Origin of the sequence: Ottowia thiooxydans DSM 14619, from assembly GCF_000422885.1 — a bacterium.
GTDB lineage: Bacteria > Pseudomonadota > Gammaproteobacteria > Burkholderiales > Burkholderiaceae_C > Ottowia > Ottowia thiooxydans.
Genome location: NZ_AUGX01000009.1, coordinates 344453 through 388052, shown reverse-complemented (window position 1 = coordinate 388052; position 43600 = coordinate 344453). Strand labels below are relative to the sequence as shown.

General features: G+C 58.8%; 34 protein-coding genes (1 of these 34 only partly in view). 4 read left to right on the top strand and 30 right to left on the bottom strand.

All coding sequences use genetic code 11. From position 1 onward, the window contains the following. The 12 genes from G518_RS0107690 to G518_RS0107635 all read right to left on the bottom strand — a co-directional run. Positions 1-272: IS5 family transposase (locus tag G518_RS0107690; RefSeq protein ID WP_028602028.1), on the bottom strand; the 272-nt coding region annotated here is incomplete at its 3' end. A 504-nt stretch (positions 273-776) separates the two neighbouring features. Continuing rightward, on the bottom strand, positions 777-1541 hold the full coding sequence (locus G518_RS0107685; protein ID WP_028602027.1) for an enoyl-CoA hydratase: 765 nt from the start codon (positions 1539-1541) through the stop codon (positions 777-779). A 123-nt stretch (positions 1542-1664) separates the two neighbouring features. Then, positions 1665-2534, bottom strand: coding sequence for an acyl-CoA thioesterase (locus G518_RS0107680; RefSeq protein ID WP_028602026.1), 870 nt, complete (start codon positions 2532-2534; stop codon positions 1665-1667). Positions 2535-2679: 145 nt separating this feature from the next. After that, the gene (locus G518_RS0107675) at positions 2680-3888 is read right to left on the bottom strand and encodes an acetyl-CoA C-acyltransferase (protein WP_028602025.1); all 1209 of its coding nucleotides are present in this window, start codon (positions 3886-3888) and stop codon (positions 2680-2682) included. Between the two features lie 11 nt (positions 3889-3899). Beyond that, complete coding sequence (locus G518_RS34310; RefSeq protein WP_245597919.1) at positions 3900-4430, bottom strand: endonuclease domain-containing protein; 531 nt, start codon at positions 4428-4430, stop codon at positions 3900-3902. Positions 4431-4584: 154 nt separating this feature from the next. Further along, entirely contained in the window at positions 4585-7002 is a 2418-nt protein-coding gene (locus G518_RS0107665) for a 3-hydroxyacyl-CoA dehydrogenase/enoyl-CoA hydratase family protein (RefSeq protein WP_028602024.1), read from the bottom strand. A 34-nt stretch (positions 7003-7036) separates the two neighbouring features. After that, entirely contained in the window at positions 7037-7471 is a 435-nt protein-coding gene (locus G518_RS0107660; protein ID WP_028602023.1) for a DUF2147 domain-containing protein, read from the bottom strand. A gap of 32 nt (positions 7472-7503) precedes the next feature. Then, complete coding sequence (locus tag G518_RS0107655) at positions 7504-9300, bottom strand: acyl-CoA dehydrogenase C-terminal domain-containing protein (RefSeq protein WP_028602022.1); 1797 nt, start codon at positions 9298-9300, stop codon at positions 7504-7506. A 42-nt stretch (positions 9301-9342) separates the two neighbouring features. Beyond that, positions 9343-10002, bottom strand: coding sequence for a TetR/AcrR family transcriptional regulator (locus G518_RS34305; protein ID WP_051236199.1), 660 nt, complete (start codon positions 10000-10002; stop codon positions 9343-9345). Positions 10003-10330: 328 nt separating this feature from the next. Beyond that, complete coding sequence (gene slmA / locus G518_RS0107645; protein WP_036593836.1) at positions 10331-11005, bottom strand: nucleoid occlusion factor SlmA; 675 nt, start codon at positions 11003-11005, stop codon at positions 10331-10333. Between the two features lie 152 nt (positions 11006-11157). Then, positions 11158-12051, bottom strand: a complete 894-nt coding sequence (gene argB, locus G518_RS0107640; protein WP_028602020.1) for an acetylglutamate kinase — start codon at positions 12049-12051, stop codon at positions 11158-11160. An 81-nt stretch (positions 12052-12132) separates the two neighbouring features. Further along, complete coding sequence (locus G518_RS0107635) at positions 12133-13242, bottom strand: glycosyltransferase family 4 protein (protein WP_028602019.1); 1110 nt, start codon at positions 13240-13242, stop codon at positions 12133-12135. Positions 13243-13554: 312 nt separating this feature from the next. Between G518_RS0107635 and G518_RS0107630 the strand changes: the two genes are divergently transcribed. After that, a complete protein-coding gene (locus G518_RS0107630) occupies positions 13555-17505 on the top strand; it encodes a methyltransferase domain-containing protein (protein ID WP_028602018.1) in 3951 nt (1316 codons plus the stop codon). A 148-nt stretch (positions 17506-17653) separates the two neighbouring features. On the opposite strand, the gene G518_RS0107625 is transcribed toward G518_RS0107630, so the two are convergent. From G518_RS0107625 to G518_RS0107535, 18 genes are all read right to left on the bottom strand, one after another. Further along, complete coding sequence (locus tag G518_RS0107625) at positions 17654-18532, bottom strand: SAM-dependent methyltransferase (RefSeq protein ID WP_028602017.1); 879 nt, start codon at positions 18530-18532, stop codon at positions 17654-17656. Between the two features lie 86 nt (positions 18533-18618). Further along, the gene (locus tag G518_RS0107620; protein ID WP_028602016.1) at positions 18619-19908 is read right to left on the bottom strand and encodes an ABC transporter ATP-binding protein; all 1290 of its coding nucleotides are present in this window, start codon (positions 19906-19908) and stop codon (positions 18619-18621) included. Between the two features lie 11 nt (positions 19909-19919). Beyond that, positions 19920-20732, bottom strand: coding sequence for an ABC transporter permease (locus tag G518_RS0107615; RefSeq protein ID WP_036593833.1), 813 nt, complete (start codon positions 20730-20732; stop codon positions 19920-19922). Between the two features lie 93 nt (positions 20733-20825). Next, positions 20826-21773, bottom strand: coding sequence for a peptidylprolyl isomerase (locus tag G518_RS0107610; protein WP_028602014.1), 948 nt, complete (start codon positions 21771-21773; stop codon positions 20826-20828). A gap of 320 nt (positions 21774-22093) precedes the next feature. After that, positions 22094-23818, bottom strand: coding sequence for a hypothetical protein (locus G518_RS0107600; protein WP_028602012.1), 1725 nt, complete (start codon positions 23816-23818; stop codon positions 22094-22096). A gap of 177 nt (positions 23819-23995) precedes the next feature. Continuing rightward, positions 23996-24436: a DUF4864 domain-containing protein gene (locus G518_RS38345; protein WP_051236195.1), complete on the bottom strand. Its 441-nt coding sequence runs from the start codon at positions 24434-24436 to the stop codon at positions 23996-23998. 687 nt (positions 24437-25123) lie between these two features. Continuing rightward, complete coding sequence (gspD, locus tag G518_RS34295; RefSeq protein ID WP_156909314.1) at positions 25124-27547, bottom strand: type II secretion system secretin GspD; 2424 nt, start codon at positions 27545-27547, stop codon at positions 25124-25126. Between the two features lie 172 nt (positions 27548-27719). Continuing rightward, entirely contained in the window at positions 27720-28442 is a 723-nt protein-coding gene (locus tag G518_RS38340; RefSeq protein ID WP_051236194.1) for a hypothetical protein, read from the bottom strand. Continuing rightward, complete coding sequence (gene gspM, locus G518_RS34285) at positions 28439-29014, bottom strand: type II secretion system protein GspM (protein WP_051236192.1); 576 nt, start codon at positions 29012-29014, stop codon at positions 28439-28441. Before gspM ends, G518_RS38340 begins: the two co-directional genes overlap by 4 nt. After that, complete coding sequence (locus tag G518_RS0107575) at positions 29011-30132, bottom strand: PilN domain-containing protein (RefSeq protein ID WP_028602011.1); 1122 nt, start codon at positions 30130-30132, stop codon at positions 29011-29013. The genes gspM and G518_RS0107575 overlap by 4 nt, the downstream gene beginning before the upstream one ends. Positions 30133-30157: 25 nt before the next feature. Next, positions 30158-31000: a type II secretion system minor pseudopilin gene (locus G518_RS34280; protein WP_036593975.1), complete on the bottom strand. Its 843-nt coding sequence runs from the start codon at positions 30998-31000 to the stop codon at positions 30158-30160. Between the two features lie 5 nt (positions 31001-31005). Further along, complete coding sequence (locus tag G518_RS0107565) at positions 31006-31680, bottom strand: prepilin-type N-terminal cleavage/methylation domain-containing protein (protein WP_051236187.1); 675 nt, start codon at positions 31678-31680, stop codon at positions 31006-31008. Beyond that, on the bottom strand, positions 31677-32096 hold the full coding sequence (locus G518_RS0107560) for a type IV pilus modification PilV family protein (protein WP_036593830.1): 420 nt from the start codon (positions 32094-32096) through the stop codon (positions 31677-31679). The genes G518_RS0107565 and G518_RS0107560 overlap by 4 nt, the downstream gene beginning before the upstream one ends. Further along, positions 32093-32536, bottom strand: a complete 444-nt coding sequence (locus G518_RS0107555; protein ID WP_028602008.1) for a type II secretion system protein — start codon at positions 32534-32536, stop codon at positions 32093-32095. The genes G518_RS0107560 and G518_RS0107555 overlap by 4 nt, the downstream gene beginning before the upstream one ends. A 217-nt stretch (positions 32537-32753) precedes the next feature. Continuing rightward, positions 32754-33218: a type II secretion system major pseudopilin GspG gene (gene gspG / locus G518_RS0107550; protein ID WP_051236185.1), complete on the bottom strand. Its 465-nt coding sequence runs from the start codon at positions 33216-33218 to the stop codon at positions 32754-32756. A 25-nt stretch (positions 33219-33243) separates the two neighbouring features. After that, positions 33244-34479: a type II secretion system F family protein gene (locus G518_RS0107545; RefSeq protein WP_028602006.1), complete on the bottom strand. Its 1236-nt coding sequence runs from the start codon at positions 34477-34479 to the stop codon at positions 33244-33246. Then, positions 34472-36193 (bottom strand): type II secretion system ATPase GspE, encoded by a 1722-nt coding sequence (gene gspE, locus G518_RS0107540; RefSeq protein ID WP_028602005.1) that lies wholly within the window; start codon positions 36191-36193, stop codon positions 34472-34474. Before gspE ends, G518_RS0107545 begins: the two co-directional genes overlap by 8 nt. A 530-nt stretch (positions 36194-36723) precedes the next feature. After that, positions 36724-40602, bottom strand: coding sequence for a DUF3683 domain-containing protein (locus G518_RS0107535; RefSeq protein ID WP_028602004.1), 3879 nt, complete (start codon positions 40600-40602; stop codon positions 36724-36726). A gap of 274 nt (positions 40603-40876) precedes the next feature. On the opposite strand from G518_RS0107535, the gene ugpB reads away from it, so the two are divergent. From ugpB to ugpE, 3 genes are all read left to right on the top strand, one after another. Then, positions 40877-42193: a sn-glycerol-3-phosphate ABC transporter substrate-binding protein UgpB gene (ugpB, locus tag G518_RS0107530; RefSeq protein WP_028602003.1), complete on the top strand. Its 1317-nt coding sequence runs from the start codon at positions 40877-40879 to the stop codon at positions 42191-42193. 409 nt (positions 42194-42602) lie between these two features. After that, positions 42603-43484 (top strand): sn-glycerol-3-phosphate ABC transporter permease UgpA, encoded by an 882-nt coding sequence (gene ugpA / locus G518_RS0107525; RefSeq protein ID WP_028602002.1) that lies wholly within the window; start codon positions 42603-42605, stop codon positions 43482-43484. 5 nt (positions 43485-43489) lie between these two features. After that, a protein-coding gene (gene ugpE / locus G518_RS0107520; protein WP_028602001.1) for a sn-glycerol-3-phosphate ABC transporter permease UgpE crosses the window boundary here: on the top strand, positions 43490-43600 show its 5' portion. The gene runs 744 nt beyond the window's last position; the window shows 111 of its 855 coding nt (coding positions 1-111); its start codon is at positions 43490-43492; its stop codon lies off the right edge, out of view.

The following is a 43600-nucleotide window of genomic DNA, read 5'->3' as shown; positions in this document are numbered from 1 at the left end:
AGCGACACTGCCTCGATCTTGATGCGCACAACTTGGGCCTGCTGAAGCTCGGCAAACACACGATCGAGCACGCCACTCTTGGACCAGCGACTCATGCGCGTGTAGATGGTGTGCCAGTTGCCCAAGCGCGCGGGCAGGCCACGCCATTTGCACCCGTGCTCAGCAACATAAAGAATCGCATTCAACACGTCCAAATTCGAGACACCTACATTGCCGCGCTGTACAGGAAGGCAGTGCTCGATCTGGGCAAACTGGGCTGGTGTGATTTCCATGGATGAAGTATCTCTGGCCACCCAGGGGTAACTCAATTAGTGTTAACACGCCCTAGTTCACGAAGCAAGAGCATCTTTCAGTGCTCTTGCCCGCCCCTTGCCCTGTGCTCCTCGGCACGGCCTCAAGGGGTGGGGAACTTGATTCGGGCCATTGCTTCGCTCGGCCCTGCAATCGTCAGTCGCAAGCGAATGGTTTTACTCCCTCTCCCGCAGGCGGGAGAGGGTTGGGCGGGGCCGGCCAACCGTTGAGGGTCAGCGTCTCAATCACCGACGTCCTTTTTCGGTCCACAACGGAAGGATTATTTCGGACATCATGCCCGCCAAAAAGAGCTAATTCGCAACCACCGCTTGCCCTCACCCCAGCCCTCTCCCAGAGGGAGAGGGAGCAAGATCAGAAGGCCGCGGAGCAGGCCATGCGCGGAACGCCATGGACGGACCTGCGCCGGCCATCAGCGTTGTCCCCCTGGGGGGAAGGCACCGAAGGTGACTCAGGGGGGCTCAACGTCACAGCTTGCTGAAGTCCGGGTAGCGCTTCTCCATGAACGCCGTCATGGCTTCGCGCGCGGCAGGCTCGCCCAACATGCGGCCGAAGCTGGCGGCCTCTTCGCCTATGCGCTTGAGCACCTCTTCCTGCTGTCCGCCTTTCATCAGGCGTTTGGTTTCGATCAGGCTGGCCAGCGGCTTGGCCGCCAGTTTGCGTGCTTGGGCCTGAGCCAGACCGTTGGCTTCCGAGGGAGGCACGATCCGGTTGACCAAGCCCACCTCAAGCGCCGCTTCAGCAAAGAACGGCTCGCCCAGCAGCAGAGCTTCGGCAGCCCGGTGATAGCCAAACATGCGTGGCAGCAGCAAGCTGGAAGCGGCTTCCGGGCACAAACCCAGGTTGACGAAGGGCATGGAGAACGCGGCGTTGTCGCCCGCGTAGACCAAATCGCAGTGCAACAACATGGTGGTACCAACCCCCACCGCCGGTCCACACACCGCAGCCAGCATGGGCTTGGGGAAAGTGGCGATGGCGCGCAGAAAACGGAACACAGGTGCATCCATGCCCTGCGGTTTGTTGGCAAGAAAATCTTGCAGGTCGTTTCCGGCGGAAAACACAGTTTCATGGCCCTGGAAGACGATCACGCGAGTGTCGGCATCGCCCGCAGCCTTTTCGATGGCGTCGGCAAGCGCCTCGTACATGGACACCTTGATGGAGTTCTTGCGCTCCAGGCGGTTGAAGGTGAGCGTCAGCACGCCAGCATCGAGATGGGAAAGAATTTCAGACATAGAAGACCTGGAAAGGGTTGTTAAGTGCACTAGTGGCACGCCTGGGATGCACGAGGATGAAGCAAGCCATAAGAGCGTGTTGCCGTTCTAAGGCCGCATGGTACGACGAGCGCGCGCCATGCCTCACTCTTTGTAATAGACGATCTGGTGCGTGGTGGCTAGTAGATGGCCGGCCTCACTCCATAACTGAGCGCTCTGGTCGAAGAAGCCGTTAAAAAACGACTGCGAGCGCGCCTGACCGAATAGGAAACCATCGCCGGTAGCGGCCAGTTCTTCAAGGCCGGCATGGTAGTACACCGTCAAGGACACAGTGCCGATAGGTGTCATGCGCGCGCGACGCTGCCAGATGCGAGGAAAAAACGCGTCCGCCAGCGCGGTGAGGCTGGCGTAGTCCAGCACGCGCGGAGGATTATCGCGCAGCCATAGCTGGGTGAGGCTGTCAGCTTCCGCGTCGTCCCAATGCTTGGGAATCGACCCCGCCACCAAGCGCATGTCATAGCGATTAACCCAGCGCACGCGGTCCATGAGAGGCTGGCTGGCTACGCTGGAGGGCGGCAAAGCGGCGGGCATGGGCTCATCCACTGCGCTCCAGGTGGAACGCCTGACAGCGGTGACCGCTGTGGCTGTGAGCATGACGGCATCGACCCCATTGGCGCCTGTCTGCCACAAAGTCACCGCCCAGTGCTGCGTGGATCGGTTGGTACGCATGGGCCGAGCCTCGACCCGAAAGGGACCATCCACCAAACCCGCGGCGAAATTTACCGTTAACGATATCGGCTCGCCCAAACGTTGCGGATGCTGCAGTACCGCCTGCAACGCCTGTGCTGCTGTGACGCCTCCGAACGGGCCGACCATGTTCGCATAGTCCGAATGCGTCCGACCGTCGAACTGACGCGGCAGATCCGTTCCATGCTCGTCAGCGCTGGGGGCCAGGGGCACCAGCGCCATGGCTTCGTCAAATGGATGGTTGGCAACCTGGGACGTGCGAGTCATGCTGGTCTTCCTCACCTTTTTTATGTTGAACGGTACGACCCCCTATGACACCACAGCCCGGGGTGCCGGCCGTGGGTCACTGCGGACATCTAGTGCATTCGCAATGCATGGCCGCGTCGCCTACGCAGGCCGCGCTACCAGCGCATCACACCCTTTCGAAGATTCCCGCAGCGCCTTGCCCCATGCCTACGCACATAGTGACCATGCCGTATTTCTTATTGTGCCGGCGCAATGCATGTACAACGGTTGCAGAGCGGATGGCTCCTGTGGCGCCTAGCGGGTGGCCGAGGGCGATCGCGCCGCCCATGGGGTTGACTTTGGATCTGTCCAGGCCCAAGGTGTTGATCACCGCCAGCGATTGAGCGGCAAAGGCCTCGTTCAACTCGAACCAGTCGATGTCATCCTGTTTGAGACCGGCATTGCGCAAAGCAGCGGGGATGGCTTCGATGGGGCCAATCCCCATGATCTGTGGTGGAACGCCTTTGGCGGCGTAGCTGACGAAGCGTGCCAACGGAGTCAGGCCAAAACGCTTGACCGCCGATTCGCTCGCCAGGATGAGTGCGCCGGCACCATCGCTGGTCTGCGAGCTGTTGCCTGCCGTCACCGAGCCGCGGGCGGCGAACACGGTGCGCAGCTTGGCAAGGCCTTCCATGGTGGTGCCCGCACGCGGGCCTTCGTCAATATTCACTGTGCGCAGTGCTTGGGAGACCTCGGCGGTCTTGAGGTTCACGCTCCGCTCGATCACCTCGACCGGCAGAATTTCGTCCGTGAATTCTCCGGCTTTCATCGCCGCCAGAGCCTTCATGTGTGATTCGTACGCGAATTCGTCTTGCTGCTCGCGGGAGACTTTCCACTGCTGCGCGACTTTTTCAGCCGTGAGGCCCATGCCGTAAGCGATACCGTAATCGTCGACGTTGTTGGTGTTCGCAAAGATGCTGGGCGAGAGGGAGGGCGCGTTGCCCATCATAGGCACCATGCTCATGCTTTCGACGCCTGCAGCGATCATGACGTCTGCCTCGCCTACGCGGATGCGGTCTGCTGCCATCTGTACGGCCGACAGGCCGGATGCGCAGAAGCGGTTCACCGTGATGCCGCCCACGCTTTTGGGCAGGCCGGCCAGTACCGCGCCAATGCGTGCGATGTTCAGGCCTTGCTGCGCTTCAGGGATGGCACATCCGCAGATGATGTCTTCAATGGCCGCAGGGTCAAGCCCTGGAGTCTGTGCCACTGCTGCGCGCAGAACATGGGCCAGCAGGTCGTCTGGGCGGGTGGATTTGAAGTAACCCTTGTGCGAACGGCCAATGGGGGTACGGGTGGCGGCGACGATGTAGGCGTCTTGGATTTGTTTGGTCATGATCAATGTCTTCAGCTATTGAACGCTGTCTCTCGCATACGTGAGACAGTGGGGGCACCCGGCTCAAGGGTAAGAAGAGCGGCACGTTTTTCAGCAACTAGTCTGATTTTTTCCAGAACGGCTTCTGTTTCACGAAGCACCTCATGACTCCAGAAACGGAGCACATTAAAGTCTTCTCGCGACAAGGCCTTACTGCGATGGCGATCTCGATCAACTGCCTCAGGAGCAGCATGCTGGCCACCGTCGATTTCAATCACGAGACCGATTTCTAAACAAGCAAAATCGGCGTAGTAGCCGACGATGGGGCGCTGACGTCGAAATTTCAGCCCCAACAGACGACGATCACGCAACTTGCTCCAGAGCATGCCTTCCGCGTCAGTTTGAGACTGGCGTAGCGCGCGAGCGCGCACCCTCACCCCAGCCCTCTCCCGCACGCGGGAGAGGGAGTTTCGGGGCAGAGCTCGATTCAATGGAACTGCTTGAATCGCTTGATCCAATGGAATCGCTTGACCCAATGGAATCGTTTGATCGAATGCAACCACTTGATCCAACGGAACCGCTCGATCCAATGGAAGCACAGAAGACTCTCGCTCGGCTTGAACGGTTGCGGGTCTGGCGATCGTCTCGTTGCTAGAGTGCATAGGGGGGTCTTGCCCCCTCTCCCGCGCGCGGGAGAGGGTTGGGGTGAGGGCCTGCTCAGTTCCTGACCGGTTTGCCCGTCGACAGCATTCCCATGATCCGCTCGTGCGTCTTGGCATGGCCAAGCAGCGAAGTGAAGGCCTGGCGCTCAAGGGTCATCAAGTACTCCTCATTCACCATGGTGCCCGGATCGACGTCACCGCCAGTCAATACGTTGGCGATCAGGCTGGAAACGTGGAAATCATGCTGGCTGATAAAACCGCCATCACGCATATTCACCAGTTGCCCCTGAATGGTCGCCTTGCCATCGCGGCCAGCCACTGCAAACTGCTTCTTATGAGGCGGTCGATAACCAGCGCGGTGCATCGCTTTGGCTTCATTGGTCGCCACGTAAAGCAGTTCGTCCTTGTTAGGCACCACCACATCGCTCCACAATAAATACCCAAGCTTGCGAGACTCAAGCGCGCTGGTGCCCACCTTGGCCATGGCAGCTGCTGTGAAGCCTTCGGTCAGGAAGGGCAGCAGGTCCTTGCCGGCGCTGGCTTGCGAGTTCTCGTAAGCGCGGCGGGCTAGATAGGTCAAGCCGCCTGCACCAGGCACCAAGCCGACACCCACTTCCACCAAGCCGATGTAGCTTTCCATGATGGCCACACGACGCGAAGAATGCACTGCCAGCTCGCACCCGCCTCCTAGCGCCATTCCGCGAATGGCCGAGATCACAGGCACGTTGGCATAACGCACACGCAGCATCAACTCTTGCAGCTCTTTTTCCATGGAGTCCACCAACCCAGCACCCCCTGCCACGTAACCGGGCAACATGGACTGGAGATCAGCACCGACGGAAAAAGGATCATCCTCGGGCCAGATGACCAAGCCCTGGAATTGGCTTTCTGCCAGATCCACGGCTTGCATCAGGCCTTCACCAGCCTCGGGGCTGATGACACGCATCTTGGTCTTCAACGTGGCGATGAGCACCTCGTCATCAAGTGTCCAGATACGGACGGCACCCGTCTCGTGCAAGGTCTTGCCTGCGGTGGCGGGGCGGGGACCACCCTCTCCCAACAACAATTCAGGAAAGAGCTGCCGTTCATACACCGGCAGCTTGCGGCGAGGCTCAAAGCGGCCGCTCGCAGGATTCCACGAACCTTGTTCGGTGTGCACGCCACCAGCTTCGGCGACAGGACCCGTCAACACCCATTCAGGCAGCGGCGCGTTAGAGATCGACTTTCCAGCATCGATGTCTTCCTGGATCATCTTGGCCACTTCCAGCCAGCCAGCTTCCTGCCACAGCTCGAAGGGGCCTTGCTTCATCGCGAAGCCCCAGCGCATGGCCTGATCGACATCGCGAGCTGTCTCAGCAATGCTTTGCAGATGCACCGCTGCGTAGTGAAAGCTGTTTCGCAATATGGCCCAGAGAAATTGCCCTTGTGGCCCTTCAGCGTTGCGCAGCAGTTTCAGCCGCTCCCCAGCAGGCCTTTTCAACATGCGGCCATACACCTCATCAGCCTTCTGGCCGCCAGGCACATATTCGCTTGCAGACAGATCAAAGCGCAGAATGTCGCGGCCGACCTTCTTGTAGAAGCCTGCACCGGTTTTCTGGCCAAGATTCTTCATCTCCAGCAACTTCGCCAACACAGCGGGCGTGCCAAAGCTCTCGTAGAACGGATCAGTCTCAGGACTGAGGCTGTTCTGCAAGGTCTTGATAACGTGCCCTACGGTATCCAGACCCACCACATCAATGGTGCGGAAAGTACCGCTGGACGCACGACCCAGGCGTTTGCCCGTGAGGTCATCCACGACATCAAAGGTCAGGCCGAACTTTTCCACTTCCTTCATGGTGGCCAACATGCCGGCTGTGCCGATTCGATTGGCAATGAAGTTGGGGGTGTCCTTGGCACGCACCACGCCTTTACCCAGCGCGGTGGTCACGAAGGCTTCCAGATCATCCATGACCTGCGGCTGAGTGCCCGGCGTGGCGATCAACTCCACCAGGTACATATAACGTGGCGGATTGAAGAAGTGGATGCCGCAAAAGCGCGGTCGCAATGCTTCAGGAAGAGCCTCGCTCAATTTGGTGATGGACAGGCCCGAGGTATTGCTCGCCAAGATGGAATGCTTGGCTACAAACGGGGCAATCTTGTGATACAGATCGCTCTTCCAATCCAGGCGCTCGGCGATGGCTTCGATGATGAGATCGCAGCCCTTGAGCTTCTTCAGATCATCTTCGTAGTTCGCCACTTCGATCAGATCGGCTTCGTCGCTCACGCCCAACGGCGAAGGCTTGAGCTTCTTCAAATTCTCGATAGCCCTTAAGACGATGCCGTTCTTGGGCACGGGCTTGCCATCCTCGCCAGGCTTGGCTGGCAGATCGAACAAGATGACAGGCACCTTGACGTTAACCAAGTGCGCAGCAATCTGTGCACCCATCACGCCAGCGCCAAGCACGGCGACTTTCTTCACATTGAATCGGGACATTTTCAGCAATTCTTTCTACGGGGGCGGACGCTCGTTACTGGACTCTGGTCCAGGTCTGAGTGCGTCCGAAAGGACCGATGGAGCCGCGCACTTCCAGCTTCTTGCCGGCCTCGATAGGTGTCATGCGCAGGGCGTAGTCACTGCCTTTTTCTGGATCAAGAATGCGCCCGCCTTCCCACACGTCTTTGCCTTCGGCTTTCTTGGCGCCACGAATGATTTCGAGCCCCACCACGGGCTTATCTTTCCGTTCACCGCTGCACTTATCGCAAACCGCGTTCTGGTCTGCATCTTTTCGGAGGATCTTCTCGATCCGACCAGTAAGTACGCCAGCGGACTCCGCAATCACGATCTGCGCCTTGGGCTGCTTGGTGGAGTCATCAATGCTCTGCCAAGTGCCAACAGGCGTCATCTGAGCCCAGGCCCCGCCTGTCGCCAGGGCCAGGGCAGCGACTGACAACCTGGCCGCCATCCATGGCACGAGACCGTGCGTAGGGCGCAAGGTCATGCCAGCGCCTCTTCGGTGTCCAACAGGTTTGCAACGCCTGAACGCGCGGTGCGCATCAGGCTCGCGGTTTCGGGGAACAAGCGCGCGAAGTAAAAACGTGCGGTCTGAATTTTGGCGGTGTAGAAGGGATCGGTATTGCCTTCTGCCTGCTTTTTCAGCGCCACGCTGGCCATGCGTGCGAAGAAATAACCGAACACCAAGTGCCCTGCCACACGCAGGTAATCCACACTGGCTCCACCTACTTCGTCCGGGTTGATGAAACCCTTGAACCCGATCTCAGTGGTGAACTTGGTCATCTGATCAGCCAGGTAGCCCAGCGGGTTGATGAATTCACTCATCTTCTCGTTAACGCCTTCCTCTTGAACAAGAACGGCGATCAGCTTGCCGAATTTCTTCAGCGTGGCACCTTGGTTGCCAAGGATCTTGCGGCCCAGCAGATCAAGCGACTGCACGGTGTTGGTGCCTTCATAGATCATGTTGATGCGAGCATCTCGTACGTATTGTTCCATGCCGGTCTCATGGATGTAGCCATGGCCTCCGAACACCTGCATCGCATGGTTGGTGGCAGCAAAACCGTTGTCGGTCAGGAAGGCCTTGACGATGGGCGTGAGCAACGCGACCAATTCGTCACTTTCCTTGCGCACCTTTTCATCCGGGTGGTAGAGCGCTTTGTCGAGCAACATGGCGCAATAGATGGACATCGCCCGACCGCCTTCGGCATAGGCCTTGGCAGTGAGCAGCATCTTGCGAACATCCGGATGCACGATGATGGGGTCCGCTGGCAGGTCTTTCGCCTTGGGGCCAGAGAGGCTGCGCATCTGCAGGCGGTCTTTGGCGTAAGCCAGGGCGTTCTGATAGGCCACTTCGGTCAGGCCAAGAGATTGATTGCCCACGCCCAACCGTGCCGCATTCATCATCACGAACATGGCTTGCAAGCCTTTGTTCGGCTCCCCCACGAGCGTGCCTACTGCACCTTCCAGGCTCAGCTGAGCGGTTGAATTGCCGTGAATGCCCATCTTGTGTTCCAAGCCGGTGCAAAAGACCGGATTGCGCTCACCCAAGCTGCCGTCTTCATTCACATTGAATTTCGGTACCAGGAACAGGCTGATGCCTTTGCTGCCTTTGGGCGCATCGGGCAGTCGCGCAAGCACCAGGTGAAGGATGTTGGGCGCCATATCGTGCTCACCGGCACTGATGAAAATCTTGTTGCCCGTGATCTTGTACGTGCCATCTCCAACCGGCTCCGCCTTCGACCGAAGAAGGCCCAGATCGGTGCCGCAATGCGGCTCGGTGAGGCACATGGAGCCTGTCCATTCACCGCTGGTCATCTTGGGCAGGTATTTTTTCTGCTGCTCCGGGGTGCCGTGCGCGTGCAACGCTTCGTATGCGCCGTGCGAAAGGCCCGGGTACATGGTCCAAGCCTGGTTGGCGCCATTCAGCATCTCGTAGACGCACTGGTTGGCAACCACGGGCAAGCCCTGGCCGCCATAGGCTGGATCGCAAGACAGCGCCGCCCAGCCCCCTTCTACGTACTTGGCGTAGGCTTCCTTGAAGCCAGTGGGTGTTTTGACTTCGTGCGTGGTCTTGTCGAGTACGCAACCCTCAAGGTCTCCGCCCAGATTCAAGGGTTGAATCACTTCGGAGGCGAATTTGCCACCCTCTTCGAGTATCGCGTTCAGGGTGTCGGCATCGAGATCGGCGTGACGAGGGATGGCCTTGAGTTCATCAACCACATTGAGCACCTCGTACATGACGAACTGCATATCGCGCAGGGGCGGGTTGTAGGTAGGCATGGCTGGCTGGCTCCTTGAAAACTGAGTAGAAAAGAGAAGTGGTTAATTGCTGACGGAATAGCGCGAAAGAATGCTTTCGAAGCCCCGTGTGGCGCGCTCTACCGCGCCGGGAAGATGCAGGAAGCGGGCTTCGTAGTGCAAGGCGAGGATCAGCGCGTGAACCTCAAAGGTGACCTGGCGTTCGTCGATCTCACTGGAGAGATGGTTTTCTTCGCGTGACTGCCGAACGGCGCGTGTCATGGCATCCAGCCACGAACCCACGGACTGTGCGAGCGCGTCGTGCACCGGGCCAGGGCGGTCATCGAATTCGACGGCGCCACTGATAAAAATGCAGCCCGAATCGAGCTCAGCGCCGGTGTGGCGCATCCAGTTGGCAAACATGGCTCGCAAGCGAGGCAAGCCGCGTGGCTCTTGCAGTGCGGGGTAGAACACGTCCCGCTCGAAACGGGCGTAGTACTCGTTCACGACTGAAATCTGCAATTCTTCACGCGAGCCGAAATGGGCAAACACGCCAGACTTGCTCATCCCTATGGCCTCTGCCAAGGTGCCTATGGACAGACCTTCCAGGCCAACCTGGGTAGCCATACGCAGCGCCGCATCCACGATAGCCGCCTTGGTCTGCTGGCCTTTGGGCAGCACGCGTGCCACGGGGGCAGCATCTGCAGGGGGCTTACGACGGGCGACAGGGGAGTTGGAAGACATGAATTAAATAAAACGAACGGTCGTTTTATTTTCCATCATCTGGGTGATCACGCCAAGTCAAAGAGAAGTGTTTGAGGTAAGTATTTACCCGTAATGCTTAAGAATTCTTTGTGGACAAACGCTTAGAGCCATAGCCTCCAAGGCCTTTCGAGCGTGCAATCTGTTTTTCCTTCCCCCGTGGGTGCGCCCGGCGTGGGGGAAGGAGTAAAAACGGCTCACGTCCGCGGGTTCTGGGACTCAAGTCGGCAGGCGCGCCTGCATCAGCCTCTCCCGCATTGCGGGAGGGAGAGTAAAACACCCGCGCGGAAAAGGTTGAAAGGTCGGGTTCTTAAACTGCAGGCGGAGACAGGAGTTTCAGGCTCTCGTCCAGGTGTTCCAGCGGAGAACGTTTGAAATCGGATCGTGCAAACCGTTGGAGGCGTCCCGCGACAAATGCCGCAAGAACCGACGCTCTCACCTGGGCATCGCGTTCCGGAGTCAGGGCCACGGCAGACTCGGGAGTCCCATCGCGCAGGCACTGGCGCAGTGCGGCTTCGAGCTTGTCGAACAGCAAGGTCATGCGTTGCTGCAACCGCTCATGTTCATACACCAGCGCGTCTCCCACCATTACGCGTGTCATGCCTGGGTTTTTCTCGCCAAACTGCAACACCATGACCACGATGCGTGCAGCTCTGCCCCCCCCAGCAGGCTCGCGCTCGCTGATCTGATTGATCAGGCTGAACAAACTGCTTTCAATGAAGTCGATCAAGGCCTCGAACATCTGCGCCTTGCTGGCAAAGTGCCTATACAGCGCGGCTTCGCTCACGTCCAGGCGCGCGGCCAAGGCTGCCGTGGTGATGCGCTCACTCTCCGGACGCTCCAGCATCTGGGCCAATACCTGCAGAATCTGTATTCGTCGCTCGCCCGGCTTCGGGCGCTTGCGAGTGGCCGCTGGGGACAGAGACTGTTCCGTCATATTGGCATCCCGGATGGGCTGGTGAGAGTGTTCTTCAGCTGGCTGCATGATGAATCATTTGTGTCCAAATGATTCCCACACTGTACCAGTGACACGCCGCCAACGGTGCAGCACCCCTACAGCATGCCGAATTTTTCGCTGTATCGCGTGTTGCCAGACTGCACAGGAGTGCTTGCTTGCGAAGCTCGCACTCCTGAAATTCAGGCGCTTTTGATCATGGTCCCGAAGGCTTGATCGGTCAACACTTCAAGAAGTAGCGCATGGGGCACGCGGCCGTCGATGATGTGCACGGCATTCACCCCGCTCTTGGCGGCATCGAGCGCACCGGCGATCTTGGGCAGCATGCCGCCGCTGATGGTGCCATCCGCTACCAGTCCATCAATGCCCGCGGGGGTGAGTTCAGGCAACAGGTTGCCTTGTTTATCGAGCACGCCGGGAATGTTGGTGAGCATGAGCAATTTCTCGGCCTGCAACTCCATGGCAAGCCGGGCCGCGACAACGTCCGCATTGATGTTGTAGCTCTCGTTTTCCGCGCCAAATCCGATGGGGCTCACGACTGGAATGAAGGCATCGTCTTGCAGGGCTTTGACCACGCTCGGGTCAATCTGCTCAATATCCCCCACTTGGCCTATATCGTGCTCGACGCTGGGATCCTTTTGATCGAGCATCTTGAGCTTGCGCGCGCGAATGAGGCCACCATCTCTGCCGGTAAGCCCCACCGCTTTACCGCCAGCCTGGTTGATCAGACCCACAATATCTTGCTGCACTTCGCCGGCCAGCACCCACTCGACCACTTCCATGGTCTCGGAATCGGTCACCCGCATGCCCTGTATGAATCGGCCTTCCTTGCCCAATCGCTTGAGCGCTGCTTCGATCTGTGGGCCGCCGCCGTGGACCACCACCGGGTTGATCCCGACCAGCTTAAGCAGCACCACATCCTCAGCGAAAGCCTGCTGCAGCGCGGGGTCAGTCATGGCGTTGCCACCATACTTGATGACCATGGTCTTGCCGTGGAACTTGCGAATGTACGGCAAGGCCTGGGCCAGGATCTCGGCCTTGTCTCGCGGCGGGATTTGAACGGCATCTGTATTCATGACGGGCTCGGAGTAAGTGAGGTGAAGCGGTGATGATAGTTACTCACCGTGACGAAGCCCCTGTCGGAAAACCATAGGGGCCTATTGGCGAGGGGGCTGGAACACACGTGGTACCTTGAAACGCACCAGCATCACGTAAGCGACCACATAACTCACCGCAAAAAGCAGGCAAAACGCAAGCAGCAAACCGCTGTATCGCCAAAACAACGTGGCCGGCACCACGGTCAGCACAATGAAGCTCCAGAGGTACGGCGCAGTACGGTTATTGCGCTTGAGCATGTTCTTGACTTCGTCTTCATGCAAAACGCTGCGCACCAGGCGCCGGTACACCAGTTGGTGGAGATGCAGCGCATCCGCCATGCCGGGCGAAACACCACGCCACAGCTTGCGGTAGATCGAGAACACCGTTTCCCACACCGGATAGATCAACAGCAGCAAGGGAAACCAGGGCGAGACCGAAGGGTGGCGTTGCACCAGCAGCAAGCTGATGGTGGCAATTAGCAAGCCCCATACATAAGCCCCCGCGTCACCCGCAAAAATGAGTCCACGCGGATAGTTCCAGACCAGGAACCCGGCAGTGGCTGCGGCCAGCGCCATAGCCACCGCAGCAAGTTCGCGGTCCCCCACTTGAATAGCCACGTGCGTGAGCGCCAGGCACACCACCATCGCCACCGCACCCGCTAAACCGTTGTAGCCATCGATGATGTTGAAGGCATGCGGCAAGCCCGTCACAGCCAGCACGGCCAGCGCAACCCCCAGCCAGTGCCAGCGGCTCCAGAAGCCATCGATCCATTCAAAACCCAGGCTTGGCACGGATACGCCTAAAAGCCACCACGCCAACAAGCCGGAACTCAAGGTCAGCAGCAAGCGCCAGCGTACGGTGAGCCGCTGTGTGAGATCCTCCAGGACACCACCCGCGAAGGCGGGCAGCAGCATGAGCAGCCAGCGGAACAAGCTTGAATCGAGATCAATGTTGCCCGCCATTCCCGCCCATTGCAATGCCGGGAGCGCCGCGAGCGCCAAGGCCCAACCCATCAGCAAGCCCACCCCCCCCATGCGGGGTACATGCCCTAAATGGAATCGTTGAGGCGCATCCGATGCGTAAAAGGCTGAGGAACGGATAAACACCCGGCGCACCCATAAGGTAAACACCAGGGACAACACAAAGGCAAGCAACGCGAGGGAAATCATGTGTGTGGGTCACCGAATCCGGCGGTGCTCAGTTTAGGCCTGTCGCTGTGTTTTTCTTAATAGGTCGGCAGCTTTATGTTTTGTAACAAAGCATGCGCAAAACCCCGTGGGCAGGGTCGAAACCGAAAAGCCGTGCATGGTAGCATCAGACACTTACCCTGGGGAAATAGCGCAAGATAACAAGTTTCGGCGCCCTCAGGAGTCTCACGGAGGAGCACCGAGAGCGAAATCGGTACCAGCGAGTGGTTTTCGCCGGATTCGCAAATCCACAGGCTCCTGGTCGTTCTCCGTTCTTCGGCATTGAAGATTCTCATGGCGCTATCTCCTCTTCCGCTGCATATCTACGAGCGGCAAATCGATTCCCGCGAACGAAGCTCCCTCTCGGTTCTAGCCGGCCATATTCCTCCTGACGCACGAATACTCGATCTCGGATGCGGCAGCGGGGCCGTGGGGCGCTATTTGAAGGAAAAGAGCGGCAGCGTCAATATTGATGGCTTGACCATCAGCTCGGACGAGGCAAGATTGGCCGCAGCGCACTATCGCCGGGTCGAAGTCGCCGATCTCGATACCGTGCAGCTTGTTGAGCTGTTCGAGCCCGCTAGCTACGACATCATCATTTGCGCCGATGTGCTTGAGCACATCCGCCACCCAGATCGGGTGCTGGCTGAATGCAAGGGGCTACTGGCTCCTGGCGGGCGCGTTCTGCTTTCTATTCCGAACGTAGCCTATACCGGCCTGATCGCTGAATTGATGGCTGGCGAATTCCTCTATCGCCCCGAAGGCCTGCTGGATGAAACCCATGTCCATTTCTTCACGCGCCAAAGCCTGAAGAGGTTCCTGGCCGAGCAAGGCTGGGCGGCGGAACACCTGGAAACCATTGATCGCCAACTGCCGGAATCCGAATTCCGATCATCCTTCGACGCCCTGCCCCCCAACGTGGCGCGGCATTTGCTGGCCCTGCCCGATGCGCTGACCTATCAGTTCATCGCCATCGTCCGGCCACTGGCCGCAGGCGAGCAGCTAAGCACCGTAGACCGCCAGGCTCCTTCCCCCGCCCTGCCAGCGCACGCCTTCTTCACGGCCGAGCTTTTCCTCGGTACCGAAGGCGAGAACTCATCAACTGCCTACGCCCAACAGGACAAAATCAGCGCTGCGGGCATCATAGGGAAATCGCACCAGACGCTGCGCTTTGATTTACCAACGGCGCCCATCGTTCGCACCCTCCGGCTTGATCCGGCCGACCGTCCCGGTTTCGTGCATTTCCACGCCATGCGTTTGTTCGCGGCCGACGGCACACGCCTTTGGCAATGGCGAGGAGAAGAGGCAACCCTGCTCACCGGCGCCCCTCACCAGGAAATACTGTTCCGCCCGCTGGGCGATGTGTCGCCCACGCTGCTCGCGCTGCTGCATGGAAGCGACCCCTGGGTAGAGCTGCCAATCACCGCGCCGGTGACTGCTGCAGCCGCCGGAGGGCACCTGGAGATAGACATGGGCTGGCCTATGTCGGCGGACTATCTCGCGCTCTCCAGCGCCGTGACCGAATTCGAGACGAGAACACGAGCCGCAGAGCGCAGAGTTACCCTGACCAGGGAAGAGCTGCAAGCGGCGCAAAACCTCGAACGGGAAGAGCTGCAGGCGAGCCAGCAACTGGAACTCACACGAATTCACCGCGAGTTGGGCGAGCAGGTTGAACGCGAACGCTCAGAAATCGCAGAGCAGCACCACCGTGATCTGGCTCAGCTCCACGAGCAGTTCGGCGCCCAGCACGAGCAGTTGGCCACACGGCATGCTGAAGAACTCGCCCAAGTGCGACGCTCCCTCACAGATCAAAGCAACGAGCTACGCAACCAGAAGCTGCAGCTGCATGCGATTGGTGCGCAGCGAGATGAAGCGATCCAGCACATTCAATTTCTCGAAAACTCTACTGTCTTTCGGGTCAGCCGACCGCTGGTACGCGCCAAAATGAAAATGGATCGATTGCTTGGCCGAGGCCCGGCACCAGAGGGCGCCCCATTAGAGAAGGCCGCACAAGCCCTCATTCCGGCAGACCACCCGGTTGACGTCATTGTTCCGGTCTATAGGGGCTTGTCTGATACGCAATGCTGCGTGCTCTCAGTGCTGCGCTCTGAGTGCCGCACTCCGTGGCGGCTCATCATCATTAACGATGCCAGTCCTGAGCCAGAGGTCACAGCGTGGCTACGAGAGATCGCAGCCACGGACAGCCGCATCGAATTGCTGGAAAACGAAAGCAATCTGGGGTTCGTGGGTACTGTCAACCGCGGGATGGCGCTTTCAGGCACGAATGACACACTGCTTCTCAACAGCGATGCCGAAGTGGCCAATGACTGGCTCGACCGTATCCGCGCTGCCGCCTACTGCGATCAGCGAATAGCCTCCGTCACGCCCTTCTCGAACAACGCCACGATTTGCAGCTACCCGCGCTTTTGTGCCGACAACGAGTTGCCTGAAGGCTGGGACACCGCACGGCTAGATGCACTGTTCGCACGCACCAATCCTGGCCAGGTGGTCGATGTACCTACTGGCATTGGCTTTTGCATGTACATCCGCCGTGATGCGTTGCAAGCGGTGGGCTTATTCGATGTAGAGAACTTCGGCAAGGGCTACGGCGAAGAGAACGATTTTTGCGTTCGCGCTTCGGATGCCGGGTGGCGAAATCTTCATGTGCTCGACACCTTTGTGCGCCATGCCGGAGGCGTCAGCTTCGGAGCTTCCAAAAGCCCGCGCGAGCAGGCCGCCATGGAAACCCTCCGCCGGCTACATCCGCGCTACGAAGGCGATGTCATGCGCTTTCTCAAGGTCGATCCCGCGCACGCGGCGCGCCTTGCGGCCGATTTAGCACGTATCAGGGATGGCCATCGACCCGTCATTCTTGCTGTGCTGCACGACCGCCAGGGCGGTACGGAGAGGCATGTGCACGAACTGGCCTCAGTGCTGCGAGAGCGCGCCCAGTTCCTGGTGCTCAGGCCTCTGCCAGGGCAGCGCGTCAGTATTCGCCTGCCAGACCCGGAAGAGAGTTTCGAGCTGATCTTCTCGTTACCAGGCGAGCAAGCAGCGTTGATCGACGCCCTGCTGCGCTTTGGCGTGCAGCATGTTCATTTCCATCATCTGCTGGGCAACGGAGAATTCGTCCGAACGCTTCCCCAGCAGTTGGGCGTGAGCTACGATTTCACGGCACACGATTACTACACCATTTGCCCCCAGATCTCCCTCACCGACCGCAGCAACGGCTATTGCGGCGAACTCGGCGTGGAGCAATGCATGACCTGCCTGGCTGATTCACCCGCCCCCGGGGGCATGGACATCATGACCTGGCGTAGCGCCCATACCAGCTTTCTCTCGGGTACCAGATTCCTGCTCGCCCCCGCACGCGATGCCATGAGCCGGGTAGCGAAGCTGGTGCCCAATGCGGCCGCTCGCGTGGTGCCGCACACCGACATCGACCACTCCGCTTTGCTGCCCGCGCCCTCGCCTGCACGGCTGGAGGGATCGCGCCCGCTAAAAATCGCCGTTATCGGTGCCCTCAGCATCATTAAGGGCGCCGACATACTTGAAGATGTCGCCATAGCAGCTGCCAAGCAAGGGGCGCAGGTCGAGTTTCATCTGATTGGGTACGGTTACCGCGCCATGCGCACACAGCCTGGCGCCCGCTTGACAGTGCACGGCCAGTACGAGGAAGAACAACTCCCCTCGCTGCTCGAATGGCTGCAACCTGACTTGATCTGGTTCCCTGCGCAATGGCCAGAGACTTATAGCTACACCCTGTCCGCGTGCCTTCTGGGTGGCTGGCCCGTGGTCGCACCAGATCTCGGCGCCTTCTCTGAGCGCCTTACCGGGCGCGCATGGACCTGGGTAATTCCGTGGAAGCAAACGCCTGCGCAATGGCTGTCATTCTTTGTGGATGTGCGCGCACGGCACTTCGCCACGGGCCAAGGACCTGCTACTCCTATGCTGCCCATCGAAACCAGCGCTCAACACGAACTCCTCGTGCATGCCAACGTGGGTGAGCCCAAGAAATGGTATGCAGGCGAATATCTGCAAGGATTGGCGGCGCCCTCCACCCCCGGCCCTGAGTTGGCCACACTTTTGCGCCAAGCGCCTTCCACGGCGCAGGTTTCGGCCGGAAGCAAGGGACTGCTGTTAACGCTGTTAGTACGTTTGCGCTCCCTCCCTGTGCTCTCAAGGGTTGCCAGGGCCATTCCCTTGCGCTGGCAGACCCGCGTCAAGAGTTGGTTGAAGAAATAGGCCCTCCTGACCTGAATCCCTGGACGGGCACTCCGCGTTCTAACGGCGTAAAAAAAAAAGCGCATGCACCAAAGACTGGAGCATGCGCTTTTCTCGTATGTGGACTACTTCTGCTTCGAAGCGACCACCTTTAGAACGTGTTCGCGATTCAAGGCCTCTGGATCACCCAGGCATCCTGGTGGTGCCAGAACCAGGTGGGTGCATGGCGAAGCAAGCTACTCGCACCGATATGTTGGGTAATTTGCGCCTCTACGAAGTCTGCGCTGGTGAAAGCCGTTCCGTATTCCTGGGCATCGATGGCGTTCGATTCACTAGAAGGCGCGAAGAAAAATCCTTCATCATCAAGGGTCACACCCTGACGGCGCACGGCCTCTGCTCCATGGGTAGTGAATACCAGCAGGCCACCGGGCGCCACACAGTCGTAAAGCCGAGTCAGCCAGCGCGACCAACTGCTTTTGGGTAAGTGACTGAACAACGAGAGCACGAACACCACCTCATAGCGTTCTGGAGTGACCAGTTCCTCGGGCCGGGCAGCCGATGCGAATGCACGCACGCCAAGCGTCTCCCGGGCGAAGTCCACGGCGTCCGTAACGACGTCAGAGGCCACCACCCGCTCTGCACCAATAGCCTTGACCAAATGGCGCGTGAAGCGGCCATGACCACTGGCAAACTCCAGAAAACTCCCCACACCAAGCAGCGGCCGACCTGCTGATTCCAGCAGCAGCATCAGCTCGGCCAGCGTGCGCCAGCCGTCTGCCAGGTAGTCGCGCAGTGGGTTGATGGACGTAGGATGGCCGTCGAAAAAGCGAAAGATGTCGTCCTGCGGCGATATCTCGCAGTTCAACCCCATCCAGTGGCCAAAGCCGTCGTCGAGCCCATGGCGTTCGATCAAATTGTGCGCTGTCAGACGAGTGCGCGCGTCCCGCCGCGCCTCGCCAAGCGCTTTGGCCGCACCTGCACTGTCACCGGCTGCCAGAAGGGCTTCACCTTGTTGCAAAGAAAGAATGGGGTCTTGTTCTTGGGTCATTTATTTAGATGTTCTAAGGCTCATTTTTGGCCCCTGCTCGAGAATCCCAGGTGAACCTGAGGTAACGAGGGAGCCTCCTTATCTCGTCATGCCCAATGATGCGGCAACTTTACCAATCCGGGCATCAGGGTCGGCATGACGAAGCTGAAATGCATGAACTGGTACCACTGGTCATACACCACGAGGCCACTCTCATCGAACAGGTAGGCGCTGATCACGTATTGCCCACTGTGCAACGGAAGCTTAGGGAAGGTGAGCACCGAACGCCAAATGCCTGGTTCGATCTCTACAGGCTTGGCACCTTCTTCATGCGTAGCCAGTGATGTAATGCCAACGCCGCGCGATTGTTCGATCATGAACCCGATGTTGGGCTGCTCCTGGCCATGCCCGCGCACCGTGATCGTGGCAACCAGGTCACGGCTGTCCAGCAATGGCGGATCGCCTTCACCGAGGTTCGCGATATCGACTGAAATGATCGTGGCCGTGGCATCGGACTGCAAGGGCTGCCGGGGAGCTGCTGAAGTAATGGCCGCACTGGCCTCGGGATCAGCGACCGCCTCCAACTGTTCAGTGGGAAGAATCAGCGCCTCTGGCGCTTGCCCTGAAGCCTCTGCAGCAGATTCTGGCGGAGCTGAAAGCAAGCGCGTGTGCATCTCGTAGGCACCCAGCACCGGCTCGGTCTCGCCAAACTGCATGACGCGCCCACCATCCAGCCAAAGCGCCACATCACAGAGTTGGCGCACGTGGTATGGACTATGCGAGCAAAACAAGATGGTGCAACCGTTGCGCCTGAATTGCTCAATTCGTTTGATGCACTTTTTCTGGAAATGCTGATCACCCACTGCCAACGCTTCATCAATGATCAGCAGATCAGGTTCCACCGCTGTCACCAGCGCGAAAGCAAGTCGCACGGCCATCCCTGACGAATACGTCTTCACCGGGCGATCGATCGCCTCTCCAATCTCAGCGAACGCAAGGATTTCAGGCTCTATGCGCGCCATCTCCGCCTGCGTGATGCCAATCAGGCTGCCACCGAAGTAGAGGTTTTGGCGCCCGGTGAAATCCGGATGAAATCCAGCGCCCAGCTCCAGGATAGCCGTAATGCGTCCGCTACGAACCACCTGCCCTTGCGATGGTTGGAGTGTTCCGGTAATCAGTTTGAGCAGCGTGCTTTTGCCCGCTCCATTGGCGCCCACCACGCCCAGGCATTGGCCGCGCTTAAGCTCGAACGACACATCGCGCAGGGCCCAATGGCTGCGGTGCAAGGCACGGCCCGTGATCAAGGCCTTCAGCCGCGCGCGCGGTGAGTCATAGATCAGGTATTCCTTGCCGAGCTTGTTGAGCTTCAATGGCACGGGATCTGCGTGCAGAGTCATCGCCGAGCCACTCATAGCCAGTCGACCAATTGGTCTCGGCTGCGCGAGAGTGCCATGTTGAGCACTAGGCCCAAGGCAGACAGCCAGATCGCCACCACACCCCACACCTCAGCCGGGGGCCACATACCCTGAAGCAATGCGGACTGATACCCCATGACAAACGCAGACATGGGGTTTAACCAAAGCACCCAGCGCCAAGGCTCCGGGAACATGGTGACTGGAAAAAGCACAGGGGAAAGAAAGATACCGATGGAAAGCAGGAATCCAACGACCTGCACGACGTCCCGAAGGGCGGCCGCAAAAATGGCCAAAAAATAGGCCAATAGAAAACACAGAAGCACCTGCAGTGCATATAGCGGCAATACCGCTGTGACCCCCAGCCCGAAGTGGTGCGCGGGTGTGTAGATAGGGATCAGCAGCAAGACTAAGGGTGAGAACACCAGCGTGCTCGCGAGAACAGCGCGCGCCGGAAAAATAGCGGGTGGCAGCGGGTTTTTCTGCAGCATGCCGCCTGCATCCAGGAGGCTACTCATTCCGCGCTGTGTGGCGTCTGCAAAGGCCATCCAGGGCAGCATGCCCACGATCAGGTAGGCCCCAACGCGGCTAGTGGGCGCATGCTCGCCAAGACGCATGGAGAAAACGACGTCAAACACGAGGTAATAGGCAAAAACCGTTAACAGCGGGGGCAGCCATGCCCAAAGAATGCCACCAACCGAGCCTGCGTTGCGTGCCTCGAACTCACGGCGTGTAAGCACGCCCACCAGGCGACGTAAACTCCATAGTGCGCGAAAATCCTCGCCCAGACTGCTTAATATATGCATCATGGTTTTATCGCCTCTTCTTTAATCGGGGAGGCTCACGATTCTTTTGCAATCCCAACTCAGCTCTTCATCTCAACGGAGAAAGGGCTCTAACAATTACTTGGCAGTAGGTGCACGCACCAAGGCTAATATCGCCGCCTCGTTGGGCTGCGCTCCGGCTTGAGCTGCAGACAGCACTTGAACACGGGCTCTAGCGGTTAATTGTGCTTTCGTTTCCGCCACCATTTCGGCGCGGCGGCGCTCGAATCCGGTAAGGGTTTTACGCTCGATCAGTTGGATGATGTGATAGCCGTCAGCGGATTTAACAACTCCGCTGATCTGGCCTGGTGCGGTCAGCTCAGCGGCCGCTGATTCAAATGCAGTCCGGTCCGGGCCTAGTTCAAAAGGCTTCTGAAGCTCACCGCCCCTGGCACCGCTGCCTTGATCGGTTGATTCAGCGCGAGCCAGCTCTTCAAAAACTGCGCCAGCCTTGAGCTGGGCCAACAAATTATCTGCCTTCGCTTTGGCTTGCTCATCTGGCAACGACGGGGAAGGCTCCAGCATGATGTGGCGAACCCTCAACTGGATCGTATCGCGAACGCTGGCGTTCTGTACTTCATACACTGAGCGCGCATATTGCTCAATTTGCTGAGGAGTCGGCAGCCGAGCTTCCGCCTGGCTGGTTGCCCAGAGATCGGCCAGCGCTTGTTCGCGCTCGGTGCCAGTAAGCCCGGCGACTTCAGGCTTCTGATCAAACCCTTGTTGGCGTGCCTGCCGAGCCAAGGTTTGACGGGAGTATATGGAGAGCGCCATCTGCTCAATGTTCTGAGGCTTTGAAAAGAAACTTTCGCGCAGGCTGACCGGCACAGATCGCTCTACAGCGGCGAGCAACTGCGAAGCGGTAACTTCACCACCTGGGCCACGCAGGATGACCGCGTCTTCGCCACTGGCCGCAGTCGCAGTCGCGGGTGCAGGTGTAGAGGAAGTAGGTTGCGCTGTGACTACAGCGGAAAACAAGGCTGCAGCAGCGAATAACAGGGAAGAAAAACGTTTATGAATAAGCATCAAAATTTCAGCATCCGGAGATAAACCCCGATCGCCTTGTTCTGGCTGGGATTACCTGAGCCGACAAGTTGTCCTGCCTCGTGCGTTAACAGCCTAAGGGCCAGAGGCATTCCCCTTTATGCGCACAATTAAGACATCAGCCTCACTGCTGAGATTCGAGATTGGATTTCAAAAGCACGAGTATACGCGCCGCGCTCTGCCTGAACGTTCACGTATTCGTAAGCATTAGCGAACACGAAAAAAAAGCGGAGGTTGCCCTCCGCTTTAATCAAAAGCTTGAATTGGGCTGCACCTTGCGGTGCAGCTTCATTCAAATGCGCTTAAGGAGTCACCACTGGTGGAACGATTTCCGCAGCAGGACCTGAAGGACGCTTGTAGCGGTGCGTGATCGCATCGCCAAAGTTACCAGCACCCGCGCCACTGCCGGCCTTGAAGGTGTTAGCAGCGTAACCGATCACAGGCAAACCACCAGCATAAGTGCGTGGGGGAGTACCGATAGTCACAGCAGGTGGCAGGCTCACAGCCATCCAACCAGCGCCGCCAGCAGGCAGGCTCGTAGCTGGGATGTTGTTAGTGGTCAACGAAGCGTTCAGAGCACGGTTCATCGAGTCACCGAAGGTCAACACTGCGACTTCGCCGCAGAAGCCTTGGGTTTCACCGGCTGGCGTACCTGGCGACCATTCGCCGCTGATACGGATGGTGATCTCGCCTTCTTCACGGTTGAAGGCATTGTATTTTGCCAAACCGTCTTTCAAGCAGAGCATCGAACCATACTGAACGTCGCCGAACTTACGTGTCTTGATCGTGGTACCACCGCCGTAGTAGAACACCGAAGATTGGGTGTTGTACACAGCTGAAGGAGTACCAGACAAGCCACCGTAGTTCACCACAGCGTGGTAACGACGTGTTGGTTGCGAGAACACCCAGTCAGTAGAGAACTCAACACCGTTGCTGGTGCCGGAAGTCCACTCGTTCATCACAGCCGTAGTAGCCAGCGAAGCGCTCAGAGCGCCCGACTGAGTCGGAGCGTACTGGTAGCCACTGACGTAAGGCGTAGACAGGTCAGGCAAGTCGAACGGAAGGATTTCGACAAGCTTGCTACCACCGTTGCCAACAGTAGTGATCAGTGGATCAGCTGTTTCGGCGAGGTGAGTACGAGTGCCTGTGAGAATCTCTTGCGACCACACCAGATCTGGATCTGTTGGGAAGTTCGGAGCAGAAGCACCGATCTGTGGCGCGAAGAACAGACGAGCAGTCGAAGGCACTGCTGGACCAGCTTCTTGGGATTGGAGAGCCACAATCGCGGAGTTAGGACCACCGTAGGAGGTCACGTTCGCCGAGTTGTAGATCGTCCAGTTACCCATCAGACCACCAGTAGGAGCTGTCAGGCCGTAGGCCGATGCTTCTGTGGTGTTCATTGTCGAATATGGATCCATCAGGAAATCCATCTCGGTCTGCGTGCAAGGTGCCACACCGTTTTTGTGCTTGACAGCAGCGTACAGTGTAGAGCCCTTGCGGATGTCGGCCATAGTCAGCCACTCAACATAACCTTCTTGAGTGTGCGCAGCTTTGGCTTCGGCCGTCAGCTTAGGATCAAGACGGGTAGGCGTGAAAGGCTGGCCTTCACCACCAGTGTTGGCAGCGTTCGGGATACCAGGCAGTACGCATGATGTATCAGGCGTGATCAGACGCGAGTAACCATCAGAACCTTCTGTGACGGATGCAGTCCAGACGTCACCAGGTGACAGCAGAACTGTAAAGTCAAGAATATCGTCTGAGTTGGCAGCGCCACGGAAACGAACTTTGACAGCTTTACCGTTCAGGGTATCCGTGTTCACAACAGACAGCAGCGTACCAGTTTGGTTAGCTGTGTTGAAGTAAGGAGTAACCAGAATGTGACCAACGCCAGTGTCGGTAGACGCGCTCAGTGTTTGTGCCGGCGCGAGTGCGACGTCTTGAGCAACCCACACAGCGTGTGCAGCACCAGAGAACCCCAGGCCCCCAAGAGCGGCTACAGCGCCGAGTGCCAATAAGCTTTTCTTCATAGCTATGACTCCATTAAAAAGGTAATTGCAAGGACCAAGCCAGTTCTTGGAATGCTCGGTTATCGTAGCACGGCTTGAGATTTAGATTCAATCGGATTCTCTGGCTAGTCAACGTACTGTTTTGTTTATGCAACATTTGCACGACACCAAGAGCGCGAGTTCACTTGACAAAAGGCTTCAGAGCTTCTCAAAGAACCACCACTGCCCACCGTCACGAACCCACACTTCGCTATGATAACCCACGACTTCGGGAATCGTCTGTGAAAAACGTGGAATGTTGATCGCAGTGGTCAATCGGACTCGAACGGTGCAACGCGCCGCCTCACAGGTGGCCTCGTGTATCTGCGCACCCTTCCACGAGCCGGCACTACCAAAGCGTTGTTTATACGCCTCAGGCGTCACAACCGCCCTGAAACCGGGCTGCGCATAGCTGTATGCCTTGTCGAAATCTCGCTTCACCAGGGAGTCCCAACGGGCCTCTGCACGGGCGCGAACCTCTTCCTCGGGCGTTTTCGGGCTGAAGCCGGCGCAGCCTGCCACCAAGGCGCCCGCTAAAACGGCGGTAGAAGCCAACAGGGTACGGCGGCGCGACAAGGCAGAGATAGTTACAAATGACATCGGGAAAAGCTCCTCAGGGAGATGGTTAACGAGGTTGAATGGCGCCCAGCTAGAAAAGCCAGCGGGGGTAAGACCATCCATTTGGTCATGAAGTTCACTCAGGAAATCAAAGGCTGAAGATATCTACAGACACACCCTCAGCCCACTACCCCGAGCGTAACGTACAGACCTCAGGCAACATAGTTAGGGCACTGTTGTTTTAACTCACTGCGCCCCGAACAAGTCGCCAATGACGGAAGAAGACAAACCTTGCGGACAGCCCGTCAATGTAACCGTAAGAGCCATTCTGTGCTTTGTAGACAACAGCTGTAACCCGCGTTTGGGGGCCACGCCGTCGAGCCGTGCGAGCCCAGAGGGGGTTTCATCGTGACGAGCCAAGTGCAGCGCCACCAGGAGCACCCTTACCCGTCAGCTCCTCGAGTGAGATAAATCTCAGAACGCTCGGGAATCCGGCCTTCCTCTCGTACGCTGACCTTCAGCAAAACTTGAGCTGGACTCTTGATCCTGTACGGTGATGTATTAACCGTTCGCCCTGAGATTGTCGAAGGGCTTAAACCATTCCCACGGCGAACGGAATTCAAACTTCATAAGGCCGCATCGAAAGTAACGCATCACATTTTCTGACACTTACTCTGTGACAAGTATTGCACTTCACTTTCGAATCCGCCGGTATTTTCCAGAGACTTATTAAGGAGATGATTTAACCGGATTGGGGACCAAGGTGGAAATACCAGAGGCAGTGAGGCCACCCATACGGTCACGAAGTTCACGGCTTATGGCACGGACATCTTCATCCGATCGCACCACGCGGGGTGTAAAGATCACGAGCAACTCGGTTCGGGAGCTTTTCTTCTCTTGCTTACCAAACAGGCCTCCAATAATGGGAATGGAGGAAAGCACGGGCAAGCCGCTGCTACCCGTAGAGGCATTGTCTTTTATGAGACCACCGAGCACCACGGTGTCACCAGAGCGCACCGCCACCTGCGACTGGATCTGTCGTTGCGTGAATTTGGGTTGTTGGGTGGCCGTGTCACCGTTCAGCACGTCGGTTACTTGCTGATTGATATCGAGCGTGACCAGATCACCCGCATTGACCGAAGGCGTCACGCCCAGCATGACGCCTGTATCCCTATATTGAATGTTGCCCGTGGTCGTCACAGTGCCCGTGACAATGCCACCGCCCACGTTGACAGGCTCCTGGGTGCCCACGCTAATATTGGCTGCATGGTTGTCCAGCACCAGCAAAGAAGGGCTGGATATGACTTTGACAAGCGACTTTTGAGCAAGCGCGCTAAGTATCCCCTTGATCCCGGCCGCTGTGTTACCGAGGGCGTAGCTAAAGCCGGCGCCAGCTCCCACACTGGGGAAACTGAAGCTCGTAGAACCTGCGGGCAACGGGATGCCAACCGTGCCGTTATTGAGCATGCCGGTGCCGCGATACGAGGTACCACCTATTCCGTTATTGAATGCCCATTGCAGGCCGTACTCCAGGCCATCGCCCAGTGACACTTCGACAATGGTGGCTTCGATGAGTACCTGAGCGCGTTGAATATCCAGTCGCTTCAGCGTGGTTTCTATGCGCTCATATTCAGAAGGCTTGGCATGGATGAGCAGCGTGTTATTGATGCGGTCCGCCATGACGCGCACCGATTGGCCCAACATGGTGGTTCCGCTGACAGTAGCGCGCTGCTGGTTGGAAGGCACGTTGCGGTTGAGCGGATTGGCTCCGAAAGCAGCGCCACCAAAGCCGGAAGTGCCGAATCCACCGCCGCCGCCGCCGAAACCACCACCGCCACCCAGACCACCAAAGCCTCCGGAGGTGTTACTGGTAGTACCCAAGCCAGGCGCCACGCCTGTGGCACCCGTTCCACCTGTGCCGGCCGCGGTGCCACCGTAAATACCATTGAGCAGCTCGGCCAGATGGTCGGAAGAGCCGTTCTGCACTTTATAGACGAACAGCTGAGGTTCTGCGCTGTTCATGTTGGGGCGGTCAAACTGTTCGATCCAATAGCGGATCTCATCCAGATAGGAAGACCGCGGTGTCACCACGAGCACGGCATTGATACGCTCAATAGCCATCACGCGCACGGCGCCAAACAATGGACTGCCCTCTCCCAGTGCATTGGCGCCGACGGGGGGCTGTGCGGCAGCAGCTGCGGCGGCAGCCCCACCAGCGCCCGCGCCAGGCCGAACCCCTGTGGGCTGAGCCCCGGCGCCCCGGTTACCGGCGGCGCCCTGTGCGGCAGCTGCGGGTGGGGTAGTGCCCGTGGGGGTGGTTCCGGAAAGCATCTGGAGCGCGGTTTGCACTTCAGCTGGCGAGGTGTGCTTGAGGGGAAACACTCCGACAGACATCCCGCGCAGGATGTTGACGTCAAAGGTATTCACCAGATCCAACCATCCTTCGGCTTCCGCCCGGGTGCCCTTCATGACCAGCACGTTGCGCATGGTGTCTACGCGCACCACGGAACCGGCCTTGACCAATGGCTGCAAAATATTGGCCATTTCCTGCGCGCCAAGATATTCCAGCGGAATGACGATGGCGCCGTACCCTGGCGGCAAGGGTCCATTACCTGCCACGCGCGGGGCAGCCACGATGGAGCTCAGGGCGTCCGGGGTACCGACGTGATAGGTGCCGCGTGCATCGCGCGCCAGAACCACACCGTTGATCTGCAGCGCACTTTCAAGCAGGTTAAACGCCTTGTCAGCGCTGATGGGAGCGCGCGTGACAAGCGTAATCGTGCCAGGCAACGGAGGATGGGCCACGTAATCGACCTTCAGAAGATCGCGAAGCATGAGCTGCACGACCTCGGCCGTGGGTGCATCCTGAAAATTGAAGCTGGTGGGCTGCCCCTTGATGGTGCCCGGCCCGGCGCTAACCCCCTTCAGGAGCTGATCATTGCCACGAATGATGACGGGTGCGGCATCGGTTTCTTCTTGTTTGGGTTTGGGCTCGGCCTTCCTGGCAGAGGAAGCGGCAGGCCACTGAGGCAAGGGCGCGGCAGCTAATTCAGTCGCGGCGGGCATAACGGCTGGCGCCGAACCGGGCTGGGTGGCGCAACCAGCCAGCAGTGTGAGGGCTAGCAAGGAAAGGGAGGAGCGTTGTGGATGCATCTGTGAACCTATTAGCAACGGGGGCTTCACTCTGAGAGCCCCGAAGGCCGGGGCAAACCCAGCCACCTACCCTTGGAGGGCAGGAAAACCTGTAACGGCAAGGCGTTATCGTCGACCAACTTCATAGCCCTTGTGTGAACGCCACTGTCCGTCATGTAAGCACTGGAATAACTCATGGCCCCCAAGATCCCCTGATCCGAGGTGGAGAAGGAGCATCGGTAGCCGAATTGCTGGAAGGCGAAGCGCCCGGTGGCGCGGCCGGTGGAGCCGGCGTTGCCGGAGGAAGTCCCATTCCCGGGAGTTGAGACATGAGAGAAGGCGGTGCTGGGCGCGCCGTGGGGCTGGTTCGCGCAGGTGCTGGCCTGGCTCCGGGCGTGGCCGTTGGGCTCGCAGCTGCAGTCTTCGGCGCAGCACCCGCGGCCAGCGGCAAGGGAACTACGCGCTCTTCGTCACCTTTTTCAAAAACTGCTTCGTTGCTACGCACACGGCGCAAAGTCCATTCACCAATTTGCTCACCGCTACGCACAAAACGAGACTTGCCTTCGACTTCAGCCAGCACCCCACGGAGTCCCGGCCCATTAATGGTGCCGAACATCTTGACCTTGTCGAGCTCAATGGGCGGGACCACCGGCGCGGACGGTGCCGCTTCAGGGGCAGGAGGTGGCGGTGGACGCCGGCCGGCTGTAAAAAGCGGCCGCTCCACAATCTGCGCAAACGCGGCAGCGGACTCAGGATGCGGGCGCAACAAGGCCGCACGTGCGTCATCAAGATTAGGAGGCTGGGCTTTAGGCGGCTCCCAACGGTTGGCGCCTCCGAAACCAGCCCACAACAAACCAAGGGCAATGGCCAACAACAGGTTAATCCCAAGCAGCAAGGAAGTAACGCGGCGGTTCATGGGCGCACCTTCAGCACGAACAGATTAAGTTGTGCCACTATGTTGTTCGGACGCCCTGGTGCGGGTTGGTTAGCGAGCTGGGTGTTCTCGATAAATATGATGGGCGTCTGTGTGTTCGCGGCCATGTCACGCTGGAAGTCGCGCAGCGCAGGCAAATCGCCTTCCACGCGCATATTGAGGCCAATGCGCAGTAAGTTCCCGTCTTCGCGGGCAGGTAGCACCTGGCTGCTGGCGACTTGGAGGCCGCGTGCAGTCATCGCCGTGCGCAATTGCTGCAGCGCCGCATTCCCCGCCTGGGCAGGATCACCTTCTGCGCCGTAGGCTAGGCGTGCGAAGTTGTCCGAAAGAGCCCGCTCGGTGGTTCGTAAACGCTCGCCGCTGGCACGCAGGCCTGCCACACGCGCAAAGCGGGGCTCGAGCTGCTCCATAACGCGGGTGGCTTCATGGTGCCGTGCCACCACATAGCCGACACCGGCGATCAGCACTGCGGCCAGCAAGGCCGCACCTGCCAGAAGCCATGCATGCTCAGGGCGCAGAGATTTGCGTTTGATGGAAATTCCCTCCCCGCTCATGGTGCGACTCCTGTGCGCAACATACCGTAGACGGCAGGATCGAGCGTAAGCTCGAGCGAGAAAGACTCTTTATTGCTGTTACCAACGCGCGTGGCCGGAGATGGCGAACGCACGCCGGCAACGCCGGGTTGGTTGCCCAGGATGCGCACCAAAGCAGCTGCATCGTCGGCAATACCATTGATGGTGACTTTAGCGCCCTCCTGCCGCAGGTTGGAAAGCCAGGCACTGTCAGGAAGGGCCTTGGTGAGCATGTCAAGCACTGGCAGCGGCGCCAATTGTTGCTCGGCAAGCTTAGCAATGGTTTGCAGGCGCTCCGTCTGCTTCACCACTTCCTCCCGTTGAGCGAGTTGTGGCTTAGCCTTGATGTTCAATTGGTCAAAAGCCTGCTGCGCCTGTGCTGCTCTCAGTGTGGCCTGCACAGTGGGCGTGACCGCCACTGCAATCAGCAGAAGCAAAGCCAGTGCCAGAAGCGCTATCCGTACGCCGAGAACACGTGCAGCTCGCCGCTTGCGCTCGGCGCCGCCGTAGCCTTCGAACACCAGCGGTACGCAGGTTTCACGAGCGTTGGTGGAATTGCCGGGTAACACCCAGATTTCAGCATTGGCTGAGCTCGCCAATGCCGTGCTGCCAGCCGCGCCAGATACCTGCTCCAGACGCTTGTCGATTTCCTGTGTGGAGGTCAGCGCCACGTCTATTGACAGGGTGTCTCCCCCGGGGCCGGGCCGTGCGGCGAAGGCGCTGGCAGTGCGTTCTGGCGGAAACGGTGATATGGCGGCCACCTCAAGTGCCACCGCTCGGGCAAGATCAGCGCGCGCAAGCTGCGGCAGCACCAGTTGGCGACGCAATACCTGCTCCGGCAAGAGTTCGATAGCCAGGAGTTCACTGCCTTGATCACCGCGTGCGCTTTGCCCTTCTACAGGGTAGGCCGCCACGCCTTGCACCATGTCCCATGCGCTGGTCTGGCCGTTGGCCTGAGTCAACTGGACACGAACAACAGGCGCGAGCCATTGAAGCGCGCGCGAGCGCAGCAGCAAATCTCCAGCTGCGGACCATTGGCTTGGCCATTGGGAGATGTCCAGGCCGAAAAAACGACGTTGATCAGGGCTTGATGCAAGCATTATTGAAAATAAGCACTTCCTGAAGTCAGGACGAGGAGGCGGACTTGATTCGGCGCGCCGCGGAAAATACGCGCCAGGGATCGCCGGAGGGGGTAGGGCTCAGGCCAATATCTCGCGTCAGGAGCAGCATTTTGCCTTCTTCCAGCGGAACCTTGACCGAAATTCGATATTCATCTGCACCGCCCCTGGCCACAAAGCCCTGATTGAGGGAGCTGGTATCTACGTTGGCATCGGCGCCTGTCCGGCTCTGAGCGATGCTGGCGGCGCGCGCCAAGTTACCATCTGCCAACACGGCGAGTACCTCCGGTGGAGCGGCCATCGGATTCACACCTCCGCTGCGTGTCACCGCCGTAAAGACGGAATTCACGCGCTCATACAGCGCATAGTCAAAGCCAGGCACCAGAAGAATATCTTCAACGGCTTCAAACCAACGTTTGTCACTTCCTTCGGCACGCTCGTCCCGCCATTGCACCATGGCAAAGGCCAGCGCATCGGCAGCGGAAGAGTTTAGCCCCCCTGCTACCCGGAGTACGTTGGCCAGCAAAGCCGGGCCAGCGCCGTTGAGAGAAATCAAACCGTTGAGTGGCATGACTTCTACCGCCATGTCGACGCCGTCGAACCGCTGGTTGATCTGAACGACGCCACGAGGGCGCTGTGGAGCCACCTGTAACTCTTGCAGCGTCAGCGCCACCGCAGCCTCCCCCAGGGCCTGCCCGACCACTTCGTCGCGTTGCATTCCCGCAACAAGAATCTGCTGCCGAACCGTTTGGGACATGCCAACCACCAGCAAACTCAAGGCGGCAACGATCCAGAGGACGGCGATCAAAGCCATGCCTGCATGGCGGCGATCAAGGCGTGGTGTGCTCATGGTGCTCATGGTCCCCACGCCCCTCTCACGATAGATGGATCTGTGGCAGCCAGACCTCGCACAGAGACCACCAGCGACGGCCAAGGCGGATTGACGCCATGAATCGTGGCTTCAATGGCCGAGGGCAGTACAACATTAGGCCGCAAGTCCGGAGGTGGCCAAGCCGCCAGCCACTGAAGGGATTCCGGCTCCAGATACCGCAGATCGAACCCCGAAACGGTCTCCGCTACGACCTGTGCACTTGCACTCGCCCACTCGGAGTAAACCGGAGCCCCTGTCCAGGGGGCATAGCGCAACACGACTTGAGAGCCTTCCAGCGCCAAGCGCATGTAATGGCGCCCACCCACGCCGTAACGCGCCGGCATGACGCCTATCCAGGCGAGTGAATTAGGGGTGGCTTCAAAAAAAATAGCTTGCCGGTTGGCTCCGTCTGGCAAACGACGAACCGAGGCCTCGCTGAGTACGGAGTTGAGCAGAGCACTCGCCACGCGCAGACGATCTGTAGCGTCGATGCGCCTTTCAATGCCTTCACTCGTCTGGCTCATGGCGCGCATGGCTCCAGTGAGTCCGAGCATCAGGAGTGAGAGCAGAGTCAGGGCGATCAATACTTCGACGAGCGTGAACCCACGGATGGTTCCAGCACCCAAAAGAGGCCTATCAGCAAAACGACAGGCTGTCATAAGCGCCCTCCTGGCAGCGGCCGCCGTTCGGGACGCAGACTTGCGAGCGTATAGCTGCGCTGATTGTTGCCATCTGCCCACTGAATTGTGATGCGCAACTCCTGCAGCCGCGCAGCGCGAGCTTCGTTGTTCGCGGGCGTGGCATACGGTGTGCTTTGCAGGGCCCAGGAGTATCCAGCTGTCTCACCTGTGGCTTGAACGCCCTCTGCGGGAACCACTTGATACGCGGCCAGCAGCGACTGTGCCAAGACTATCGCGCGCTCCTGGCCCGCGAGTTGGCCCGTGTGGCGGGCGTTATTGCCCATGACTCGATAAAGCATGCCCAGCGCTATAGCCATGATGGCAAAAGCCACAAGGATCTCAAGCAGCGAAAAACCTTGAGCACGGCCCCGGATAGGTCCTGAACTTAAGCTCATGGACCGACTGGCTCTTGTTCGACCCGGCCCGTAAACCAGTCGACGCGCAATCTCACACCGCCACCCGAGGGGCGAAGCAGGTCCACGCTGCCACCGCTGGCGCCGCCAGTGGGGAGGAAACGAATCGCCATGTCTCCATTGGCATCTGCTTCCTGCTGGGCCATGACGGCGCGAATTTTCAAAGGTTCGGGAACGATATGGCGCTTGCGGCCTTCAACACCGAAGCTGCGTTGATTAAGGTTGACCGCAAAACGAACGTCAGCACCGCCACTCTGCGCGAGATAGCGTGCCGTGCGCATATCGGTAAGGACTGCGCGCACGGTTTCGCGGTATTGGGCAGATTCGTTCAAGCGGCCAAAAGCGATGGGTACCAGGCCGACTAGCAAAGCCATCAGGGCCATCACCACCATGATTTCAATGAGGGTGAAACCGCGCTGCACACGCCGGACGCTCGCCTTATTTCCACCGAGGGACGGACTCGATGGCGCGAGTCTGCGGGGTGCATGGAGCGGGTGAGCTTGGGAACGCGGGGCGCGCCCCCATCCCAACCTTCCCCCAGAGGGGGAAGGAGCAAGCCGGGCCTGAAGGGAATATCCCTTAGCCCCGTCAGCGCTCCAGGAGTGCTGCATCGCTTTCTGCTTCAAGAACCGAGAAAACTCAGTTCACGTTCCGTACGTCGGCGTTTTCGCTTTCGCCACCGGGGGCGTTGTCACCGCCGAGCGAAAGGATTTCGATGCCGCCATTAGGGCCGGGGTTGGCATAGCGGTATGGATTGCCCCAAGGGTCGTTCGGAACGCCGCCCTTCAGATAAGGACCATTCCAGCCGTTGGCTGAGCCGGGCTTGACAGTGAGCGCTTGCAAGCCTTCGGCGCTGCTCGGGTAACGGCCGGTATCCAGCTTGTAGATTTCAAGCGCTTTATCAATATCGGAGATTTGCAGTGCGGCGGTTTTGGATTTGGCACCCCCTAACTGGTTCAGCACACGGGGGCCGACGATACCGGCTAGCAAGGTAAGAATAGCCAGCACAACCAGCAATTCAATCAGGGTAAAACCCCGACTGCGACGCTGGTTGGAAGTGGGCAAAGTCAAGGAAGGACGCTGGCGCAGCGCAGAAGGTGTCATGGCGCTTTTTCTCTCTTTACAGGGTTTATCGGGCAAGATCGTTGACTGACAGGATGCCAAGCAAAATAGAAACAATGATGGCGGCGATCAATACGCCCAGCACCAAAATAAGAATTGGCTCCAGCAAAGTGAGCGAACGTTTGATGCCGGTTTCCACGTCACGGTTCAGGATATCGGCCAACTCGGTCATCATGGGCCCGATTCGACCCGTTTCTTCTCCCACTCTGACCAGGTTGATAGCCAAAGGTTCAAAGATCTGAGCGGATTGCATGGCAACGACCATCCGTGTGCCCTCTTTCACCATGGGCGCCATCTTGGCGAGCGACTCGCGCAAGCGCTGATTTCCTACCGTTTCAGTGGCAATGTGCAGCGCCGTCAGCAGAGGTACGCCGTTGCCTAGCAGGGTGCCCAACGAGCGCGAGAACAGCGTTAACTCGTATTTGTGAAGCAATGGGCCAAGAATGGGCAAGCCCAGCAACCAGTTCTGCCATTTGGCACGGCCTGAGGGCGAGCGCAGCCAGCGCAACATCAGCCAGGCCACGAGTATGAGCACAGGCAAAAGAATGGGCCCGTAGCTGCGAAAGACTTGCCCCAGCACCATGACAATGCGCGTGGGCATGGGCAATGCGTCTCCCATATCCTTGAAAAGCTGCTCGAACTGGGGCACCACGAAACCCAGCATGGCTACCAGCGAGATCACCGCCACGCCCAGCAAAATGGCCGGGTACAAAGTGGCGGAGACCACGCTTTCGCGCAGCGCTCGCAGCCGCTCCATATGAGAGACCAGGCGCTCAAGGACTTGCGACATCTGGCCACTGGCCTCACCAGAGCGCACCATATTGATATAAAAATCGCCGAAATGTTCGCGGTGCACGGTTAGCGCACGACTGAACGTAGCGCCGCCCTTCACGTCTTCCAGGATGGATTCGAGCAAGACACTCACGCTGGGCTTGTGGCTCATCTCGATCAAGACGCGCAGCGCATTGTCGAGTGCCAAGCCTGCACGCAGCATGATGGAAAGTTCAGTGGTCAGTGTCAGAACATCGGCCGCCTTGACGGCGCTTTTGTCGATCCGCGTATTCACGCGCAGCCCGGGCACACCCTTGGTGCTGGCACGACTCAAGGCCGCGTCTTCCACATGGATAGGCGTCAGTCCACGCTCGCGCAGCTGACGCAAGACGGCTGCACTTGCCGCAGCCTCGGTCCGGCCTTCGACGAGTTGTCCGTTGGCCTGGGCGGCTCGCCAGACGAACTCAGGCATCGCTTTGATCCTGTGTCACGCGCAACACTTCGTCCAGGCTGGTCACCCCGGAGGCCACCTTGCGAAGGCCATCGTCATAGAGTGTGTACATGCCGGCCTTGATGGCCAAGTTCTGCAAGGCGCTGGCATCCAGGCCCCGCAAAATGCCGCTGCGCATATCTTCATCCACTACCAGCAGCTCGTGAATGCCCGCGCGGCCCTGATAGCCGGTACCGCGGCAGTGCTCACAGCCTTTGGCCTCGTAGATCTGAGCGCCGGGCGACAGAAATTTGCCAAGCCCGGAGGTCTCCAGCAACTCGGGTGCGGGTTGCACCGCAACGCGGCAGTGCCGGCAGAGCCGGCGCACCAGCCGTTGTGCCAGCACGCCATTGACGGTGGAAGTAATGAGATAGCGCTCCACTCCCATGTCTTGCATACGCACCACAGCGCTGGCTGCCGTGTTGGTGTGCAGCGTAGAAAGCACCAAGTGACCCGTGAGCGAGGATTGCACGGCGATCTGCGCCGTTTCTCCATCTCGCATTTCACCGATCATGATGATGTCCGGATCTTGCCGCAAGATGGAGCGCAGCGCGTTGCCGAAGGTCAGATTAATCTGGGCGTGCACCTGAATCTGGTTGATACCTTCCAGCTGATATTCAACCGGATCTTCGACGGTAATGATTTTCTGCGTGGTGGAGTCTAGCTTTGCCAGCGCCGCGTAGAGCGTCGTGGTTTTACCGGAACCCGTGGGGCCCGTAACCAACAAAATGCCGTGCGGCCGCGAAACCAGTTGATTAAACCGCGCGAGCGTATCTTTCTCGAAACCCATGTCTTCGAGGCTGAAGCGCACACTGGCACGGTCCAGCACACGCATCACCACGCTTTCGCCGTGCACCGTGGGCACAGTTGAAACCCGCAGATCCAGCTCGCGCCCCTTGACGCGGGTCTTGATGCGACCATCTTGCGGCAAGCGACGCTCGGCAATGTCAAGATGCGCCAATAGTTTGACGCGCGAGCTGACGGCTGCACCCAGACGAGCGGGGACCAATTCGCCAGGAAGAAGCACGCCATCCACTCGGTAGCGCACATGCAGGCCATCGTCGAATGGTTCGAGGTGGATGTCCGAGGCACGAAGCTCGATCACGCGGCCGATGACGGCGTTCACCAAGCGGATCACCGGCGCTTCACTGGCCAGATCGCGCAGGTGCTCTACGAAATCGCCAGAATCGCCTTCCAGCTCTGCGCCTTCTTCATCTTCTTCGCTTGCAGGAGCTTCATCGAGAAAGCGCGTGAGTGCCTTTTCAATATCGCTGGGCACACCGACGCTTGGGTGCACAGCCAAGCCGGAAGTCAGGCGCAAGGCCTGCAGCACGAAAGCGTCCTGGGGGGCCGCCATGACGACTTCCAGCTGGCCTTCTTCGGCACGTAGCGGCAGCACCCGATTCGCCTTCAGGAATTCGGGCAGCAGGCCTTCGGTTTCCGGTAGGTGATCAGGATAGGCATCTGCAGCCACAAAAGGCAGCTCAAGATGCTCTGAAAGTGCCCGCGCTGCATCCAATTCGGATACGAGGCCAAGGCTGACCAGCACCCGGTCCAGCGAGCCGCCCATTTCCCGCTGCGCCGCCATGGCGCGCTCCATGTCCCGCGCGCTGAGCTTGCCAGCGCGCACCAGGAGACTGCCAAAACGCTGCCACGGGTCAACAGGGGCGCTGACATGCTCCAGCGTGGGCTCCATAGCCGGGGACTCAAGGGTGGTTGGACGGTTCATGCAAGAAAAGGGAGCGAGCCTTGCGGCAAAACACCAGATCCTAGCACCCCGGTGAGGCTGTAGGGCGCTATCGATCTGGGAAATCGCCAGCGACAAATAGAACTTTGCGGTCCATTTTTTACCGGCGTCTTGACCCATAGCTTCGCTATGGGCATAAAAATCAGGGGGTCAGCCCTCCGATAAAAATTGTCTTCGCTAGGGTAATACCGTTCACTTAAGCGCCCTCCACCCGCTATTGGCGGATGGCTCTATGAGCAGAATTGAACGGGATTGTTCCCTGGAGGTCGCTTTTTAAATCGTTACTCCAAGCCAGAAAGGCTGCTCGGGCGGAGCATGGGAACGCTGAACACGCGCTTATGCCAACTTGCTTTCAAAAACGCAAATCCGTTCAGGCTGAGCTTGGCCTATTCTGAGTTTGTCGAAGGGTCGAAGCTCCGCGCGAGGCTCCGACAGACTCAGAAAGTGTGAACGATATTTTTCGACTGAACAGCTCGAAATTAGACCAACACGCGCTCAATACCGCCAGAATTGGCTTGGTCTACATAGGTGGGCAGCCAGTTTTCACCCAAAATGTGGCGCGCCATCTCGATCACGATGTAATCGGCCTCCAGCAACCCGTTTTGCAGATCGTTCTCATAGCGCTTGAGGCCTTGCAGGCAGCTTGGGCAGCTGGTGAGAATCTTGACGTTGGCTTTTTCGGGCACGGATCCTGTCGCGCGCAGCTCCGCTTCGCCTTGTCGGATTTCCTCTTCCTTGCGAAAGCGCACCTGGGTCGACACATCGGGCCTGGTGACCCCCAGTGTTCCGCTCTCGCCGCAGCAACGGTTGCTCTTGAGCACCTGATCACCAATCAGTGCCTTCACCGTCTTGGTGGAGTCCTGCAACTTCATGGGGTTGTGGCAGGGCTCGTGATAAAGGTAGCTACCCTGCTGCTCAACAGGCAGGGTGATGCCTTTTTCCAGCAGGAATTCGTGAATGTCGATGATGCGGCTGCCCGGGAAGATCTTTTCGAACTCGTAACCGGCCAGTTGGTCATAGCAAGTGCCGCAGGAGACCACGATGGTCTTGATCTCCAGGTAGTTCAACGTAGTGGCCACGCGATGGAACAACACCCGGTTGTCCGTGATCATCTTCTCGGCTTTGTCGAACTGGCCCGAGCCGCGCTGAGGATAACCGCAGCATACATAGCCCGGTGGCAACACCGTCTGTACGCCGGCATGCCAGAGCATGGCCTGCGTAGCCAGCCCCACCTGCGAGAACAAACGCTCAGATCCGCAGCCGGGGAAATAGAACACCGCTTCACTGTCAGCTGTGGTGGCCTTGGGATTGCGGATCACCGGCACGTAGTCGCGGTCTTCAATATCCAGCAGCGCACGCGCGGTCTTGCTGGGCAAACCAGCAGGCAGCTTCTTATTGACGAAGTGGATGATTTCCTCTCGCAGAGGCGGCTTGCCTACGGTCGCGGGAGGGTGCTGGGTCTGTTTGCGGCTGGCGGGGCGCAATAGATCGACCATGGCGCGCTGCGCCTTGAACGCCACGCCAGTCATCGCCGCGCGTGTGGCATTGATCACGGCCGGATTGGTGGCGTTCAGGAAGAACATGGCCGCAGCGTTGCCTGGCCGGAAGCTCTTCTTGCCCATCTTGCGCAAGAGGTTGCGCATATGCATGGTGACATCGCCAAAATCGATCTTCACGGGGCATGGCGAAAGACACCTATGGCAAACCGTGCAGTGATCAGCCACATCCTCAAACTCTTCCCAGTGCTTGATCGAGACGCCACGGCGGGTCTGCTCCTCATAGAGGAACGCCTCCACCAGCAGCGAAGTTGCCAGGATTTTGTTGCGCGGGCTGTAGAGCAAGTTGGCGCGCGGCACATGAGTGGAGCACTCCGGCTTGCATTTGCCGCAACGCAGGCAGTCCTTGATCGAATCAGCGATGGCGCCGATATCGCTCTGCTGCATGATGATGGACTCATGCCCCATGAGCCCGAAGCTCGGTGTATAGGCATTGCCCAGGTCAGCACGCAGGCGCCTGCCAAGCTGGTCAGGCAGATCCTTGTCTCTGAGCAGCTTGCCGCGGTTGAAGCGGCCCTCAGGGTCTACACGCTGCTTGTAAGCAGCAAAGGGAGCCAGTTCGGCGTCGCTCAAATACTCCAGCTTGGTGATGCCAATGCCGTGCTCGCCCGAGATCACGCCATCCAGCTGACGCGCCAGGGCCATCACGCGATCTACGGCCTCATGAGCGGTTTGCAGCATGGCGTAGTTGTCGCTGTGCACGGGGATATTGGTGTGCACGTTGCCATCACCAGCGTGCATGTGCAGGGCAATCCATACGCGCCCTTTGAGCACGCGTTGCTGAACGCCGTTCAGTGCCGCCAGCAAGGGCTCGAAATCAGTGCCGGTAAAGATGTCACGCAAGGGTGCGCGGATCTGGGTCTTCCAGCTGGCACGCAGGCTATGGTCCTGCAGCTGCGGAAAGAGGGCGTCTACATCGGTCAGCCAGCCCTGCCACAGATTGCGAACTTCCCGCACCACGACCAAGGCCTGTTGAACTTTTTCGGCCAGCAGCTCGGGCGAGGCCACGCCCTCGCTGTTTTCACCCAACGGCAGGTTGCCCCGCTCAAGAAAGGCCTCCAATTCACCAGTCAGCTCGATCTTGTTGCGCAGCGAAAGCTCGATGTTGATGCGTTCGATACCGTCGGTATATTCCGCCATGCGCGGCAAGGGAATCACCACGTCTTCGTTGATTTTGAAGGCGTTGGTGTGACGGCTGATGGCAGCGGTTTTCTTGCGGTCAGCCCAGAATTTCTTGCGAGCCTCCGCACTGACTGCGATGAAACCTTCTCCTGAGCGCGAGTTGGCTAGGCGCACCACCTCACTGGTGGCGCGGGCGACGGAATCGGCATCGTCACCGGCAATATCGCCAATCAGAACCATCTTGGGCAAGCCGCCGCGGCGCGATTTGGTGCTGTAGCCCACCGCACGCAGATAGCGATCATCCAGATGCTCCAACCCTGCCAGCACAACGCCAGTGCGGGCGGCTTCGGCGAACATGAAATCCTTGATCTCGACGATGCTCGGCACGGCATCCTTGGCGTGGCCAAAGAACTCCAGGCACACCGTGCGTGTGTGCTCCGGCATGCGGTGCAGCACCCAGCGCGCGCTTGTAATCAGACCATCGCAGCCCTCTTTTTGCACCCCAGGAAGACCGGCAAGGAATTTATCGGTTACATCCTTGCCCAGGCCTTCCTTGCGGAAAGTGGAGCCAGGAATATCCAGACGTTCGGTTTTCAGCAGCTTTTTGCCACTGGCATCAAAGGTTTTGAGCTCGAAGCTGGCGACAGCGGCATCATGGATCTTGCCCTGGTTATGGCCGATCCGGGTGACCTCCAGCCACTCGGCATCTGGCGTGACCATGCGCCAGCTGACAAGGTTGTCAAGCGCCGTACCCCAGAGCACGGCCTTCTTGCCACCCGCGTTCATGGCGATGTTGCCGCCTATGCAGCTGGCTTCAGCGCTGGTGGGGTCGCAGGCAAACACCAGGCCAGCAGCCTCAGCAGCATTGGCCACACGTTGCGTCACCACGCCGGCTTCGGTGTGGATGGTGGCAACGTCTTTGTCCAGGCCAGGCAGCCTGAGCCATTCGATCTGGCCCAGGGTTTCCAGCTTCTCCGTGTTGATGACGGCAGTTTTCCAATCCAGCGGGATCGCGCCGCCGGTGTAGCCGGTGCCGCCCCCCCGGGGAATGATGGTCAGACCCAATTCAATGCAGCCCTTGACCAGGCCGGCCATTTCGGTCTCAGTATCAGGGGTGAGCACGACCAGCGGGAACTCTACCCGCCAATCGGTGGCATCTGTGACATGGCTTACGCGCGACAGGCCATCAAACTTGATGTTGTCCTTGGCGGTGTAGTGGCCGAGCGCCTTGGCGGCGCGGCGGCGTAAAGCAGCCACATTCTCGAAAGACCGGTTGAAGGCGTTCACCACGCGGCGGGCAGAAACCAGCAGTTCGGCGACCAGCGCGTCTCGGCTGGCGTCGTTTTCCGGGGTACGGCGCTTGTCGATCTCGGTCAGGCGGTGATTCAGCGCTTCCACCAACTGCTTGCGCCGCCTGGGGTTATCCAGGAGGTCATCTTGCAGGTACGGATTGCGCCGCACTACCCAGATATCGCCAAGTACCTCATACAGCATGCGAGCAGAACGGCCCGTATGGCGCTCACCGCGCAAGCTGCCCAAAAGCTCCCAAGCACGTTCGCCCAGCAGGCGGAGCACGATTTCCCTATCGGAAAAACTGGTGTAGTTGTACGGAATCTCGCGCAACCGCGGTGCCGCATCTGCGGCAGCAAGCAAGTGATTTAGCGTGGCAGGAGCATTCATAAGCTTCAGGCCCAGCGCGGCGTGGGATTTATTGGACGGCGAGACGCGAGATACGGGAGAGGGTGTGTCCGGCTGGGCAGTGATTTTACTGCGGCGCAACATTCACACACGAAATGCAAGGTCAGCACCCCCTGGCGCCAGCTGCATTTGTGGACGAAGCGCCATAGGTTTGCGGGCGCGTTCGTACAAACCCGCTTGTCATTCAATCGAAATAATTCTTCAATGCTTTCGTCACAAATCGCGAATATCCTCGCGCGATATTCTTGGAGTCATCATGAAAAACTTTCGTCGCCTTCCCCTGGCTGTAGCAGCCCTTGCCGCCGCTCTAGCTCTTCCTGCACAGGCGCAAACCGAGATCCAATGGTGGCATTCAATGGGCGGTGCCCTGGGCGAGTGGGTGAATGACCTGGCCAAGGAATTCAACTCCAGCCAAACCCAATACAAAATTGTGCCCACCTTCAAAGGGGGCTACGACGAGTCCATGACGGCCGCTATCGCCGCGTTCCGGGCCGGTAACGCACCCCACATCCTGCAGGTATTCGAGGTGGGCACCGCCACCATGATGGCCAGCAAGGGGGCGATCAAACCAGTGGGCGAGATCATGAAGCAAGCCGGCGTCTCTTTTGACCAGGGCGCCTATATCCCTGCGGTGGCCGGCTACTACACCGCCCCGAATGGGCAAATGCTGTCCTTCCCGTTCAATAGCTCGACCACGGTGCTCCATTACAACAAGGACGCCTTCAAGGCTGCGGGCCTGGACCCAGCCAAACCACCCACAACGTGGCCTGAAGTGGCTTCGGCAGCCGCCAAGCTGAAAGCCTCCGGGCATAAGTGCCCCTTCACCACCAGCTGGGTCAGCTGGACTCAGCTGGAGAGCTTCAGCGCCTGGCACAACGTGCTGTACGCCACACAGAACAACGGTTTTGGCGGTCTGAACACACGCCTGGCGATCAACACGCCGCTGCACGTGCGCCACATGGAAAACCTGGGCAACATGGCCAAACAGGGCCTGTTCATCTACAAAGGTCGCAACAACTCGGCTGATGCCACCTTCGTCTCCGGCGAGTGCGCCATGATGACCGGCTCCTCCGGCCTCTACGGCAACGTGGTGCGCAACGGCAAATTCGGCTATGGCATCGGTACCCTGCCCTACTACCCAGATGTACCTGGCGCTCCGCAAAACACCGTGATCGGCGGCGCCAGCCTCTGGGTGATGTCGGGCAAAAAACCAGAGGAGTACAAGGGTATTGGCCAGTTCTTCTCTTATCTCTCCAAGCCTGAGGTAGCAGCCGCAAGCCACCAGCGCACCGGCTACCTGCCCGTCACGACAGCTTCTTTCCAGCTCACGGAAAAATCTGGTTTCTACTCGAAAAACCCAGGCGTTGATGTGGCGGTGACCCAGATGATCCGCAAGACCACGGACAAATCGCGGGGTGTGCGCCTGGGCAACTTCGTACAGATCCGCACCATCATCGACGAGGAGATGGAAGGCCTGTGGGCTGGCAAGAAGACCGCCAAAGAGGCGCTGGATTCTGCGGTCAAACGTGGGAACGAGCAGTTGGAGCGCTTCCAGAAGGCGAACAAAGGGTAATTCTTGCGCTAACGCGTGATCAGCGCCCTTTCGCAGTCTCACCGGCGCGCGGGAGGAACTGCCTGAGGCAGCGGCCCATGCAAAGACCTTGAACGGGATCTAAACCTCCTTTTCAAGGTCTTTTTCTTGTCTTGAATGGGCGGATGCTCCCTGCACGCCCCTCTTACAGGAGCTCCCGTCATTCACGCAACGATGACTTGGTCAAACGATGATTTGACGATGCACCCTGGTTGCGCGAAAGCAAGGCGAGGCTGCATCCATAATCACCCCCCGAGCCTCAATTGCGTACCAAAGACCGCAACATTCTCCAGACAGGCCCATACGCTTCTCCCAATACTGGCGTAATCCCTGAAGCATCCCCCTCTTGCCGCCATTCGCGGCAGCTATCATCCCAGTATCATCTTTTCCCATGGAAAAACGCGTTCGCTTTAAATCCGCATGGCTGCCGTGGGTGCTGATCGCACCCCAGATGGTGGTGGTGCTGGTGTTTTTTTTCTGGCCGGCGTCGCAGGCGCTGTACCAGAGCCTTTTGCAGGAAGACGCGTTCGGCACCAGCCGGGAATTCGTCGGGCTAGCCAATTTTGAGCGCCTCATTGACGACCCGAGCTACCTGAATTCATTCAAGATCACTGCGGTATTCTCGGTACTGGTGGCCGTGCTGGGCATCAGCGTGGCCCTGCTGCTGGCGGTCATGGCCAACCGCGTCGTGCGCGGAGCCTCCGTTTACAAGACCTTGCTGATTTGGCCCTATGCCGTGGCACCTGTGGTGGCCGGGGTGCTGTGGCTGATGATGTTCGCATCACCCTGGGGCGTGGTCTCCTATGCGCTGCAAGCCATGGGGGTGGAGTGGAACCATCTGCTTAATCCCAACCATGCGATGTCGCTGATTGTGATTGCCGCCGTGTGGAAGCAAATTTCCTACAACTTCCTCTTTTTCCTGGCAGGCTTGCAATCCATTCCCAACGCTGTTCTTGAAGCAGCCACCATTGATGGCGCCACACCCTGGCGGCGCTTCTGGACCATTGTGTTCCCCCTGCTTTCGCCCACTACGTTCTTCCTGCTCGTGATGAACGTGATCTATGCCTTCTTCGAAACCTTCGCGATCGTAGATGCCGCCACCCACGGCGGCCCAGGCAAAGACACCTCTATTTTGGTCTACCGGGTTTACTACGACGGCTTCAAGGCGCTTGACATGGGAGGCTCAGCCGCCCAATCGGTGGTGCTCATGGCCATCGTCATTCTGCTCACGGTCTTCCAGTTCCGCTTCGTTGAGAAGAAAGTGCAGTACTGATCATGATCGTTGAACGCCGCCCCGTGCTGGATGCCGTTGCCCACGCTGTACTCATCTTGGGTGTAGCGATCGTGGCCTTCCCCGTGCTCGTCGCCTTCATCATGTCTACGCAAACC

What these genes read in the sequence shown, in the direction of transcription:
- gspE (WP_028602005.1), bottom strand. Translation starts at nt 36,193, where the DNA reads ATGGAGCCCACGCTGGAGCATGTCAGCGCCCCTGTTGACCCGTGGCAG.
- slmA (WP_036593836.1), bottom strand. Translation starts at nt 11,005, where the DNA reads ATGCAGCCAGCTGAAGAACACTCTCACCAGCCCATCCGGGATGCCAAT.
- G518_RS0107545 (WP_028602006.1), bottom strand. Translation starts at nt 34,479, where the DNA reads ATGCCTGAGTTCGTCTGGCGAGCCGCCCAGGCCAACGGACAACTCGTC.
- G518_RS0107655 (WP_028602022.1), bottom strand. Translation starts at nt 9,300, where the DNA reads ATGCCTACCTACAACCCGCCCCTGCGCGATATGCAGTTCGTCATGTAC.
- G518_RS0107610 (WP_028602014.1), bottom strand. Translation starts at nt 21,773, where the DNA reads ATGCTTATTCATAAACGTTTTTCTTCCCTGTTATTCGCTGCTGCAGCC.
- G518_RS0107565 (WP_051236187.1), bottom strand. Translation starts at nt 31,680, where the DNA reads ATGACAGCCTGTCGTTTTGCTGATAGGCCTCTTTTGGGTGCTGGAACC.
- G518_RS0107685 (WP_028602027.1), bottom strand. Translation starts at nt 1,541, where the DNA reads ATGTCTGAAATTCTTTCCCATCTCGATGCTGGCGTGCTGACGCTCACC.
- argB (WP_028602020.1), bottom strand. Translation starts at nt 12,051, where the DNA reads ATGAATACAGATGCCGTTCAAATCCCGCCGCGAGACAAGGCCGAGATC.
- G518_RS0107665 (WP_028602024.1), bottom strand. Translation starts at nt 7,002, where the DNA reads ATGTCCCGATTCAATGTGAAGAAAGTCGCCGTGCTTGGCGCTGGCGTG.
- G518_RS0107625 (WP_028602017.1), bottom strand. Translation starts at nt 18,532, where the DNA reads ATGACCCAAGAACAAGACCCCATTCTTTCTTTGCAACAAGGTGAAGCC.
- G518_RS0107560 (WP_036593830.1), bottom strand. Translation starts at nt 32,096, where the DNA reads ATGAGCTTAAGTTCAGGACCTATCCGGGGCCGTGCTCAAGGTTTTTCG.
- gspM (WP_051236192.1), bottom strand. Translation starts at nt 29,014, where the DNA reads ATGAGCGGGGAGGGAATTTCCATCAAACGCAAATCTCTGCGCCCTGAG.
- G518_RS38345 (WP_051236195.1), bottom strand. Translation starts at nt 24,436, where the DNA reads ATGTCATTTGTAACTATCTCTGCCTTGTCGCGCCGCCGTACCCTGTTG.
- G518_RS0107635 (WP_028602019.1), bottom strand. Translation starts at nt 13,242, where the DNA reads ATGATTTCCCTCGCGTTGCTTGCCTTTGTGTTGTCCCTGGTGTTTACC.
- G518_RS0107660 (WP_028602023.1), bottom strand. Translation starts at nt 7,471, where the DNA reads ATGGCGGCCAGGTTGTCAGTCGCTGCCCTGGCCCTGGCGACAGGCGGG.
- G518_RS0107535 (WP_028602004.1), bottom strand. Translation starts at nt 40,602, where the DNA reads ATGAATGCTCCTGCCACGCTAAATCACTTGCTTGCTGCCGCAGATGCG.
- gspD (WP_156909314.1), bottom strand. Translation starts at nt 27,547, where the DNA reads ATGCATCCACAACGCTCCTCCCTTTCCTTGCTAGCCCTCACACTGCTG.
- G518_RS34280 (WP_036593975.1), bottom strand. Translation starts at nt 31,000, where the DNA reads ATGAGCACACCACGCCTTGATCGCCGCCATGCAGGCATGGCTTTGATC.
- G518_RS0107615 (WP_036593833.1), bottom strand. Translation starts at nt 20,732, where the DNA reads ATGATGCATATATTAAGCAGTCTGGGCGAGGATTTTCGCGCACTATGG.
- G518_RS0107600 (WP_028602012.1), bottom strand. Translation starts at nt 23,818, where the DNA reads ATGAAGAAAAGCTTATTGGCACTCGGCGCTGTAGCCGCTCTTGGGGGC.
- gspG (WP_051236185.1), bottom strand. Translation starts at nt 33,218, where the DNA reads ATGACACCTTCTGCGCTGCGCCAGCGTCCTTCCTTGACTTTGCCCACT.
- G518_RS0107575 (WP_028602011.1), bottom strand. Translation starts at nt 30,132, where the DNA reads ATGCTTGCATCAAGCCCTGATCAACGTCGTTTTTTCGGCCTGGACATC.
- G518_RS0107620 (WP_028602016.1), bottom strand. Translation starts at nt 19,908, where the DNA reads ATGACTCTGCACGCAGATCCCGTGCCATTGAAGCTCAACAAGCTCGGC.
- G518_RS34305 (WP_051236199.1), bottom strand. Translation starts at nt 10,002, where the DNA reads ATGTCTTCCAACTCCCCTGTCGCCCGTCGTAAGCCCCCTGCAGATGCT.
- ugpB (WP_028602003.1), top strand. Translation starts at nt 40,877, where the DNA reads ATGAAAAACTTTCGTCGCCTTCCCCTGGCTGTAGCAGCCCTTGCCGCC.
- G518_RS0107680 (WP_028602026.1), bottom strand. Translation starts at nt 2,534, where the DNA reads ATGACTCGCACGTCCCAGGTTGCCAACCATCCATTTGACGAAGCCATG.
- G518_RS0107675 (WP_028602025.1), bottom strand. Translation starts at nt 3,888, where the DNA reads ATGACCAAACAAATCCAAGACGCCTACATCGTCGCCGCCACCCGTACC.
- ugpA (WP_028602002.1), top strand. Translation starts at nt 42,603, where the DNA reads ATGGAAAAACGCGTTCGCTTTAAATCCGCATGGCTGCCGTGGGTGCTG.
- G518_RS0107630 (WP_028602018.1), top strand. Translation starts at nt 13,555, where the DNA reads ATGGCGCTATCTCCTCTTCCGCTGCATATCTACGAGCGGCAAATCGAT.
- G518_RS38340 (WP_051236194.1), bottom strand. Translation starts at nt 28,442, where the DNA reads ATGAACCGCCGCGTTACTTCCTTGCTGCTTGGGATTAACCTGTTGTTG.